The organism is Cysteiniphilum halobium (assembly GCF_003574425.1).
In the GTDB taxonomy this organism is placed as follows: domain Bacteria; phylum Pseudomonadota; class Gammaproteobacteria; order Francisellales; family Francisellaceae; genus Caedibacter; species Caedibacter halobius.
On record NZ_QLIU01000015.1, the window covers coordinates 1 to 57,671 of the forward strand.

Below are 57,671 nucleotides of genomic sequence, written 5' to 3' on the forward strand. Positions count from 1 at the left end.
CATCAAGCATTATTTCTACCGCCATACTCACCTGATTTTAATCCCATTGAGCAAGATTTTGCAATTATGAAAAAGAAAATGATATATGGAGAATATACAGCCTTAGAAGAATTGATTAAGCAGTATGGAAATATTTTGGAATGACTATAAACAATGGATTGTTATTGATGAGATTCAGAAGATTCCTGCCTTATTAGATGAAGTGCACCGCCTAATTGAAGGACGTAAATTACGATTCATTTTAACAGGCTCTAGCGCTCGCAAGCTCAAAAGAAGTGGGGTTAACCTACTTGCAGGGCGCGCGCTAATTAAACATATGCATCCGGTCACCGCCATTGAACAGATCGATCACTTTGATATTGCTAAATCTTTACATACAGGTCATTTACCAACTGCATTACTTACATCACAACCTGATGAATATTTAAAAAGTTATGTAGCAACTTACCTTAAAGAGGAAGTATTACATGAGAGTTTAACTAGAAACATTTCCTTATTTGCCCGCTTTTTAGAAACGGCGAGTTTTTCACAAGGCGAAACACTCAACTATACCGAAATTGCTAGAGAAATTGGTAGCTCAAGACATACAATCGAGAATTTTTTTACTATTTTAGAAGATCTGCTTATTTCAGTTCGATTACCTGTTTTTACAAAAAGGGCTAAGCGCGATGTTGTAATGGCACCTAAATTTTATTTTTTTGACGTTGGTGTGTACAGAGCAATACGCCCTTTAGGAGTGCTTGATTCACCAGAGGAAATTGATGGCGCTGCACTTGAGACGCTTTGTTTGCAAGAATTCAGAGCCTGCAATGACTACTATAATCTAGGGTATCAGTTTTATTATTGGCGAACACGTACTCAGCAAGAAGTAGATTTTATTTTATACGGTGAACATGGCTTGATTGCCATTGAAGTTAAACGCAAAAAGAAAATTAGTCGTAAGGATCTCAAAGGATTGATGACCTTCAAAAGTGACTACCCGATGGCAAGCTGCTATCTACTCTATGGTGGTAATGAAAAGCAAACATTAGATGATGTTACTTTGATGCCTGTATCGCGTGCACTGCAGGAGCTTAATCTATTCTTGAAGTCCCCAGCGGATTATGCACATAGTTAACAAACACCATTAGAAGCCAATATTATTTTTTAAAATTTTTAAACTATACTTTTGTCATGCATTGAAAGTTGATGGATCAATTATGATAAGGTTATTGATAATCTTCTTAAGTTTTTTGTTTTGTATGCAGGCTAACTTTGCCAGTGATAAAACACTAAAATCACCAGACAAAGTAACTGTTGGCGCTTATATCACGCATGTTTACAATATTGATTTGCAGAAAAAAACGGTTTCCGCAATTTTCTGGTTATGGTTTATTTATCCTGACCAACTGGTCATCGAAAACAATGAGTTTGATATTATCAATGCTGAGAGATTCTCAGTGTTATATCAAAATACACAAAAGCTAACTAATAACCAAACTCTTAAGCAGTATAAAATCCGCGCCACTTTATCACAAAGTTGGAGTTTTGAAAATTTCCCTTTTAGTACCAAATCACTGACGATCATCATTGAAGATGCTGATTTTAATGCACAAAAGGTTATATTTAGTACTGATGACATTCACTCTGACGTTGATCATGATATGCCATTAAGCGGTTGGCGCTTAGGGGCTGATCACTGGGAAACGTATATTCATCATTATGATACTAACTTTGGTAACCCTAACAACCCTAATAATACGACCTACGCCAGAGCAATTTACTCCGTTGAAATAACTCATACTAATATTCGCATGTTTATTCATATTTTTGGGATGTTATATTTAGCATGTATTTTAATTTTGGGCATGTTCTTTATCCCAATTAAAGATATCAAAAGCCGTTTGGCACTTAATTCTGCGGCAATTTTCGCCGTGGTCGGGAGTAAAATTTCCACCGACTCGATATTGCCACCATCCAATACGATTAACCTCATTGATAAAATTCAACTAAGTGTTCTTGTGTTTATGGTGATTACACTAATTACCGTTGTGCTTAATTATTATCTCTGTGATAAACACATCAAACTGGCACGTATTGTCAATATTGTTTTTGCCATATTAACGGTATTGATGATTGCGCTAAGTAATTTATTTTTTATACTTAGCTAGCTTAAGCTATGATTCATGATGAAAAGTAAGTTGCAGCAGCAATTATTCTCCCTTTGAACGAGAGGCCGTGTAGCTTACGCTGCGCGGGATGAGAAAAAATAATGGAAAATTAACTTAATTTTTATTCACTACTTATTATATTTTTTCTGCAAACGCCGCTGCTTAAAAAATGCTTTGAGTATATCACTGGCCTTAGAAGCCAATACTCCACCCTCTACATTCAAATAATGGTTTAAAAATGGCAACGTATAAAAGCTTGCTTTTGAGCAGATAACGCCAGCTTTAGGCTCTTTGGTGCCAAAGTAAAGCGTTCTGATACGCGCATGCACCATCGCACCTAAACACATCATACATGGCTCTAAGGTGACATACAGGTCACACTCTGGTAACCGATAATTTTGTATGACTTGTGCGGCTTGACGTAATGCAACCATCTCAGCATGCGCCGTTGGATCATTGTTCATAATCATTTGATTGAAGCCCTGTCCGATAATTTTATTATTTCTGACGATAACTGCACCAACGGGTACCTCATTGTGCACTTGTGCTTTTTCAGCTTCTAACAGTGCATACGCCATCCATTGTTCCTTAGTATTCAATGACATATTTAGTTTATTTATCTATACCTCAAGTTAGCTTATACTATACTACACTTTATCCACAACGTAACATGCAGAGCAATATTAAAATGTTAAGGAAGACGATCCTTTGTATCTTTTTTATATTTAGCCTTAGCCTTTTATATGCTGCTGACGACAAAACAAGTAATCGGAAATCTCCTACACTAGACATTGTGATCAATGGTATTGATGACAATAAAATCAAATCGAGCATACTTGATAATATCAGCTTATCTCGATTCAAAGATTTTGCGGTCTCTCATCCCAATCAAATGCAACTTTTGCTTAAAAAAAGTGATGATGAAATCAAAATGTTACTTGAACCCTATGGCTACTATAAACCCGTTATTACCACAGATTTTAGTGTAAAAGGTGACCAGTGGATTGCTATCTTTAATGTCAAACTCAATGAGCCACTACGTATTAACAAGCTTACTGTCACTATTAATGGACAAGGCCAACACACTAAGATTGCTAATAAAACTCTAAATAACTTACCACTCAAGCAAGGTGATATTTTAACGCAAGCGGCCTATGAAAAATCTAAAGCATTACTAACTGATAGTTTTTTTAACGCCGGCTACCTAGATAGCACGCTGGCTAAACACGAAATTCGTATTAATATGCTTAAATACACTGCTGAAGTTACTCTAAGTGTTAATACTGGTGAACGTTATAAAATCGGTACTATTAATATCAAGCAAAAGCGCTATGATTATGCCAGGCACTTTATCAATGACATTATCAAAGTCAATGTAGGTGATGCCATGTCACAAAAAAAAATCACCAAAGCCAACAAGCGTTTGCAAGATAGTGGTTATTTTAGTGCTGCACAGTTTGTACCTAAAATCTCTAAGCGTGATAAAACCAATAAGACCGTCCCAGTGGATTTAAATCTCACGGCGGGGTACGCTCGCACTTATACCTTTGGGGTGGGTTATGGCACATTTACAGGTCCTAGAGTAAGTTTTGGTACACTTTTTCGTCATGTTACCGATACAGGACAGCAGTTTTCTTTTAATGTCTCGGCATCACCAGCCAATAGCACCTTTAACACAAGCTATATTTTCCCAGGAAAAGACCCACTACATGATAACTGGAGTCTCATTGCCGAACAAAGCTATATCGAAACAGATACTTATAATGAACGCCAAACCAACTTTGGCATTGCCCGCACCCATAAATATGGGAACTGGAAAACCACGCTTAGTTTGCAGCAGTATCTTACTAATTATGACACTGTTGCTAACACAAATAACACCAATGGTAAATATCTCGTACCAGCCCTAACACTCCTGTATGACGGCAGTTGGCAAAATGGCTTCTGGCGTCAAGGATTAGTGTGGAATGAGCTGTTGCAAGCCTCAATCAAATCCCCACTATCTGATCAAGATTTCATTCGCAATAATATGAGCCTTTACTATTCCTTACCAATTAACCCTGAGTGGAATCGCTTATTGTTTGGAGCCAACTGGGGGTTTATTACCATTGATAACATTCAAAATATCGCCCCCAATTTCCGTTTCTATGCCGGTGGCGTAAGCAACCTTCTGGGTTATTCTTTTTTAAGCCAAGGCCCTAGTGTTAATGGCAATGTCACCGGTGGACGCTATCTTGCCACGGGTCTTGCTGGCATTGAACAGCGCATTTATGGTAATTTCAGCTCGATGCTTTACTACAACCTCGGTAATGCTGCAAATAAGCCTAATTTTAGTGATGTTAAAATTTTACGTGCTGCAGGCATTGGGCTTAGCTACAAAACGCCACTGGGACCTTTTATGGTATTTTTCACACGCACATTAAATCACAACGATGAACACTGGCGTTTTGATTTAAGTATCGGGATAAGCCTATGATAAAGCTACGCAAAACCGTCAAATGGTGTTTAATCACACTTTTAAGCCTCTTATTGATTATTGCGTTAGCACTTGGGTTTTTATTGTTTACCACGCCGGGATTGCAAATAACACAAAAAGTCACCAACCATTTTTTACAACCATTTGGCATTCGCCTTAAAGGCAATATCTCAGGTCGTATCAATCAACTTAAACTAGATGAACTTGATATCAAAAATGACACTGTTGACATTCGTTTAAATAAAATTGAGCTATCTTTATCATTATGGTCTTTGATAAGCGACCAAACCCTTGATGTCAAGCGCTTATCTTTGAATAAAGTCTACGTCGATGTAAACACACATTCAACAGACGAAAACAACGATAATCCAACTTATGAAGATAGTGGCTCCTTTAGCATGCCGCTTGATCTATATGCTAAAAATATCCATATTACCAATGTACAGTACTTGATGAACAAACAGTTAATCGTAGATGCCGCCGATTTCAACGCAGATGGCGTCAACTTAGTACATGATAAACTTGCGCTTAATAAAGTCGCTGCCAATGTTCCCGCTTACGCAACCAGTACAACAGTGAACAGTGGTTATATTATATTAAACTCACCTTTTAAGACACATTTAAAAGTTTCGTTAAATGCCCAACAAAGTGGCACTAATATTACAAGCACACAGACACAGATCATCGGTGATTTTGCAGGTAAATTTAGCATTGCCAGCGATGGTATTATTCATTATAAAACAAGGCCCTATCCTTATTCACTTATTTCAAGCTTTGATCAAGGAATAATTGTCAACCAGCTTAAACTTGATCATCTGGCTGTGATTAATAATACATTGTTACTTAATGATCAACTGGATTGGTCAGTTAAACTTGCCTCGTTAAACCCCGCTGTGCCACTTAAATTTAATATCGGTGGCACACTTAAGACAACAGATCATGACCTTAAAGTGAAAACCAGCTTTTGTGATATTTTCAGCACAAACACTCACCTACATTGCTATGGCAGTTTATCCAGCAGCAATGATACTTTTCAGTTAAATCAATTTAAGTTGGTTAACCCACAAAATGATGATCTCATACAAATCAAACTCACCCAATCCAAGCAAAATATTCAAGCGAATTGGAAGGTTTTTATTAATACGCTTAGCAACTACCCTGTTAACATCAGTGGCAAAGTCTACTCACGGGGAAAAATTGATGTTGATAACAGGACAGCTAAGTCATTGAAACTAACACTGGATGTCCATGATTTTCTCTATAAGCAATTTGATCTCTCCAAACTTATTCTTGCTGTTGATCAGCATGCATTAACACTCAATGTCGACTCCAATCAAATGTCAACACTAATTAAAATGCAATTACAAAATTTATCACTCTCGCAAATTACGGCAAAACTTGAAACCTTAAACTTTACCAGCAAAACCTTTAAACAAAATTGGCATCTGACGAAAGCAGTTGATTTGGCACTTAGCCCTGATAAAAGTAGCATCAGTAATCTCTGTCTTCTGGCATCCAATGATAACCATTTTTGCATTAATGCAGAGGTTGCACCTAATAACATTCATATTCAAACGGCAGGCGAGTTGACTCCTGCACAATTTATCCCTAATCTACCGTATGGTGGCGATAGCTTTGCTTTAAGCTTCAAAGGTGATTATTTACAAGTACCTAACAGTGATCCCAAGGCAAATTTCAGTCTCTCAGGGCATGGCTTTTTCTTTGCCAACAATACCTCTTGGTTTAAACAGCTACAACAAATCATGCCCATGCATCAGCTTTCTTACACCACCACTATCAATACTAAGCTTACACTTCAAGATCAAAAGTTGATATTAAAAAGCAATATTTCTTTCCCACAAAACGCCCTAGAGCTTAAGCTTAATAGTCATAACTTTGATTTGTATAATCTAAGCAATGCAAAATTAAATGGCGCAATTTATCTGTCATCAACACGCCTTAATTGGATTAGTAATTTTATCCCACAGTTCCCAACGCTAATTAATAAAGGAGATTTACACAGTCACTTACAAATCACCAATACTCTATTTGACCCACATGTTACTGGTAATATCATACTTAAAAACACTCAGATTGAGCTGTTACCACTGAACACTACTTTAGATGACATTAATGCAAATATCTTTGTTAGCAATCCACTTAATGCCAAGATTAATCTCACCGCGAATATCCAAAAATCGCCATTAACTGTGACAGGGTTTGCCAATCTGCACGGTGCAACAGCAAACACCAATATCAACATTAATGGTAAGAAGCTATTAGTGCTAAACACACCTGATATGGAGGTGACCGTAAGCCCCACTTTAAGTTTCAATCAAAACAATGGTAGCAGTAAGTTAAGCGGTAATATATTTATCAATAAACTGATTGTTAATCTTGCTGATATGAAAAGCAGTAGCCTACAAAATACTATTCAAAATGACGTTGTCTATGTCAACAATAATAATCAAGCAATACAAACACAAAAAAGCACACCTTTTAACATGAATCTCAATATCGATATGGGGAAAAACGCCCATATTTCAGGCCTTGGACTTGATACCAACATTCAAGGCAAACTAAATATCATTAGCCAACCTAATCAGCCAATGCTGGGTATTGGAACACTTCAACCGGTCAATGGGGTATTTAATGCCTATGGCAAAAGCTTTACTGTTGCCCCCAAATCAACTATTCAATTTAACAACTCCCCTGTTGATAACCCGATGTTAGCAATCACTACCTTCTATAATATTCCGACTTCCGTAAAGCTCACACAGGCTAATGCTCCAGATACGATTGGTATTGAAATTACCGGCATGGCAAATAATCCAAAAATCCAACTGTTCTCTGATCCAAGCATGTCACAAACAGATATTCTCTCTTACATCTTATTTGGTCAAGTTTTAAGTAACACCAACAGTAGTCAAGCATCTTCAGATGCATTATCACAAGCGGCTCTTCTAATTGCTCTTAACGAAGGAGGAAGTAGTGTGATTGATGAGCTCAAAGATAAACTATCCCTTGCCGAATTTTCACTTGGTAATTTAAACAATACTACAAACAACACAACTACTGAACAGAATAATACGGCAGTTTTTATTGGCAAGCAGATCACCCCCAGACTTTATCTAAGTTATGGTGTTGGTGTATTTACAGGTGAGCAGCAAGGCATTGCAACCTTCTCGCTTACTCCACAATGGAAACTCAAAGGTGAAGTTACCAGTTTTGATCGAGGTGGGGATATTCTGTATCAAACACATTCTGAAAATTAAAAAATAACTATCCATTCTGGATCAATGTGTCTATGCTTAGCACAAAGTATTCAATATTTATAAATATCAATGTCATTCTCATCATTAAACTTAAGCACTTCCATCTTAAATGCACTGACTGAACAAGGCTATAAAGAGCCATCTGCCATTCAACAAAAAGCCATTCCAGCGGTTTTAAGTGGGCGTGATGTCCTTGCTGCGGCACAAACTGGTACTGGAAAAACAGCAGCCTTTACCCTACCAATTCTTGAGATTTTATCACAAGGTGCCAAAGCCCCTGCCAATCAAACACATGCACTTATTCTCACACCAACACGTGAACTTGCAGCACAAATAGAGACCAATATAAAGGCCTATAGTGCCCACTTGCATTTACACTCTTGTGTTGTCTTTGGTGGTGTTAAAATCAACCCACAAATGATGCAATTACGCAAGGGTACTGATATTTTGGTGGCAACGCCTGGACGACTATTGGATTTATATGAGCAAAAAGCCATTGGCTTTGATCGTTTAAAGTTTTTGGTACTTGATGAAGCCGATCGTATGCTTGATATGGGCTTTATTCATACCATTAGGAAAATTCTAACGCTTCTACCGAAAAAGCGTCAAAACTTAATGTTCTCAGCGACTTTTAGTCCTGAGATCCGAGAACTAGCAAAATCTATTGTCCATAATCCTTTGGAGATTTCAGTAACCCCGCCCAATCAAGCTGCACCCAAAGTAAAACATTGGATTGCACCTGTTGATAAAAAGCAAAAAATTCATTTACTCATACAACTCATCAAAACCAAGAACTGGACACAAGTATTGGTTTTTTCCCGCACTAAACATGGTGCTAATCACCTTGTTGGCAAATTGGAAAAAGCGAATATCAAAAGTGCCGCGATTCACGGCAACAAAAGTCAAGGTGCACGCACCAAGGCATTAAATGATTTTAAAAACAATGAAATACAAGTGTTAGTAGCAACAGATATCGCCGCACGGGGTTTGGATATCAATCAATTGCCTTGTGTGATCAACTTTAATCTACCTAATGTACCTGAGGATTACATACATCGCATTGGCCGCACAGGCCGCGCGGGAGCTACAGGAGAGGCAATTTCTTTGGTCAGTGCGGATGAATTTCCGCAATTAGCTGATATTGAAAAACTCTTAAAAAGATCACTAGAGCGCGTCATTATTGATGGCTTTGACCCGGTACACAGCCTACCACAATCGAACCCACATAATTATAAAACGATCAAAAAAGTAACACCCAAGAAACCTAAAATTGAACATCGCGACGGACAAAAGCCTAAACGTCACCCTAAAGGCAATCGTCAAAAACAAAATCATGCTGGCAATAAATGATCAACTGCTGTGACGATCTTTTGTGTGATCTCCTTACTACCAATACTACTAGCACCATTAGCAATATCCACCGTTCTAAACCCTTGTGCTAATACCTCATTAATTGCCTGATCAATCGCTGATGCCTCCTCATGCATGGCAAATGAATAGGATAGCATTAATGCTGCTGATAGAATCTGTGCGATTGGATTAGCAATATCTTTGCCGATAATATCAAAGGCTGAACCGCCTGCTGGTTCATATAACCCAAAACCTTCTTTATTTAAGCTAATCGATGGTACAAGTCCTAAAGACCCAGGTAATACAGATGCCAAATCCGATAATATATCACCAAATAAGTTGCTCGTTACAATTACATCAAATTGTCCAGGGTTCAACACTAATTGCATTGCTGCATTATCAACATACATATGATTTAGGATAACATCAGGAAAATTTTGCGCCTCCTCATTGACGATATCACGCCACAGTCTTGAGGTATCCAATACATTGGCTTTATCAATAGATGTCAAGATTTTGCGTCTTTCACCAGCGCGCTTAAAGGCAGCTCTGACAATATGTCGAATCGTTTGTTCATCATACTCAGCAATATCCATAGCACAGCGAACACCCTCGTTATTAACAAAACGCTTATGCTCACCAAAATAAATATCCCCTGACAACTCACGAAAGATCTCGATATCAGCACCATTAGCAATACGTTCATTTTTAATCGGACTATTATCTTTCAAAGCTGTAAACATTTTAATTGGACGAATATTCACACCAAAATTAAAAGTCTTGCGCAAGGCTAAAATACTTTTCGCCTCACAACCTTGCCACTTAGGATCACTTTGCGCATCCACTGGCCCTCCAACTGAACCAAATAATATTGCATCTGAGGCTCTGCAGATATCAATCGTCTCTTTAGGGCAGTGTTCTGAATATACATCAAATGCCGCACCACCAACTAAAGCTTCCTTATAGGTAAATTCGTGGCTGTATTTTTTGGCTACTGCATTTAATACATCAAGTGCACATGCCATTACTTCAGAACCAATACCATCTCCTGCTAAAACTGCTATTGTTTTTTTCATGCCTGCTCCTCAAACCGACTAATTTCATGCTCTTTAGACAATAAATAGCCCATATCATCTTGACCTTGAAGCAGGCACTCTTTGCGAAAAGGATCATAGTCAAAGTGATAAGACGCTCCATCTGCAGTAATGGTTTGTGCTGCTAAATCAACCGTTATTGCAAGATCTTTACTTTGCGCTTTTTCACACCATTTCTCTAACAATTCGCCATCTAAAGCAATCAATAACAAACCATTTTTGGCAGAATTATTAAAAAAGATATCTGAAAAAGAAGGTGCTAAGATCACATCAATACCTGCTTGTTGCAATGCCCAAACAGCATGTTCTCTGGATGAGCCACAGCCGAAGTTATTACCACTGATAAGAATGCGTGCGCCTTTAAATCGTGACTGGTTAAATACAAAATCAGGATCAGCTGATTTTAGGCGGCTAAAAAGATGTTTGCCATAACCTTCAGTTGTTGTTTGAGTCAAGTATTGTGCTGGAATAATCATATCGGTATCAACATCACTTAGCCACATCGGAATTACGTTACTTGTTATCGTTTGAAATGCTTTCATACCAGTACTCCTTCTTCCTCTAACTGCGCCACACTACAAATTGCCCCTTTAATAGCGCTTGCTGCTACGGTTTGCGGTGAAGCTAAGTGGGTAATGCTGCCAGTCCCCTGACGACCAATAAAGTTGCGATTTGATGTGCTGATACAGCGCTGTCCTGCTGGTACTTTGTCATCATTCATCGCAAGACACATTGAGCACCCTGGCATTCTAAACTCGGCACCTGCTTCTATAAATATCTTATCCAAACCTTCAGCAATGGCTTGTGCACGTACCTGTTCAGAACCTGGTACGATATACATTGTTACTCCTTGTGCAATTTTACGCCCTTTTAATACATCTGCCGCAGCGCGCATGTCTTCAATGCGTCCATTGGTACAACTGCCGACAAATGCCCATTGAATAGCTTTGCCCAAAACTGCTTCATTTTCACTAAATTTTGTATAGCGATAAGCTTCCTGAGCTAGCTTTTGCTGATGTTTTGGAATACTTTCTAGGCTTGGAATCAACGCATTAATTGCTACGGCATGTTGAGGGTTAATCCCCCACGTGACCATTGCTTGTAAACCCTCGATATCAATCTCAATAACCTTGTCATAACTTGCATCTTTATCACTTTTTAAGGCATACCATTTACTAACCATAGTTTCCCAACGCTCAGCGTCAGGAGCATATTTTCGCCCTTTAAGATAATCAAACGTCGTCTCATCTGGTGCGATTAATCCTGCTCTTGCACCACATTCAATTGACATATTACACAAAGTCATACGCGCTTCCATCGATAATGCTTTTATGGCATCACCGGTATACTCAATTACATAGCCGCTTGCCCCTCCAATTCCAATCTCTGCAATAAGTTTCATCACAATATCTTTTGCCGTTGCATAGTTTGAGGGTTTGCCTTTGAAATGCACTTTCATTGTTTTAGGGCGATACTGCAAAATACAATTTGTCGCCATAACATGCCCAACTTCTGAGGTGCCAACGCCAAATGCTAATGCACCAAAAGCACCATGTGTTGAGGTATGCGAGTCACCACACACAATCGTGCTCCCCGGCCAAGTAAAGCCAAGCTCTGGTCCAATCACATGAACAATACCCTGATACTGACTTCCAAAGTCATATATTTCCACACCAAACTCTTTGGCATTTTTGCGTAAAGTTTCTACTTGTGCCTTGGCGATCGGGTCATGCATTTGTGTGCGATCAATCGGTGAAGTTGAAATACTATGATCTACGGTTGCCGCAATTGATTGTGGGTTACGCACTGGAATGTTTAGTTCACGCAATTTGTCAAATGCTTGTGCAGAGGTCACCTCATGCATCAACATCCGGTCAATATAAAAGATATCGGGGAAGCCTTTTTTTGACTCCACTACATGTTGATCCCAAATTTTATCAATGATATTTTTAGCCATGCGAAACCTCTTGCTGATTGGTTTGAATCGATATACTATGCCTCCGATAGTTGGTGTCAATATACATCTGATTGACCGCTTCGATAAATGCTTTTAGTGCTGAGATCTCAATATCATGATCTTTAGCAATTCCTTTGTAAGTATTGTGATTAGGTGCACTAATAATAATCGTTGCCTCTGAGCTTGAGCGCACTCCTGCCTCTGTTAAGGATTTCGCATAATAATCTTTGACCTCAATGCCTGGAATGTATTTATCCGTCGCACTTAACAGCGCCACAAGGGCTGAATTCTCACCGGCTAGCTCAATTGTTAAATTTTCTTGATCAAAGAATTGCCCCGTAATCGTTACCGAACTATTGTCTTCTGATTTACCATAAGTGATCTTACTTGCCTTAATTGGTGCGCGGATTTTCTTATAGGCACTTAGCAATTCAAGATCAGTAATTCCTTTGCGACGTTCTTGATACATATCTTTAATCTGCTGTGCGATTTTTGCCTTTTCATGCTCTTCGCAAACATAGCCAAAATCTTCGATAATTTTCTTTGCGTGATTACCACCAGATAAGGGTCCAAATACAAGAGAAATCTCACTGCCAATTGCCTTTGGGTCAAAAGGCTGGTACGCCAATGGGTCACTCAAAAGCGCATTAGTATGACCGCCTGAAGTATGTCGTGTTGCATTCAAGCCGACAATCGGTGAGTGTGGTTGTTTTGGTAACATTTTCTGTGCAATAAAGTCTGAAACTTCTTTCAAACCATTGATATTGATATCGGTGTAATAATGTGTATCTTGCTGCTGACCAAATGCATCAATAAACATCACACATTGCTCCAACGCAGCATTACCAGCACGCTCACCAACCCCATTAATACAAGTCTCAACTTGACGTGCTGGACCGTCAAAAACTGCATTCATTGAATTCTCCAAAGCCAAACCAAAATCATTGTGGCAATGTGCCGACCAGATAATGTCTTTATCAGGGAAGATTTCTTTGATAATATTCGCATGCTTTACCATATTGTTGACAAAATATTGATCACCTTCACGTTCACACGCCCCTCCTATCGTGTCAGGACAGTTAATAATGGTAGCGCCTGCTTTCACTGCAGATTTAAATAATTCCGTGACATAATCAAAACCATCTGCTAAACGCGAGTAACCTTCGCCAGTAAACTCAACCTCATAGCCTTGGTCGGCTGCGATTTTAACTAAATGATAGACTTCATCAATGTGCTTTTGTCTGTCGTTTTTTTTTCCTAAACTTGCTTTTGCCAAGTTAGGATCCACTGGGAAGTAAATATGAACACGTGCTTTACCAATGGCAACCGATGGTTTTAAAGCTTCCATCGTTTTTAAGATTTGAGCTTCTCTTAACTGACAAAGCCCAGCAATCACCATATTAGACTTGCGCTTTGCCATACGTTCAGAAATAGTGTGCACGATGTGAAAATCAAGCTGACTTGCTGAGGGAAATCCCGCCTCTAACACATCGACATTCAGCGCATGAGCATAATCAGCATAGGTGATATTATCTTCAAAACTCATTCCAGCACCTGGCGATTGCTGACCATCACGCAAGGTGGTGTCAAAAATATAAACCCGCTGCTTATGGGGTTGTTGGATCTGCTTATTCATGTTCAATCTCCTTCCTCAAATAAAATAATGTTTTGGCATGTGCAATCATGCTACACATAAGTCAAGACATTGCTTTCTTTAATACCTTGCGTTATTTCACTATAACACTGCTGAATATATTTCGTAACACTACCAATTTCTCCGTGACCTCCAATTTTCTTGTCATCAATACTACGAATTGGAGTGATCTCAGCAGCCGAACCACAAAAAAATGCTTCATCTCCATTGATCATATCCTCAACTTTGAAATATTTCTCGTGAACTTTATAGCCTTTAGCTTTAGCAAATTCAATAATCATGTACCGCGTAATACCATCCAAAATCGTACCCAATGGTGTTGTAAAGAGCTCATTATTTTTAACATAGAAAATATTTTGCGCAGCTCCTTCAGCAACATTACCATCAACATCTAACAGCAGCGCTTCATGATAGTGTGTACCACGCGTCTGCATACTAGCAAGTATACTATTGACATAATGCCCTGCTATCTTGGCATTACATATCGTTGATTGCGGGTGAATACGAATATATTTGCTGACCATCACATCAACACTCTCAGCGCCTAAATAGCGCCCCATCGGCAAACACCAGACAATCACATCAACTGGGTGATTAGGTTTTGGTAACACACCAACGTTTTGACTATTACCATAAAAAGCCAATGGTCTGATATAGCAAGATTCCAATTGATTTTTTCTGACGCTATCAATCACTGCTTGACACATTTCGTCAATACTGTAAGGCGGCTTCATTCCCAAAGCACGCATTGAGTATTCAAAACGTTGCATATGCTCTTTTAACTTTAAAATTGCGGTACCCTTCGCTGTTTTATATGCACGAATCCCTTCAAACACTGATGAACCATAGTGTAGCGCATGCGTCATCACACTGACGACGGCTTTGTCTCTTTCAATAAATTGGCCATTTTGCCAAATATACATCTGCGCACTCACTTATGTTATCCTCCAAAAAATGATTCGTGATTGACTTAATCTGATTAAATGTTGTCGTAATAAAATACAACAGTAAAATATAAAGGGGAAATTAAATACCTGCCTACCAGCGAGGCAGTCGTAGAGATAGTTCAATGGAAAAAGAAATCGGCGGCATTATGTGTTTCTTAACTGTTTTTAACATCATAAGCCTCCTTAAGTTTTTTCAACAACAATAGACACAAGCTATCATCATCACCCACGAAGCGCAACAATAAAAAAGCATTTTTTTCATCACTCATATAATTTGCTCTTTACAATTATCTCTTAATCGTTAGGCTATACTCTAAGAGCACGATGTTCGACACTAAACGATAAGGAGCAACTCATGCATAGCAAACTCAAAGAAATAGTCAACAGGGAAAAACGCGTTTTTAGCATTAGCGCCAATAGTAGTTTATTTGAAGCAGCACAAAAGATGGCTGAGCATAAAGTCGGCTCATTACTGGTCATCGATAATGATAAGTTTCACGGAATTATCACTGAACGTGACTTTCTATTTAAGGTTTCTGCACGCAATCAAGATCTGAAAAAACATATTGTCGCAGACATTATGAGTGAACATATTATATCAATGAATCACAACCAAACCGCACAAGAAGCCTTGCAACTGATGACTGAAAAGCGTATTCGCCACTTGCCAATCTATGATGACAACAATACTTTTCTAGGATTATTATCCATTGGTGATTTAACCAAATGGGCAAGCTCACGCTATCATCAAAAGCATGATGAGGTCGAGAGTTTAGTGAATTACATTCAGCAGTAACTGGGATTAATTTCAAGAAAAGCTATAACATACTCGATGGAGTGTGTAATATATGCCTCATCTTTTATAGTAGTTAGTAAACCAACGGTTACTTGTTAATGTCACGAATATATTCACCAGAGAAAAAACAAAAAGCTTATGAAGAAGCACTAAGTAGCATTAAATTAATGATTGAAGGAGAAACAGATCTGATTGCTATTATGTCTACGATCTGTTGCGAGCTAAAGCAAGCGTTTTGTTATTTTGACTGGGTGGGCTTTTATCGTAATGTTGGCAATGAGATGCTGAAAGTAGGACCTTATCAGGGTAGACATGGCTGTCTAAGTATTGCCTTTGATCGCGGTGTTTGTGGCAAAACAGCTAGAACAAGACAAACGCAAATTGTGGAGAATGTTAATTTATTGCCTTACCATATTGCATGTTCAAATAGTACAATATCAGAAATTGTTGTGCCCTGGGTTATTAATAATGCGCTTATTGCCGTATTGGATCTTGACTCAGATGACAGCAGTGCTTTTGATAAAACTGACCAATACTATTTGCAGAAAATGTTATCAGAAATTAAGAGATAATCCGCTTACGATGCGTTTTTATGTTTCTTAATGCGATGTGTTTGTCTTTAACCCCCAAAATCATTACAATGCTAGGCTATTGAATATGGTTTGAGCTTAAATTTTTATTTATACCCATCGTAAATCATTTTGCGGTGGGTATAAGCCATAAGAGGATAATAAAAAATGACCATTGTTGTATGGACCTTGCTACTGTTTGGTGTGCTTTTGAATGCTTCAGCACAACTATTTTTAAAGTTTGGCATGGATCGTATTGGTGAATTTAGTTTCACAGTTGCTAATATCTGGCCTATTGGCTGGAAGGTTGCAACGAATTATTTTGTGATTTTAGGACTTATGTGTTACGTCATTAGCGTTGTGGTGTGGTTAATGGTGTTATCGCGTGTTCCGGTTGGATTAGCCTATCCGATGGTGTCTATTGGTTATATTGTAACGGCAATTGCCGGCTATTTTTTATTAGGTGAAACCCTTACTGCAACACGTATTGCAGGTATTTTTGTGATCATTTTAGGGGTTTATTTAGTTGCAAAACCATAAACCAATATCAATTAATAAATAGAGATAAATAAATGAGAGATACATTTTTGCCTTTTGCCAAACCAAGTATTTCAGAAGAAGCGATCGCTGATGTTGTCGATAGCTTGCGCTCTGGCTGGTTAACAACAGGACCAAAGCTTAAGAAATTTGAAAGCATGCTACAAGCCTACCATAACGCACCACATGCATTATGTTTAAACTCAGCAACTGCTGGATTGCATTTAGCCTTATTGGCACTTGGTTTAAAACCAGAAGACGAAGTAATCACCACACCGATGACCTTTGCCGCCACCTTAAATGTGATTGAAATCGTTGGCGCCAAAGTGAAACTCGTCGATGTTGAACGCGATACTTACAATATCGATGTCACAAAAATTGAAGCAGCAATCACACCTAACACAAAGGTGATTATGCCCGTGCATTTTGCTGGGTTACCTGTAGATTTGGATCCCATTTATGTATTAGCCAAAAAATATAATCTCACCGTAATTGAAGATGCAGCGCATTCGATTGGTGCTGAGTATAAAGGCAAAAAATTAGGCACGTTTGGCGATATCCAAGTCTTTAGTTTTCACCCGAATAAGAACATGACTACTGGTGAAGGTGGCTGTGTTGTCACACGCGATGACGAAATTGCTAAGCACATCTCCTTAACGCGTTTTCATGGGATGGATCGTGAAGCATGGAATCGCTTTGGCAAAGAAGGTAGTGCGCATTACCAGATCGTTTATCCTGGCTTTAAATACAACATGATGGATCTGCAAGCAGCACTTGGTGTACACCAGCTACCTGCTTTAGATAATTTTATTAAGAAACGTACGCAATTGGCAAAGCGCTATTATGAAAAGCTAGCAAACTTTGATGCCCTTATTTTGCCAAAAACACCAAACTTTGAACATAAACATGCCTGGCATTTATTTGCACCAACCTTAAATCCAAAAGTTGTCAACATCACACGTGATGAATTGATGAGTCAGTTAAAACAACACAACATCGGTTGCAGTGTGCATTATGAAGCAGCGCATTTGTACCCCTATTACGCCAATAAATATGGCTTTAAAAAGGGTGACTTCCCCAATGCTGAGGAGATTGGTGCCAATGTGATTAGTTTGCCACTTTTTCCAGATATGACCTTTGCTGAGCAAGACGATGTGCTTGATGCACTCAATAAAATCTTAAGAGCTTAAGGAGCTAATATGACTAAGCCTTATTTAAGTGTGGTGATTCCAATATACAACGAAGAAGAAGTGTTACCTACCCTTTTTGCACGCCTTTTCCCAGCACTAGATGCGATTAACAAGCCCTATGAAGTCATCTTTACCAATGATGGTAGTAAGGATAAATCCATTGAGCTATTACGTGAGATGCATGACAAGCGCCCAAGTGAAGTTAAGGTGATTAACTTTAATCGCAACTTTGGTCAGCATATGGCAATTATGGCAGGCTTTGAACATGTTGATGGCGATGTGATAGTTACCATGGATGCTGATTTACAAAACTATCCGGAAGATATCCCACTATTATTAGAAAAGGTTGAGCAAGGACATGATGTGGTTGGTGGTTATCGCATGGATCGCCAAGATAAAAAATGGCGTCTATTTGTCTCCAAACTACATAACTCATTGCGCTTGAAATTAACCGGTATTGATATGGTTGATGAAGGTTGTATGCTCCGAGCCTATACCCGCGAAGTCATTGATCGCGTTGTTGCCACCGGTGAAAATTCAACCTTTTTGCCCGCACTAGCACATAGCTTCTCGTCAAACCCCACTGATGTCGGTGTACGCCATGCTGCGCGTGAACAAGGCACTTCAAGCTATAACCTGTATAAGTTAATCCGTTATAATTTTGACTTCTTTGCCAACTTCTCAAAGGCACCGCTTGAGTTCTTTACGATGACTGGCTTAATCGTGTCATTTTTAAGTATCCTGTTATTTATTTATCTCATTGTCAAACGCTTTGCCTTTGGTCCTGATGCTGATGGCGTATTTACGCTTTTTGCAATCATGTATTTCCTCATTGGCATGCTTCTAATGGGACTTGGTATCGTTGGCGAATATATCGGACGGATTTATGAAGAAGTGCGTAAACGCCCGCGCTTTATTATTAAAGACTATATAACAACGACTGAATCAAAAGATAAGTCACCCACTGAGAATACAAAAGAAAGTGAATAAAAAAGGTAATAATATGTCCGTTAAATTACTAGTTTTAGGCGTCAATGGCTTTATTGGCAGCAGTATGGTTGAGAAAATCTTGAATGAAACTGATTGGGAAATCTATGGCATCGATCTTTCCGATCATAAGATTACGGAGTTCTTAGATCATCCACGTTTACATTTTGTCAAAGATAATGTGCTTGAGAATATGGCATGGGTTGAAGAGCATATTCAAAAATGTGACGTTATCTTCCCACTAGTTGCCGTGGCAAACCCAGCACTTTATGTTTCCGATCCACTGTTTGTTTACAAACTGGATTATGAATCAAATATCGATATTGTAAAGCTGTGTGTTAAGCATAAAAAACACCTTATTTTCCCATCGACGTCAGAAGTCTACGGCATGAGTAAAGACATTCCGTTTAATGAAGAAACGAGTGCTTTAGTAACAGGACCGATCAATAAACCGCGTTGGATTTACTCTTGTTCTAAGCAGCTTCTTGATCGTGTCATTCACGCCTATGGTATACAAGAAGGGCTTAATTATACTTTATTTAGACCATTTAACTGGATTGGTCCAAAGCAAGATGAAATTAAATCTTCTAAAAAAGGAAGTGCTCGCGTATTAGCACAATTTGTCTCAAACATTATCGATGGTAAAGATTTACAATTGGTTGATGGCGGTACACAACGCCGCTGCTTTACTTATATTGATGATGGCATTGATGCTTTAATTGAAATCGTTAAAAAACGTGATAACGAAGCACATCGCCGTATTTTTAATATTGGCAATCCAAATAATGAATATTCAATTAAAGAACTGGCTGAGCTAACCGTTGAGGCAATGAAGCGTTATCCAGAATACCAAGCGCGTGCCGAGAATACTAAAATTATCACAACAACGGCTGGTGATTATTACGGTGAAGGTTATCAAGATATCGATCGCCGTGTACCCTCAATTGAGAACGCTAAGACACACCTTAATTGGACGCCAAAAGTCTCAATGCAAGAAGCATTAAGAAAAACATTTGACTACCACTTATTGTAAAATGGTTTCTGATTTAAATTGTAACCCACTCACCAGAAACCATATTTCTACTAGTCGTGATTAGGAACACCTATAAATTTACCTTTGCATTCCTTGGTCGCCCACACTACATTAGTAATCCCATTATCTGAAAGATTTTGCTGATATTCCCATAAAGGTGATTCCCAAACTGTCTTTCCTTTGTCATTGACAGTCCAAAGCTTGGCGTTTACCGTATTAAACCCTAAACCATGTTTGTGTGTCGTTGTATAAGATAGGTATTGAATATAGACGCCATTTTCAGCTTTAACACCTTTCTTGATCTGTGAAATCGTCGTGCGCAAAGTATTTGGTGTATGCGTTAAACAAAAGTTCAAAGATACAGGGTGTTTAACATCCTGACGCGGCTGAATGGCATAAAAAGTTGGCGTCCAGACCGTTTCATTATGACCCGTGGTTATTGCTGGTGTTGCAATAGCGCTATTTACTATCATCTGACCAGCGATAAGTGATAAAAGCATTCTTTTCTTAGACATTATCTGTTCTCAATTGATTTAATGGATGCTTAATCTATCTCTAAATTCAAACTATGTAAATAGATAACACAAGACAAATACACGTTGCTGCAAAATCTGCGGGAAATTCGTATTAACTCTTGGGGATCAAACACACTGAGGCATTCTTTGTGAATTTCAAGCATATGTTACTGGATTTTAACGTAGATTTTTGCTAACTTCACAGCCCTGTAATATTAATCTGCACCCGTAGCTCAGCTGGATAGAGCGTTGGCCTCCGGAGCCAAAGGTCGGACGTTCAAATCGTCTCGGGTGCGCCATAACTCTGTCGTCTTTATTGATAACTCATCATCGGTATAATTTGTAGACCAACCCACGCACCAATAACAAGAAAAGGGCCAAAGCCTATGCTATTAGATCGCTTGTTAAGTGGGGAAAATAAGAAATAAATATAAGTCACAAAAAGAAGTAACCCGGCAATAAATAAAGTTAATCCAATGATTTTCCAACCGAACCATGCCCCAATTGCTGCAATTAGTTTTGCATCTCCAAGACCAAGTCCATCTTTTTTCGCCACTAGGCGATAAAATATATTAATAAGGTATATTATTGTGTAGCCAAATATTGCGCCGACCACTGCATCCTCAATATTGGCAAAGACATGGTTTAGATTGAGTAAAAGTCCTATCCATAATAAAGTGATACTCATCGAATCAAAAATATATTTGTGATCTAGATCGATCCAAGCAATGCTTAATGTATAGATTGCAAAGATAGTTAGAAATATTAATGTTGAGTTATCATGATAGTTTGTTGCACTTACACATGTAAAAACTTCCATAAAGAGCAAGCTAAGGTAAATACGTTTTCTGTTTAATTTACTTAAAACATTAAGCTTAAATTTATAACTTACTTTAACCGGATCTTTGATATGTAAGCTGGGGCGATAATTTTTAACAACATGAAAAGACTGCTCAAGCCATGACAGTTGCACAAACCGAGGATATCTGCTGCTGAAGTAGATAATTGCAACAGAAATAAATACATTCAAAATAAGAAGTATGGATAACATCATTTATATTTTCTCTCATTTTTTAACTGGACAATGAAGTAGCTGTGGTATACATCGTATACATCGAAAAAGCGATATTAAAAGCCCCTAACCCCAACAGTAAATACCCAAAATATTTTGAGCATATTGCAATTTTTTTAACAGAATGTTCGAAAATATTGCTACCGATTTTTGGTAGTTGGATAATAAGTGTATTAGTTTCAAAAGCAATAGATAGAATTTGAATATAATAGGACTGAACCATCCCAGTATTTAACACTGCTCCAAAATTAGTTATCCCTCTTGCTAGCTGCTTTTTTGCTAACTCACAATGTGCACGAATATACCCCTTATTTGTCGATGAAATGTAGTCAAGAGCTTGTCCGAGCATCACACCGCTTGACAGGAAAACACCTAAATTCTGTAACCAATAGGCTCCTTGAAATTTTGAGTACAAGTGCAAAATGGGAAGTTTATCCAAATATTGACGCAATCTCCCGGTATAGTTAGGAAGCAACAATCTTAATAGAACAAATAGTACAATCATAATGACGATGAAAACTGGAAGGTAATGCGTATAAAAATAAGCAATATTGATGAAATAATGTGTTGCTTGAGGTGGCTCTTTTCCCTGGAATGAGTTAAGCAATTTATCAATAATTGTCTTGTAGTAGACAAATAATACACTAGAGGCAATAAAAACAATGCTTGGATATAAAAGAGAAGACAATGCTGGAATAATGGATTGTTTTTTACGCTTTAAGAGTGCTAATGCATTTTCAAAACCCGTGGTTAACTGACCTGTTCTTTCTCCAATTTCAATTAAATATACAATATTTTTACTAAAAAAAACCTGAAAGCATCCTGATATAGATAAACCATGTTTCAGTGATTCTGCAATTTTCTTATTAAGCTTCGCAACAATACCTTTTTTGAACACAGAAGGCATGAGTTCTTCAAATATTTGCTTTAATGACATACCATAGCTCATCATTTCAATGACCATCTCTAGGTATTCAATTTGTTTCTTACTTGTAAACTCAAGCTTAATAAGTAACTGTTGAAATTTGTTCGTCTGGTTCATCATATCACTTAAATTATTTCGTTATAGTTAATACCACTATTTTGTCTCTCAAATGGTGTGAACTGACCTAAAATCATTTCAGCATCTATTAGATCCACTGAGCCTTGTCTGATCAGTTGAATGGCTTGGTCAACATGTGATTTAAAGTGGCAGGATTGTAGATAAGATTTCCACCCTAAGTAGTCTCTTTTTAAAATATATTGGCGACTATTATTATCAAGCCAGATAATCTCAGCAATCACCCGTCGACCAAGATAACCTGTGTTATCGCAGCTTGCACATTCAAAAACATGATTTTCAGCACGTGAGCGATGCATTTTCGTGTTATCAAAGAAATGCTGATCATCTGCAAGAAAATAGCTTTCCCAACGCCTTATATCGTCTGGAGTTAAGATACACTCAGATATTGGAACACAACAATGTGGACAAAGCTCCTTGATCAACATCTGAAAAGCCAATAAAACCAAGAAACTTTCATCTGCTAATTGTGCGGATGTCAACCCCAAGTCAGAAAGTCTTTGCGCAATATTAATTGCACTATTACTGTGCACAGTAGACAATACCAGGTGTCCAGTCATTGCCGCTCGAGATGCCATTATAGCTGTTTCATTGTCTCTAATTTCTCCAATACAAATACAATCAGGATCTAAACGTAACGTTTGTCTGGTCATATTAGCAAAACCTCTAGTATCAAGCTCTGTGTTAACAGGGATTTGTGTGGCATTGGATATGATCTTTTCAACAGGGTCTTCAATAACATAGAGTTTTTTGTGCGTGGGCAAAGTGCTTAAAAGTGCTGCTAACGTTGTTGTTTTCCCACTTCCCGTTGGTCCTGCGATAATGATAGTTCCACTTGGTTTTTTTATAGCCGTTTGCAGTAACTTAATTTGCTGAGGATTATACCCACAACTGGACAAATTCAGTTGTGTTTGTGTATCAGTGTTAAGAATTCGAAGGACAACATCAAAACTTGGGAATGGATGCGCCGGTACACTAGCAAGTCTTATTCTTACTTTCATTCCTGATGTAAGCTGCAACGTCATCGAGGCATCTTGTGGAATATGCCCATTGAAATGTTGATTCGTGTGATCAGTTTCTTTGTTGAATGCAACAAAGCAGATTTTACGCGCAAAATCTGTATCCCAGGTATCGTAAAGGACTAATTCTCCCAACTCCCGAAACTTTACTTCACACTCTTGTAAACGAACCTCGATATGTATATCACTAACACTTCTACGAACTGCATCCTCAATACAATGTCGTAGTTTAAGCTGTATATCGGACAAACTCTTGACAAAATTCGGATCAATTTGGTTTAAGGAAGCTTTAATTTGGCTATTCGATACAACAACAGCCTGATTAAATTTTATTCCTTTGCTTTTCATTAAAACTTTGCAGTTTTGTAAATTTGAGGCATTTTTTGTAGGTACTAATACGTTACCATTTTCTAGCACTGCAATTGGACTATTTTTTTGAGATTGACACCACTTAAGCATTTTCAAGTTTATTTGGTTATTTGTCGGCAAATCAAGTCGTTGCATAATATTCCTCTCAAATTGCTAAAGTTATTTTTTTGTTTTGCGATGTTATTAAAGTTACAAGATGTTCAGAAATGCTGTTTACTGTGTATAGAGTACCGTTATTTGTAAGATGAAACTTATCTCCTGTGGAAACTTGCAAAGTTTTTCCTTGACCAGATAAAATAGCTTGCCACCCACCATTAAATTTAAACACAGCACCAACTACAATTTTTTGTGTATCATTAAGTGAGTCTTCCAATGCTTTAGTCTGTATTTGTGCTTTCAAAAGCTCGTTTTTAAGATTTTGCTTAAAAATTTGATCTTGAACACTCAAATATTCATCTGCTATTTTTGAGTGCTTTGGCTGCTTTTTAGCTTTTTGAGGAGCTACCGAAGAAGTAACTTTATTTTCTACATGATGTGCCTCTAAATTTTGATGTGTAGGAATGCTTTGAATATGAGAAGGATGAGGATGTACAGTATGTAAACCCATACGATTATTAGGCGCTAGATACGTCTTATTATTTGAGGAATTGCAGTAATAAATAAGACCAATAACTATTACAAGAATAATAACTATGCTAATAATGATTTGCTTTTTATTAAATCGACGTGATGATTTTGGATCATCTTGAATATTATTTTGCTCTTTATTATGATCGATCATGGTTATGCCTTACTTGTATTTATTGTTAACAAAATTCAATATATCCCATCAAATACCATACACCACTAAGTCCATATCTAGGTTAACTAAAAGGTTGTCAGGTTTTATTTCTAGGGTTTTAATAGCTATAGGATAGAGCGCTAAGTCACTAACAATATCTTGACGAATAAAATCAGTAGATACATCATGACAACTAATTTGGACTTCTTGAGATTGGTAATAATTAAAATTATTAAACTTACCAAGTTTTTCATTACAATTTAAATACTGATGAATATTAGACATCAGTTGGCTTAAACTATGGATAAGTTTCATAATATCTACTTTATGATTAGCATTTATAAGCAAGTGCTCTTGCAATGTAATAGCACTATTTGAAAGGTATTTAAGTACCATATTGTGATCAGTAGCAAACTTATCAATATTCGCATCTGGCACCATATTCGATATATCAAGTGTCATCGTGCTGCTATTATTTGAAAATGTGATCTTTTCCATTTTTGAGCCATTTACACTCAGAAATGTAGAAAGCTTGTATAAGCGTGTAATACTAGCAAACGTTTGAACTATATCACTACTAGATAAAGCCTGTTTTAAACCAGAATAATGATCAACAGGTGGCGGAGGTGGCGGAACAAACTGCTTTTGAGGAGACGGGCTGTAACTGCAATAGATAATTAATAATATGATAATAATGCATATAATACTAAGTATAATCGGATGGCTCATAATCCAAAATTTAGCCAATGCTGTTTTGTGACTTTTCAGCATTAATTTTTTACTGGGTACAAGGCTCTTAATTATAGAATTTTCAAGACAGCTCCAGATTACCTTTTGTGTTAATTGAGATTTGAAATAAAATGCTTTTAGATCAAATCCAAAATATTTCACTTCTGTTTGCGCTTCTTGATCCAAGTCCTCAAGAATAACTTTTAACTCCTCTGCCGTGACTATATCATCCAACACAACATGAAAGTTATCTATCGTTACCACAATGTAACGATCTTCATCAGTCAGTTTTTCGATATAAACTAAGAAACGGGGATTTCCTAAATAACTTGCAATACTCTCTGCAAGCAATATGCCTTTATCTTGAGAAAAACACACAGCAATTGTATCAATGTCCTTAGTCCCAATATATATGTATTGCCCGAATTCTTCGGTCGCAGAGCAAACTTGTTTATAGAGTTTCTTTTTAGGATACTCTGTGCGATACAAGCCATAGATATAATCTATAGTTTTGCCATTGCTACTTGTTATAGTTAGTTTCATTTTCACACCTAGTTAATGATATGAGGGGAAATTAAAAGTACAGTTTCTTCGCGGTTACTTAATGCTGAGTTACCTCCTAAGGCAAGTGAGTTAAAATGTTTTACTGTATTTGTCTGGCGATTAGTACTATCAAATCCTGAAATAACCAATGTCTGTCCGTCAAGTAATAGTGATTTTTGATTAAAGCTTTTCACGGATACATTAGGCAACTGGACACTACTGTCATTGGTGCCACTTCCAGTCTCAACTTGCTTTAAACTGTCAAGTGATGAAAGAGAAACTGAAATTTGCAAATATACCTTTCCATTATCAATTTTGGGCAATACAAATAGCTTTAATCCAGTAGTTACTTCACCAGGGTTGATCGATGATTCTGTACCACTACTATGATCGGCTGGGAAAATAGTAACGGATTGAGATTTCACATAGCTTGTTTTCTCTACCTGCTGTATTTCTGAAACTTCATTATTTAGCGTTGTAATCAGCGGTTTATTAACAACAGAGACCTCACCTTGAGTACTCAATTGGTCAATAATGAAACTGCTTCCAGATAGAAACCCTTTGTTGATTTTACCAACAAGTGTTTGACCAACTGATGCAAGCATGGATGTTGACATATTCGTAAACAAGTCAGCGCCATAATTAAGCGAAATTGCTTTTGTAATGATATTCCAATTAATACCAGATGAATATTTGTTATATAACCTTACCGTTATAATCTGTACTTTGATACTGACTTCTCGACTCATATTTTTGTTAATGCTATTGATCCAATGCTCAACTTGTTTAATATGTCGCCAAGTATCAGTTACCGTTACTGATGAGGTGGCTTGAGATACTTTAAATTTACCGTTAGGTGATAACAAATCAGGAACCGACTCAGCAATATCTTTCCAAATACTTGTTGAACCTTGCTGTGTTGCTGTGTTTTTTGAGCCATTGCTACTGGAGCCAGATCCTGAACTAACATTACCGCCACTATCACCATCACTACCCAAAGAAAAATCATTATTGCCCGGTAAGTTGTCGATTTGGAAGCGACGCGTAATATATTTTTGCCACAAAATGCTCTTTTTGTTAATACTATAGTGGTAGTTAGTTTTTACTTCCAGGTATTTGAGTGCATCGTCGATTGAACCAGAAAAATCAATATTCAACGGCGTATCCAAAGAGATATCCCTTGTAAAAACCACCTGAAGTGGAATATGCGCATTTAAGATATTTGCAATTTCTCGAAATGTCAGCTGCCCTCGAATTTTGATTTTTTGCTGCATCCAGACTGGCAACATGGGAATAGTTTGCAGATCAGTATATGCCTTTGAAACAACTTCTACATTCGATTGAGTACTTGGAGAGTATTCTTTCTTTGCTAAATGCATTGCCTGCAGATTGTTATTAATATGATGATTTTGAGCATCTATAATGGCTTGACCACATCCAGTTGTTCCAAGTAATGCTAATAAGGATAACGAACCCAATAAACTATTAGCTACATTTATAAACTTAATCATAATGGTTCTCCTTAATTATCCATTGCTTTGTTCAAGGGTAAGTTCAACAACATGATTCTTCTTATAAATGATTGCTCTGATCGGGTAACCTGATAGTAGTGAACTTAAAGTTTCCGTCAGTCCTTTTTCTTGAATGTTATAGCTATATGGTATTTTGTAGTCTATTTTTTGTTTTAACCATACAAGATGCCAACCGTAGACTTTCTCTACAAGTTTTTTGCAGGCTAAGTACAAACTTCCTTCATTTACATGATATAGTCCTAAGCTACTTGAAGCATGCGCATCAGTGGCTGTTGACGAAGGAAGGTCAAGATCAGAGGCATCGTTTGATTTATTTACTGTGTCAGCAGATAAATCATCAGGTTCAACACCCTCATTTTTAATATAATTTTCATATTGCTTTTGTAATGATGCTTCAAGCATTTTCTGAGCATATTGATCGGTTATTTCCCTCATATCAGCAGCAAAAACCACTGAAGGTATCATAATGAAAAGAATAAGTATTTGTTTTAGTAAGTTCATGCTGCATCCCCATTGGTATTAGTAGCGCAATACACATAAGCCAGTGCTTGATAGGTGCTAGCTTCACCAGTTGCATTAATATGCCATGTGTTCCCAGAATCTTGTGTTTGAAACTGCTCTTCAGACGTCACAGGTAAAATTAGAATGTGTGCCGTTGTATCGCTTTTACAATCAGGCTTCTTTATATCGAAACTATTCGGGTCAGTACTATCAATAACGCGAATGTGCGTCATCCCTTGATCTTTCGTAAAACTCACTCTACTTGTTACTTTAACATATCCTTTATTAGTGCAGTCTGAGCTAATATTCGCTGCAGGAAGCATTGTGATAATTTTAGCAGCTAAGCCCATAGATGAAAAACAAGAAGAGATCTCTATATATTGTTTGTCAAGGTTAGCTTGCAGTGTATATGCATCTCCAAAGATATTGTTAGCAAGATTAGGGGGTAAGAACCCTTGATGAATTATTGAAGAGATGTCATTAGGCCATTGACTCGTTTGTTGCTGATAAGCAAAGGTAGCAGCAAAAATTTCTTTGATATCCATTGCAGTTTTATTGGCTTCTTGTAATTGCGATATTCGATTGTAATAATGACTAGCAACAACAATCATCATCGCAATAATGACTAATGCCAGCATCGTCTCAAATAAAGCAAATCCTTGTCTGTAACCTCTATGATTCATTCGTTACCCACCGCAAAGTTTAAATATGGTTGTTGCGTTTGATCAAATTGAACAAGTGGAAATATCCAGACAAGTGTATATATCCCCTGTGTTTGACATTTGCTTGGATATAAATAATTGATAATTTCAGATTTACTATATGCTGCCAAATCATTGCTTTGATAGATAATTTGAACACCAACATATTTGTGTTGAGTTTTGATAATGCTCAGATGATATTGAGACAAGTCGCTTTTGCTTACCAGTAAATGTTCTAATCTAAGCTTTTCAACAGAAAGCGCATTCATAGCATTAGCATCTGTGTTATGTTTTCTATAAAAAGCAATAGCAGCACTTTCAATACTTTGTACATTGGTCTGTATTTGATATAACTGCTGTATATGAGTTGTTTTTTTTATTGATTCTTGGATAAGCATAAATCCACCACTTGTTAATAAAAGTAACATGCAGATACTAAGAAGGCTATACCCTAAGTTATTTTTCCTCTCGATGAATCGGCAGTTCTTAATTATCATAATCAGGCTATAATCTGAGAATTTTTTTCAACAATATGCTGTGCATTAGATCTCTGCATAATATCTAAATTGACAATACTGCCAACACACGTAGGTATAACATTGTTATTGTGCGTTAACCATAGTCGGCGTATACGCTGGCAAGAAGAATTACTCTTAGTATCGAAGCTTAACCGAAATGCAGAATCACCAAGTGGATCGATATGGTAAGCCGTATTAAAAGATGAGATCGGTAAAGCATAATCAACATTGGTGTAACCTAGATTGTATAAATCACCGAGACTACCAGCTATTGTCGTGCTGCCTTCAAGCATATACTCATACTCAGCTGCTGTTATTGTTTGCACTTGATTGGCACTTTGGCTGATATCATAGCTTAACTTAGTACTATAATAGGCATATAGGATAGTCACTACAGCAACACCTATAACAGTAATGGTTAACCCAAGCTCAATCAAGGTATAACCGTATTGTTGTTGTTTTGTTAACTTCTTCTTTGACAACCGATGAAGTATACGCTGTAGTGTATCCATATGAACTCCGGTTAATAATAAATTGACTGGTTATATATAAAATCTTAAGCAATATACCACCCGCAAAACATTTGTGAGCGGTAGATCCCTTTTTAAGGGACCTCGATCATCAAGATGAGCTACTAGTTTGAGAATTTGGATTGTAAAGGATATGTATCACATGGCCAGGATTTGATGTATCAGTCTTAGCACCAGCTTTGCTACTTGCATCTTGTGTGTTATCGCAATAGGCTTTTGTGCCAGAGTTTGAATTATTCCACTCCTGAACAAGTCGTGCGCAGTTTTTATCTTGAGATACATCCACATTCACATAAAAATCAGTGTTCTTAGAGGTTGAGTTCACACTAAAAGCTGAACCATATGGACTACTACCAGGTTGTGAAAAGTCATAGTCTGTATAGCCTTTTGTATACAAGTCTCCAACGTCATCTGGGGTTCCTGTCTGTTGTTCCAGTAGATATTCATTTTCAGCTGCACCAATCATTTGAATTTGCTCATTGACCTGCTGCAAATTGTATGCGCGTTGCACAGAGCCATAAGCATATAAAAGTGCAGCAATAGCAACAGCAATGACAGAAAACACAAGCCCTAACTCAATCATGGATAAACCCTTTTGTGACTTCTTATTGACTTGATGTAATTTATATAATTTCATTCTCATTATTATTCTCTCCTAATATTTAAACTATAAGTTCTGTAGAATTAGCTCTTACTTTTAGGGTTATACGTAACTTCGACAGTCGTATTATCACAAGACGCTGTTGTCATGGCAGATGCGTGAGACCACTCATTTACCATGCGCGAGCAGATTCCTGCATCATGAACATCCAGAGAAACAGTAAATTGGCGCTCCGCAGACGTTGCAGGTGATGTAACTGTATATTTACCACCAAAAGGCGTGTTATGTTTGGTAAAGTCCTGATCGATATAACCTTCTTTATACAAGTCGTCTAACTTGACATCTGCAGTTTGTGTCTTACCATCATACATATAAGCTTCTTCCGCTGTTGCAATTAGCTGCATTTCAGTATTTGTCTGCTGTATTTCATACGCCTTTTTGACGGAGCTATAGGCATAGAGTATGCCAGCAATTGCTACTGCAATAACGGTAAATACTAAACCTAGCTCGACCATTGAAAGCCCTTTTTGCTTTTTATGGTTTGACTGTTTTATCATTTGATTTATCCTTCTCATTAATACACCTCTTTTTTTGCGTTGTGTTGATAAATAATTACAATTGATTAACTCGATGGTTGGATTATCTGACCCGCTTGGCAGTTACCATCTGGTAGCGGTTTATTACTGTTAAATTGAATACATAAATTATAATGGCCTCGAGCATAATGACAGTGTGACATCGCTAAAAACAACAGACCATTTGCCTTTAGCATGCCGCGAACACGTTCACAAATTCTCTTTGTTGGAAAATAGTCTTGAATTCTAAAGAGCAGATTATTCCCTGGATCAATTACAAAACCTTTACCACTACCTTTACCACTATCCTCTGCACCAGTGATAATTTCAATATCCTCACCAAACGGATTATAAGCAAGATCGTTATCCCACGTTTTATCATCTTTAGCTAGCTTAAATGGTTTGGTCGTGGAGTATTTTTGTTCATATAATGTCTCCAGACCAACAGGCTGCTCTTGGTAGCTTTGCTCAGCTAGATATTGATTTTCAGCTGCTGCTATCTCTTGGATTTGCTTGACCATTTCTTGTTCTTTATCTGCATTCATCACACTAGTGTAAGCATATAATATGCCAGCAATTGCGACTGCAAGAACAACAAAAACAAGGCTAAGCTCAACCATTGATAGACCTTTTTGTTTTCTTAAAATATGATTGTCTTTCATTATTTCTCCCATTTACCCGCCTATTGCTTTATTGTTAAAAAATCATCATTTACATTTCATTTATGTTGTACTGTTTAACCTGATTTGATGATATAGCGTTTAAACTTATTAAGCAGTGAACGACCTTGAAAATAGTGGTGGAATAAGCAGAACACATCATCATTTAATATGAATAAATACTGTAGAAATATGAAAGCACCGATTCGTTTAATACATCCAACACGCATTGGATCCAGTCCTTTGCTAAAGGCTGCTTAATGTGATAAAGATAAAACTAATACCCCACCGCAAATGATTTACGATAAATGTATTTATGATCATTAACAGTGATGTAATTATAAAAAACAATGGAGAAATCGTAGTTGAAGCACTTACTTATTGTTACTTATTATTTAAATATTCGTTAGATTCTCACGGGTTGTGGAATAAGCAAAAGTTTCATGCAAAAAAGGGACACTCAAATGCGCAATTTTGTAAAGTGACTGCAAGGAATAAAGTCCAAGTTTCGTTTTAATAGAGTCACAATAATAATAGATTGTACGTTTAGAGGTTTTCATTTTCTCAGCTGTTTGCGCAATATCACAGTCTTGACCAAGCAAAGCTAAGCACATTTGCTCTTTGTCTGTGAGCGTATCCAAACCATTTTGAACTAATCCTATTTTAAGAAGAAACTGACTAATATGCGTCAGATCAAGATGAAAAAGACTATCCGTCATTCCGTGACTAAACCATTTTGATAACCCAATCGCTTTTAAATCAATAAGCGCTCCTTTATCCTTATGCAGTAATTCTGCATTTTCAAACTCAATCTGTCGGGCAAGCCGCATAATTTTTTGCCCAAACTGCTCTGATATAATAATTTCAATTGGCGAATTAAAAACATAGCTAATATATGAGGAGTTAGTAAATTTAATAATGCAATACACCATATGGTTAAAATTTCCAATTTCACGGATTAATTTTAAGCTCTCAGGTTTATTAATATAGATTGTACTATCCAGATAAATACCTGGATAGATATAGGATGGATGTTTGATAATTTCTGAAAGCTTATGGATATCATGCGTAATATATCGCACGTAATCACTTTCATCAGTGTCTGAAATCATTGAAAACATACCTGTTTCCTCTACGTATATCCTCCAGAATTTGTTAAAGCCAAACTTATCAATCCAGTTATGATATTTTTTGTTCATAATATCATAACAATTTTTTGAGTATTTCAAAAATTCACTCATATTACTTGGTAGTGTTACATTAGCTTGATTCACAGTATTATCCTTATATTGCTTGATATCTAAATTTAAGAACCCTATATATTTAGACTTTTCTAGAGCCTTTCACATTACACAAGCATGTGCTCTCTAAGGTATGACTTAAGATCACTGCCTTTGCCTATGCTAAAACGCGACTTCAGACGATTTATGTAATTGTAAATACTCCGCTCAGTGATGTTTAAGTTTTGAGCAATTTCTTTATAACTCCAATTCTGCATAAATTCAAAAATAAAATCTTTTTCTTTCGGATCCAAACTAATATGAGAAATAAGATTCTTTTCTAACTTTTGATGCCTATCTACCGCTGAGATAATCTTCTTTTTCTTGTATACGTTAAGTCCAAGAATATGCAATATGTCAATGAATTCTTGTTTGTATATTGAAGAATAGTTACTTTCGATGTTTTGAATATAACATTGTAATACTTGGTAGAGGTTCTCATAAGCAATAAACTTCGATGAGCTCCCGAAAAAGTAAATATCTAACATGTCATCATATTTTCTAAACCATACAGCAGAGCTTAAACAATTAAATAACTCGTTATGCACTTGATATAAATCACTGTCATATAGTTGTTTTAAAGGACATAGATAGTTCCCATCTTCAATATATAGTGGGTTAATAAATGCATGAAACTCATTAAATAACTTTCGTTCAAAAAACATTTGTTGGGCAGAAATGTCTTCAGTCAGCAAAAATATTTTCTGATCGCTATTGAAGCGCATCAAGTAAAAACTATCGATTTCAAGTAGTTTCAAAGGTTGCATTATTTGTTGAATAGAGCTGAAATTTTTTATTGAGTATTCTACTAATGGTTGTATATCCATGAACTCTCTCCCCTATATAATTTCTTAATGCCACTTAATGATTATATGTATATATTTAAATTTTTGTAACTCATTAGAATTATATTCTCATATTTTTACATTGTAATTTCATGTTTCTACATAGAATAGCTATAAACAACGTCTATATAGATCTAGTCTCTAATAGGTAGATATTAATCGATTATAGTTATTAATTTATAGCCATTCTAATAAACAAGCATATCTCTCTAATCCATATGTAAAAAGAATTATCACGGATATACTGGATCGGTTGTATACTCGAATGACGATATGCATTCTGTGGAAATTTAGATGTAGCATTTAAAACAATTCCAATCAATTATATTAAAATACCTTATAGGTAAATTTGCTTATTATTGATATTGAACTTAAATCATAAAATTCTGGAAAAATTAAGAAGATACAACTTCAAACGCGATACTTACATTATGTCCTTGACGTTGCAGATATTGCAAACGCTTTTGCTTTTCTTTTGGATCTTGCACTTGATCATTATATTTCTTTTGATAGCATAATTGTGCTTGCTCAGACCAGTCAATATCAAGTGCATCAATCACCTTCTCAAAAGTCGTTATATCTATACCTTTTTCATAAACAAGCTTCTGTTTAATACGCATCAATCCGTAATGCTTATGTAAAGCGCTTTTAACCATAAGCTCTGCATAGCGCTCGTCCGATTGCCAACCATTAGCAACAAACTCTTGCAATACGGTTTCGATTTCATGCAATGGGATATGGTTTCGCTGAATAAGTTTTTGCTTTAATTGCGCATAGGAATATTCTTGTTTAGATAACAAGTAGAAAAGATAATCGCGTTCGCTATTGTTCTTTGGCATCACTTGCTACTGATTTTTCCTTGGCCGTATTCGGTAATAGCGTTGTCATCAAGGCTTTGTGTAAATTTTCTTTGACTTGTGGATTTTCTTTTAAATATACGCGTACATTATCCTTACCTTGTCCAATTCTGTCACCATTGTAGCTATACCATGCACCAGCCTTATCGACTAAATTGTATTTCACACCCAGATCAATTAACTCACCTTCAAGAGAAGTTCCTTCACCATAGAGAATATCAAACTCTGCCTGTTTAAATGGTGGCGAAACTTTATTCTTAACCACTTTTACCTTAGTTTCATTACCTAAGATTTCCTCACCTTTTTTAATCGGGCTACCACGACGAATCTCTAAACGAACGGACGCGTAAAACTTCAGAGCATTACCGCCTGTGGTTGTTTCAGGGTTCCCAAACATCACCCCGATTTTCATCCGAATCTGGTTAATAAACACAACCAACGTATTAGAACGCTTGATATTTGCTGTTAATTTACGCAAAGCTTGCGACATTAAACGCGCTTGTAAACCCATGTGTGAATCACCCATCTCACCTTCAATCTCAGCCTTTGGCGTCAATGCCGCAACTGAGTCAACAACAACAATGTCAACCCCACCTGAGCGCACCAACATATCGGTAATTTCAAGCGCTTGCTCACCCGTATCTGGCTGTGACACGATTAAGTTTTTAAGATCCACTCCTAAGGCTTCGGCATATACTGGATCCAGTGCATGCTCAGCATCGATAAATGCCGCTGTTCCACCATTTTTCTGACATTGGGCAATCGCTTGCAATGTCAGCGTGGTTTTACCTGAAGATTCCGCACCATAGATTTCAACAACACGTCCCTTTGGCAAACCACCAACACCTAAAGCGATATCTAGACCAATTGATCCTGTCGAGATCACTTCTATATCTTTAACTAAATCCGTATCACCCATACGCATAATAGAGCCTTTGCCAAACTGTCTTTCAATTTGTGATAGTGCCGAATTTAACGCTTGTTCTTTATTACTCATAAAACATCCTCGAATAGATAATTTTTAAGATTTGAAATATGGGAATTAAATGTAACATTTATGCGTAATGAACAAAAGGGATAATACTCTAGACGCGACAAAAAGAAATATTATAGCTTGTGGCATCTGGCGTTGGTGCACTAAAGGTAATCATCTTTTGCAAATCACCATATACTTCTACCGGTGTCCATGGTTGGGCCTGCCCAACATTAAATCCATTTTTATCTAACCATTGCACCTGATATTGAAATTTTTGGGTTGCTGATTTTTTATTTTGCACCAATACTTTCCCTTGAAGAGTATCTCCTGCTGATGTTCTTACTGTCGGCTGCATGGCTTTTAACTGCCCAAAGCCTGAACCAAAGCTCTTAGCAGATGTCGCGTTCGCTGGAATGGTAATACAGCGACTGGCACATCCTACTAACCCCAAAGACAATAAGGTGGCAACACTTACATATTTAAGCTTAATTATATCCATTTTTATAACTCCTTTGATACGTAAATAAATAGTAATAGATAAAATTTAAAAGACAAACTTATGATGATTCAGACAAAAAACTCTTTAACGTCTCTGAACGCGACGGATGTCTTAATTTACGCAAGGCTTTTGCTTCAATCTGGCGAATACGCTCCCGCGTTACATCAAACTGCTTGCCAACCTCCTCTAACGTATGATCGGTATTCATATCAATACCAAAACGCATGCGCAATACCTTTGCTTCACGTTCAGTTAATGTGCTTAGAATATCTTTGGTAACCTCGCGCAAACTCTCGCTTGTTGCACTATCAACCGGCGAATCAGACACTGCATCCTCAATAAAATCACCCAAATTAGAATCTTCATCATCACCAATCGGTGTTTCCATCGAAATTGGCTCTTTGGCAATTTTCATGATTCTACGAATTTTATCTTCCGACATATCAATATGCTGGCTTAGCTCCTCTGGAGTCGCCTCTTTACCTGTTTCTTGTAAGATTTGACGCGAAAGACGATTAAGCTTATTAATCGTCTCAATCATATGCACCGGAATTCGAATCGTCCGTGCTTGATCGGCAATTGAACGGGTAATTGCCTGACGAATCCACCAGGTTGCATAGGTTGAAAACTTATAACCACGACGATATTCAAATTTATCAACTGCTTTCATCAAACCAATATTACCTTCCTGAATCAAATCCAAGAACTGTAAGCCACGGTTAGTATATTTCTTAGCAATTGAAATAACCAAACGTAAATTCGCCTCAATCATCTCTTTTTTAGCACGTCGTGCTTTTGCTTCACCGACGGAAATACGCTTACTTGCTTCACGCAAATCATAAATTGACATGTCTGCGCGATCTTCAATTAATCCAAGCTTAACTTGAATGGTTTTGGCATCTTCAAGAACATTAATAAGATCTGGATATTGATCAATACAACTATCTAGCCAATTTGTATCAGTTTCACGCCCTTGAAAATTCGATACAAAATAAGACTTTGGCATCTTCCCTTTTTCCACACATAAACGCATAATTTTACGATCATGTCCGCGAATTTCAGTGACTAAACCACGAATTGAGTTAATCATGCGATTTAATTGTGCACTGGTATAGCGCATGCTTAAAAATAGTGCAGATACTTCACTAGCTGCATTAACATACGCTTTGCTACCAACTTCTTGATCTAATAAATAATTAAATCTAGCTTCAATCTCGGCAAACTTCTGTGCTGCCACTTCAGGGTCTGGACCAGTATCTTCCGCAGTATCAACCGTGCCACTACCTGACTCTTCTTCGTCGTCATCAGAGCGCGCTTCTTCTGCTTGATTTTCCTCTAAAGTATCTTCAGGATTATCAAGCATTGAGCCCACATCGGTACCTGAAGCGTCAATTTCATCGCCTTCGTTGAAGCCTGAAATTAAATCAGAAAATTTAATAAACTTATATAATGGCGTTTCTTCTCTTTCTTCGTCTTCAAGCTGCATATACTCTTCACGTGCAGCATCTGTTAAGTCCTGATAGCGACCTAATAATGATTTAATCACATAAGGGTATTCGGACAAGGCATTAAGTACTTCTTTCGTACCTTGTTCAATTCTTTTAGCAATTTCGATCTCGCCTGAGCGTGTTAATAAATCAACTGCACCCATTTCACGCATGTACATTCTTACTGGATCAGTCGTGCGTCCAAAATCACCATCGGAAGACAGCGCTTGTACTGCATCATCATCTGAGGTGCTTTCTGATTCAGCTTCAAGTAATAACAGGTCTTCAGCATCAGGAGCAGATTCAAACACCTTAACCCCGACATCATTGATCATTTGGATCACTTCCTCGATACGCTCAGGATCCGTAATCTCATCTGGCAGATAATCATTCACATCAGCATAGGTTAAATACCCTTGCTCACGTCCCAACGCCAGTAATTCTTTGATTCTTGAGAGCTGTTGTTCTTTTATTTGATCTGACATTAAAATCTCACTTCTAAGTTTCTTAACTACTTATTTTACACCGCATAAAGCACATGCACAAAAACACAAAATGTCCACGATTTATTTGCGTCGCTTATTGCACTCCGCACATTTACCCCTTTAGCGATTTAACAACATAAATCAAGTGTAGCTATATTTTTTCTACTTTGTATAAAATTGCTTGCATTCTTTGTTTTTCTGCCGCTGTTAAGATAGATGTTTTTGCTTTTAATATCAGGTGTTCTAATTCGTTTTGACATGCCTGCTTCATTATCTTATCTAACATCGCCATTAACTCATCAATAAGTTGCACTGCATCAAGCTCACTCTGCGCTTGCAATAGCTGATAAAAATACACCTTAAATTGCGGGTATTTTTCAACAAGCATTTGCACGAGCACAGCAGAAGACAGCCTGTCATTTTGCCTGATTATGTTCAAAGCATCAAGCAAAATAAAATGCTGCTCTGTGACACACTCAAATTCTATCGCAGGTTGCATTATTAATGCATTATGCACCTGCGACGGCATACTTAATAAATATGCCAACGCTTTCTCAACCAAACTTAACTTCGTAACATTTAATTGCCAGCGCTTTAGCTGCACATAGTTCTCACCTCGTTTTACATCATGTACTTTCTGTTTCATCATCCGTTGCAACTGCAATGAAGAAACATCTACTGCTTTCGCTAATTGCTCAATAATCATTAGCGTATATGCACTTTCAGGAATCTCTTTAAGTACGCGTCTAGCCTCTTCAATTAATTGAGCAAGACTATCGGCACTACTTAAATCATATTTGCCGAGTAAAGTTTGAATAAAAAAATCTGCAGCACTTAAGGCTTGAGTTAACGCATTTTTAAAACCATCTAGTCCTATCGTTTTGATATATGAATCCGGATCATGTGCATTGGGTAACAATAGAAAACGTGCCTTTTTGTGCGCATCAAGCACAGGAAGTACCATTTCAAACGCCCTTAAGGCAGCATTTTGCCCTGCTGTATCACCATCAAAACACAATATAATCTCTGACGTATGGCGAAATAATATTTTAAGATGTGATGCTGATAGAGCAGTACCCAAAGTAGCTACTGCTGTGGTATAACCATGTTGATATAAGCCAATGACATCCATATAACCTTCAACCACCATAATGTGTTTAGGGCTTTTATGCTGCTCTTTAAGTTCATATAGACCATATAATTCATGACTTTTAAAAAACACTGGCGTTTCAGGTGAGTTAAGATATTTAGGATTAGCATCCTTGTTTGGCAACACACGTCCGCCAAAACCAACCACTAAGCCTTTGCGATTACGTATTGGAAACATCAAGCGCTCACGAAAGCGATCATATGCTCCCCCTTTATCTTTACGAATCACTAAACCCGCCTGATCCAAGACCTCTAATGAAAACTGCTTTTTTAGCACATCATACAATGCCTGCCATTGGTTAGGTGCGTAACCAATTTGAAAATATTTCGCTGTTTTTGCTTCTATTCCACGCAATTTGATATACTCAACGACCTCATCTTTATCACCATCAAAACGTAAGCACCATTGAAAATATTTATTCGCCGCTTGCAAGGCAGCATATATTGACTGTGTCAGTTTATCTTTAGATTTATCTTTACTATTGTTATCATACGGCACATCCAACCGTTGCATGAAAGCAAGTTCTTCAACTGCCTCAATAAAGCTCAAACTATTATGTTCAGCAATAAAATCAATCACATCACCCGAAGCATGGCAGCCAAAGCAGTGATAAAGTTGCTTATCTGGACTCACTGAAAATGATGGTGTTTTTTCATTGTGAAACGGGCAACATGCCATGAAGTTTTTGCCCGTTTTTTTGAGCGTGACATATTTTGAAATCACCTCAACGATATCCGTCGATGCGACAATTTGACGGATAAAATCAGCGGGAATATTCCCCTTCATGATAGATTTTTACGATAATTGAGATTTAATCATTGAACCGACTTTGCCCATATCAGCGCGGCCATTAAGTTCTGCTTTTATTGCGCTCATAATCTTACCCATATCTTTTACAGAAGAAGCACCAACCTCTAAAATCGCACGCTGGATAATTTCAATAATCTCATCTTCTGATAACGGTTTTGGCAAGTAAACTTGTAAAATTTCAATTTCATCAAGCTCTTTTTGTGCAAGCTCTTCTCTGCCGGCACGTTTGAACTGCTCTGCAGAGTCTTTGCGCTGCTTGATCATCTTTGTCAGGATACTGATCACATCATCCTCAGTTACCTCAACACGTTCGTCAACCTCTTTTTGTTTAAACGCCGCCAACGCCATACGAATCGTTGCTAAACGGTTTTTATCTTTATTTTTCATCGAGGCTTTCATATCTTCAACAAGACGTGCGCGTATTTCAGACATTTGTTAAATCCTAACAGTTGTATTTACTAAATTAACTTATATAAAGTTTTTTCATTGGTATAAATGCAACAGCCAACTACACTGTTAAAGCATAGTTGGCTGACTGTTTATTGCAATCTTTTTTAGTTCCTAGCGGCGAGCTGCTGCTGGAGTTGAACGCATAGATTGCTTCATTGAACGCTTAACTGCTGCTGCTTTTTTGCGCTTGCGCTCCCATGTTGGCTTCTCATAAAACTCTCTACGACGAAGCTCAGAAACGATTCCCGCTTTTTCACAACTACGCTTAAAACGTCGCAATGCAACATCAAACGGTTCCGTTTCTCTTACACGTACTGCTGGCATGCATCTCACCTCACTTAAATGCCATCTAAATTATCTGTTAAATCTTTATCTAATTTATAGCGTTCTTATACATTTCATGAAATGACTACAAAAAACCTAAAATCAAATGCGCGCTAAGTCTACAAACTTTTCTTTTAAAAGGCAAAGAGTTTCTCTACTTTTTATCCTTTTTAGGTGTATCCTGCTTTTTCATTTGTGCAACGACTTGATCAGTTACATCTACTTTTAGGTCAGGGGCGACATATGCGACCGCTTGAGAACTTAGGATTAAACTGTATTTACCTTTTTTAGCAACAGACTCTACAGCAGTATTAAAGCTTGCTTGGAAATCCTGTGCAATTTTTTGCTCTTGCTGCATCTCACTTTGCCTAAAAGCCACTGCTTGTTGCTTGAACTTATCCTGCTCATCAGTTAACGCTTTTTGTTGCTTATCTAAATCAGACTTTGTCAATGTTGGTGCATTGGTTTGCAAAGTCTGCATTTTTTCCATCAAGCCTTGTTGCTGCTTTTGTAGCTCGTCAGCTTTTGGCTTTAACTTCGCTTGTAACGCATGAATGCTTTCTTCACCCTGCGGCACCGTCTGATAAATTTCAACAGGATTGACTAAACCAATTTTTAAGCTACTTGCATCTGTAGCAAAAGCAGCACTAGCTACCGTCATTGATGCCAAACTAATCATTGCTAATTTTTTCATATTTGCTCCTTACATTTAACTAAGTTTAGAATCGTAATCATACTTCACATCAACTTAAAGGATTAAAACGTCTGCCCCAGAGTAAACTGGAAAATTTGCGTTGAATCCCCTGGCTTGACATTTAAACCTTTTGCCAAGCTAAATGCCATGGCGCCTAATGGTGACAACCATTGGAATTCCACACCCACCGAATAACGTAAGTTTGAGAAAGTTGGTGATTTTGGTGATGCTGGCGTGTTCCATAATACAGGCTGACCATTTTTATACTGAATGGTATATGTATCATAGACATTACCCGCATCAAAGAACATGCCCAAACGCATATTATGACTGTCTTTTAGACCTGGAATTGGGAATAAGATATCCACATTAGTGTATACATTTAAGTTACCACCAATTGCATTGCCTTGTTCGGCGGTTCCACCATTTGGGGTATAGGTATCAGAAGGCCCCATACCTCCTTGGGAAAAACCGCGGACTGAGCCCCAACCACCACCATAAAAGTTTTGGAAAAATGGTAAGTATTCAGTTTTACCATAACCATTACCATAACCTACTCCACCTTTAACAGAAAGTATCACATCACCGATAATCGGATGGAAAAAGCCCGCAGAACCTGTGACTTTATACCACTGCAAATCACTAATTCCCGGCACAGACACAGTACCATTTAAACCTAAGGTCGAGCCTTCTGTTGGGAAGAATGCACGATTTGTTGAATTATGATTCCAACCTAAGTTGATGGTAAAGGTATTAAATGAGTTTTCACCACCATTTTGATCATTAACAAACCAATCCAAAATGCTCGATTTACCGCCACCAGGTTGCAATACCTGGGTGTGATCAACACCACCACCAAGACTAATTGAATCAAAGGCTGAGGTAGGAATACTATAGCCTAAATTAGCACCATACTGATTTAAACGATAGCTTGCAATCGATGTATTATTATAATCGGTACGCGATAAATACGTACTGATTGTTTGACTAATGCCTGATTGCGTAAAATATGGATCAGTATACGACATATTTAAGCTTTGATAGACGCTTGACAAATTAGCGCCAATTGAGAACTGATTACCAGTTCCTTGAATATTTGGTAATGATAAGTTACCTCCAATCATAAAGTTATAAAGTTGTGAATAACCAATACTACCACTGATTGTATTAGCACTTCTTTCTTTAATATTGTAATCCATGTTAACCAAATCATCTGAACCAGGAACTGGGACTTTTTTAACCGTTACATCTTGAACAAATGGCATTCTTTGCAGTTTAATCTTTGATTGATCAATCATTGACTGATTGTAAACACCAGATTCAAAGTACTGCATCTGACGACGATAGACGTAATCATTGGTGACGTTATTACCCAAGAAATTAATCCGATTAATATAAACTTTTTTACCTGGATCAATATAAAACGTCAGTGCCACAGTCTTATTATCTTTATTCACATTAGGTACAGGATTGACATTAGCAAAGGCATAGCCCTTATTTCCTAAGGCTTGAGTAATTGCTTTAGCACTATCAAGTACTTTTTGACGTGAGAATGTGTCGCCGGCTTTAAAATTGATCAGTTTTTCAAGATCGGCTTTTGGAATAACAAATTTACCTTCTAATGATACCTTAGATACTTTGTATATCTCACCTTCACTAACATCAAATGCGATAAATGCATTTTCTTTATTCGGTGAAAGTGAAGCTTGTTGTGATGTCACTTTAAAATCCAAATAGCCATTATTCATATAGTAATTACTTAGATCTTCAGTAGAAGACTGCATATTGCTTGGCGAATAATCTGCCTTTGAGGTAAACAGTCCCCACAAGTTCCAAATCGAAGGTGTTTTAAAAGTGATATTATCAATCAACTCGCTTTGTGAAAACGCTTTATTGCCAATGACATTAATGCGTCTGACTGTTGCGGTTTTGCCCTCGGCAATATTAATTTTTATAGCAACACGATTGCGTGCTTCTTTGATCTCTTGTATATCAACCGTCGTTGAGTAATACCCCATCAGCGCATATTGCATTAAAAGCGACTGCTTAACTTGAAATAAAATCTCAGGATTAGCAATATTACCGACATCAAGCCCCGCTTCGCGTAAGACTTTCTTCATATCATCGTTTTTGATCTTATCATTACCATCAAAATCAACCGCGCTAATCGCTGGACGCTCTGCCAATTGCACAATCAAGGTATTGCCATCTTGATATAGCTGCACATTTTTAAAAAAGCCACTGCTATAAAGCGATTTAATTGCCTTATTTGTTTCTGCCGCATCCACCGTTTCCCCTGTGTAAATACCTAAATCATTTAGTACAGTTTCTTTTGAGATACGCTCTAAACCTTCAACTTTTATATTTTTGGCAACAAAGCTATTTTGTGCATAGGTGCCAGCAAAAGGTATAGCCCCTAAGAGCGTGAGTAACAGTGTTTTTTTCAATGACAAGCTCAAGCTAATCTTCCTTCATTTTAATTATTTTATTCAATCTTTATCTGCATTTAAAATTACTGAAACATGCATACGTGCCTTTAAATCAATCGCTATGACATCATCAATGGTTTCAGGTTTATCAAATTTCAATTCTTGCAAAACGCGTTCAATATACTTGATTATTTCCAAATATTGTATTTTTTCCGCCAAAAAAGCCTCGACAAGCACTTCATTGGCAGCGTTTAACACAATTGTTGCCGCATAATCTTGGCGTTTTAGCATATCATATACCAACGGAATAACCGCAAAACGCTGACCATCTAACGCATTGAAGCTCAGTGGCTTAGCTGCAAAATCAAGTTTTGGCACATTAACCTTATGCCTTTGTGGATAATACATTGCATAAGCAATCGGTGTTTTCATATCTGGTGAGCCCATCTGTGCGATAAAACTGCCATCATGATATTCAACCATTGAATGCACGATGCTTTGCGGATGAATCAACACTTCAATTTTCTCACTTGGCACCTGAAACAGCCAATAAGCTTCAATCACTTCTAGCGCTTTATTCATCATCGTTGATGAATCCACCGATATCTTGCGCCCCATCTGCCAGTTTGGATGTGCACATGCTTCATCCGGTGTGATGTCTTTAAGCTCACCCAAAGACTTTTCTCGAAAAGGTCCACCTGAAGCCGTCAGAATAACTCTAGAGACCCCCTGTTGATCATAGTACTTATGTTGATCGGGTAGACATTGAAAAATAGCATTATGCTCACTATCCACAGGTAAAATCATTGCACTGGATTGTTGCGCTGCACGCATAAAAATCTCGCCCGCGGTTACCAGCGCTTCTTTATTTGCTAAAAGAATGGTTTTGCCTTTGTTCACTGCAGCTAAAGTTGGTTGAAGCCCAGCAATACCAACAATAGCTGCCATAACCATATCTACCATGTCAGCACTTGCCACCGAAATAAGCGCCTCTTTGCCATATAGTACTGCCGTCTGACTATTCGAGGCTTTAAGATTATTGCTAAGCTCATTTGCTAAGTGCTCATCAGCAACCACAGCATAACGCGGTGTAAATTCGAGACATTGTTGATATAACAGTGTGATATTACGATGCGCAGTCAATGCATAAACTTGAAAATCAGTACGATTATCGCGAATGATCTCTAGCGTGTTAACTCCAATTGACCCTGTCGCCCCCAAAATTGTTATGACCTTCACGGATTACTCCAGTTTACTGTCATCTTCGTTATTCTGCTTATTTTCATCCAATACATTATCATCTATTGACAAATCATTTGTTTGACTCGCTGGCATATCATCATCCAAATCTTCTTCTGAATCATCTTCACCTACAACCTGTACCGAGACGAGCTTTTCATCGGATTTTAAGTTAATCAACTTAACGCCTTGCGCTGAACGACCTGTCTCACGCACCTCTGAGACACGTGTTCTAATCAAAACGCCTTGATCAGTCATTAACATAATATCATCAGCATCTTCAACTAGACCCGCTGCAACCACCCGACCATTGCGATCTGATGTCGAGATCGAAATAACACCTTGCGAGCCGCGCGCAGTCTTACGATATTCGGCAACTGGTGTGCGTTTACCATAGCCATTTTCAGTTGCTGTTAACACAACACCTTGATCCGGATCAGTAACAATCACACCAACGATACATTGGTCTTCTTGAATGCGCATTCCACGAACACCACGCGCTGTTCTACCCATTGCGCGCACGTCTTCTTCATTAAAACGAATGGCTTTACCAGCATCTGAAAACATCATAATCTCTTGTTGGCCATTGGTTAAATGCACATGCAATAACTCATCTCCCTCATCAAGTGTCAAGGCATAAATACCTCCCTTGCGTGGGCGTGAGAATGCTGTTAAATCAACTTTTTTAACTGTGGCTTGCTTGGTTGCCATAAAGACATTCCAACCTTCTGTATATTCAGAGATCGCAAGCATTGCAGTAATGCGTTCACCTTGTTCAAGTGGCAAGACATTGTTGATCGGTTTACCTTTTGCCGCACGCCCTGCTTGTGGAAATTCATAGACTTTACTCCAGTAGATTTTACCAGCACTTGAGAAACACAACATCGTGTCATGTGTCGAAGCAATTTGCAGTTTATAAACAAAGTCTTCTGATTTCATTTGTGTCGAAGATTTACCACGCCCACCGCGCTTTTGTGCATTATAATCTTTTAATGGCTGTGCTTTAACATAACCATCATATGAAAGTGTGACCACCATAGACTCTTCGGTAATAAGATCTTCATAACCTAAATCAAGTTGAGAGGCGATAATTTCTGAGCGCCGTGCATCGCCAAACTGTGCTTTAACCTCTTGAAGTTCTTCACAGATTACCTCCAGCAAACGCTTAATATCTTTTAAAATCGCAATTAGCTCTTCAATCCGTACAAGTAGTGCTTTAAACTCATCGAGAATCTTATCTTGCTCCAGACCTGTCAAGCGATGCAAGCGAAGCTCTAAAATTGCATCAACCTGCGCCTGCGATAGAAAGTATTCATCGTTGTGTAGACCATAATGTGACGCTAAACCATCAATGCGATAAAGCCCTTGATCAACCCCTTCAAGCATTTGCGCGACAAGCTTACCAGACCATGAACGGGCTAATAATGCTTCCTTGGCTTCAGCAGGTGTTTTAGACGCTTTAATCAAAGCAATCATTTCATCGATATTGGATAAAGCAATTGCCAAACCTTCCAAAATATGCGCCCGTTCGCGGGCTTTGCGCAATTCAAAAATAGTGCGTCGTGTTACCACTTCTTTACGATGTCGAATAAACGCTTCAATCACTTCTTTTAAATTTAACAGTTTCGGCTGATTGTCAACCAAGGCAACCATATTGACACCGAAGCTTAACTGCATTTGTGTTTGCGCATATAGATTATTTAACAGCACTTCAGGCACTTCACCACGTTTGACATCGATGACGATACGCATACCATCTTTATCCGACTCATCACGCAACTCAGAAATACCTTCGATTTTTTTGTCTTTAACCAACTCAGCAATTTTCTCAATCAACCGCGCTTTATTGACCTGATACGGAATTTCAGTAACGATAATCTGCTCACGATCAGTTTTCTTATCGGTTTCAATTGATGCTTTGGCGCGCATAATAACGCGACCACGCCCTGTTTTATAGGCATCAACAATACCCGCGCGACCATTAATATAAGCACCTGTTGGAAAATCAGGTCCTGGAATATATTCCATCAATTCTTCAATGCTCAAATCAGGATTTTCAATGAGTGCAATCACGCCATCAATCACTTCATTTAAATTGTGTGGTGGAATATTTGTTGCCATCCCCACCGCAATGCCCGATGAGCCATTGACCAATAGATTGGGGATGCGCGTTGGTAGCACATCTGGAATCATCTCGGTTTCATCATAGTTTGGCGAGAAGTTAACTGTTTCTTTATCGATATCGATTAGTAGTGAATGTGCCATCTTTGACATACGCACTTCGGTATAACGCATTGCCGCAGGTGAGTCGCCATCAACCGAACCGAAGTTACCCTGACCATCAACAAGCATATAACGCAGTGAAAACGGCTGCGCCATACGCACAATCGTATCATAAACTGCCGTGTCACCATGCGGATGATATTTACCAATAACATCACCGACAACACGCGCTGATTTCTTATAGGGCTTATTAAAATCATTCCCCAATTCTTTCATTGCAAAAAGAACACGTCGATGCACAGGCTTTAAACCATCACGCACATCAGGAAGCGCACGCCCGACAATGACGCTCATCGCATAATCAAGATATGATTGTTTTAACTCTTGCTCGATATTAACCGGAAAAACTTCATTGGCAAATTGTGTTGTCATAAAGATATAAACGCTTTAAATATTCTAAAAACTGGCGCAAATTATACCATAGTCACCAAAGCACAGAAATAAGATTCTCTAGCATATAATGCATAAACTCATTAATAGCAGTTTGATATCTTACTGCAACTATGCCAGCAAAACATGCTTTGGTTCTTTGTCAATTGCTTTGAGTAACCTCTTAGCTGCTACTGTCTTTTTAAATCCTTGCGCCCAATTTCTTAAATTAAGTGGCTCTTCTGGCCTAGCAATTTCCTGAATTTGACAAACTACTTTCAATAATGTTAGGGTAAAAACAACGATCAATCACTATGGAGATGTTATTTTATCTTGAGGAATGCTCCTCAAAATTTAATATTAGTTATGTTTTATAAAACACTAAGATTATTGAAGATTTCACTGGGTAATGTTATCGAATGGTATGATTTCAGTTTGTATGGGTATTTTGCAGTAGCAATAGCAGCAACGTTTTTTCCTAGCTCAAGTCCTGTTATTTCACTGTTAGCGACTTTTGCAGTGTTTGGTGCTGGTTTCTTAGCTCGACCTGTAGGCGCTTTTGTTTTTGGGCATTTAGGCGATAAAGTTGGTCGTCATTACGCAATGAATCTTTCTATTGCTATGATGGGATTGGCAACAATAGGAATGGCGTTTTTACCAGGGGTGTCAACAATAGGTGTTATGGCACCTGTATTATTGGTTTTACTCAGGATGTTGCAAGGCTTATCCGCTGGCGGTCAATTTGGCAATCTATTAACAATTACGACTGAAGACGATGACTATCGCTTAAAAGGTTTAAATATAGGTATTGCATACTCAGTATCCGTGATCGGATTCCTGCTGGCGGCTTTTGTTAGTGTCACTGTTGTTAAGCTAATTCCTCATTCATTATCGGATTATGCTTGGCGAATTCCCTTTTTAATAAGTGCTGTTCTTCTCATAGCTCAGGTCTTTCTAAAAGAGCGAGATGTAGATCAAGACACTATAGGTAACAAAGACAAAGTTAAAATTTCTCCTATTAAAACAGTTTTGGCCAACCACAGAAGAAGCCTTATTTGCGTCATTATACTTTCAGCTGTTGCGGCCTCTTTATTTTACATTTTGGCTACTTATCTTGTTACTTATATGACACAACACATCGGATTAACACAAGCTGCGGCTTTAAGCATTAATAGTTTAGCACTTGGTTTAATATGCATTATGGTTCCCCTGTCGGGACTTTTTTCTGACTATTGGGGAAGGAAAAAGTCACTCAACGCATGTCTTATGTTATTGATGGTATTATCAGTACCAGCAATGCTATTATTCAACTCAGAAAATTATATGCTTATTATTGCAGCTACCGTTTTAATAACAGCACTTGTATCTTTGCTTCAAGGAGTTGCAACACCTTTATATTCTGAACTTTTCCCAAAAAACGTACGAGCTTCCGGCTGTTCAATTGCTTACGGCATAGGAGTTTCAATCTCTGGATTTGCACCAATGTTTGCAGATATATTCGTTAACCTGTCACCATCATATGGCTTAATTTACTTTATTTATACTTTGGTTATTATTGGTGTGATAACTACTTTTTACCTACCACATAACAAAGTCAGACATATAGAGTATATGAGAGTACGCTCATTATTAACAGCTTAGTTAGGCTTAAGACAAACTTCACAAGCACCTTGTATATTACAACCTAAGCTTGGTTTAAATGATATAAAACACTTCAAAGGCAGTATATACTAGCAAAAAACACTGCCTAAAAACTGACATGAAGCCCGAAAAATACGTTTACTTTTTTGCTATTTTCCTCGTTGGCGTGTATGTATGCGCCTATGATATGTATATCTCAGCACTCCCCTTGCTACAAAATGACTTTGCAGTGAATATTGGGCAAAGCCAATTAACATTAACCTTATTTGTCATTGCCGGTGCCATTTTTGCAATACCTGCTGGGCTTATCAGTGATCGTTTTGGGCGCAAAAAAACGCTGATACTTTATTGTTTAATCGTCATTATTGGCAGTATTATTTGCTTGTTATCGCAGCATATTTTTGTCTTTTATATCGGGCGCATCTTACAAGGTATTGGCGCATCGGGCTTATATATTATCGCTGTTGCTTTGCCCAAGGATATACTAAGCGACAACACCTATGTTAAGACATGGCAAAGTTTGACTCTTTTATTCTATTTAGCGCCCTCAATAGCTGGTTTTATCGGTGGCTACATTGTCTATTACGGTGGTTGGGAGTGGGTTTTTAATGGTGTTGTCTTAGTCACACTATTAACCCTTATCTTGGTAGCCATCTACTTTAAAGAAATCCCGACGACCATCACTGAAATCAAGACCTCAAGTCGCAAGAAATTCTTTAGCATCGTTAGCAACACGCAGTTTTTAAGCTACTGCTATATCACTTCTATCGCATGGGCTGGCATGTCGGTTTTTTATATCTGTACGCCTTATATCGTGATTACAACACTTGGATTTAATACCATTGTTTATGGTTGGTTATCTTTTTTACTGATCTTCTTTGGTGCCTTAGCACGCTTCATCAATATTCGTTGGCTTAATGGGCTCATCAGTTATGAGCAAAGCGCTTATGCTTTCTCTTTTGTTGCGGTACTAAGTGGCATATTGTTCATCAGCGCCTATTTTTTCCCAGCACATTATGCTATTTACTTCATTGGTCTTAGTGCGATTTTATTTGGTTTTTCCTCAGCACTTGTTAGCGTTAATACATCAACTATGGCATTTTTGCTCATTGATAAAAATCACAGTGCTGTCGCTTCGTCAATCTATGGGCTTACTATTGACCTAATTGTCGCATTATCCCTTGTATTTGCAAATTTAATGCATGCCAACCTGATTCTCTTAGGCACCATGATTGCAGTGTTTTATTTAATTGCCATTATATTACTAATCAAATATAAAGAACCAGCAACTGCCAAAATTCGCGTTTAACGATTCATATCCAACTTTTGGATATGAACAACGCATACTCACTTTCATCTTAACAAGCATCGATTAATGCAACTATTTAGCCATACGCAATTCTTTCCATCTAAAGATAATTTACATACAATACGTCTACTTCTTTAAGTTAATGAATACGGAATCATCTTAATGTCTAAAATCCAAGCCGTGCGTGGCATGAATGATATTTTACCACGTGATATTTATAAATGGCATTTTTTTGAAAGTGCCATAAAACAAACTTTACACAATTATGGTTACCAAGAGATTCGCCTGCCCATCATTGAAAAAAGTGAGTTATTCCATCGTGGCGTTGGTGCAGGCACGGATATTGTTGAAAAAGAGACGTATGATTTTAGCGATCGCAATAATGAAGCGCTTACCTTAAGACCTGAAGGGACAGCCGGTTGCGTTCGTGCGATGATTGAGCATGGACTTTTACGCAATCAAATCCAAAAGGTTTGGTACACAGGTGCGATGTTTCGTTACGAGCGCCCTCAAAAAGGGAGATATCGTCAGTTTTATCAACTGGGTGTTGAGGTGTATGGCAACAATCACATTGCCCAAGATGCAGAAGTTCTAAGCCTATCATGGCAATTATGGCAAGCCTTGGGACTTAACACGCATGTCACACTTGAGCTTAATAACTTAGGCAGCACACAAAACCGCTCTAATTATGTCAAGGCATTAGTTAATTATCTGACACCACTTAAAGATCAATTAGATGAAGATTCACAGCGTAGATTAGGCAAAAACCCACTACGCATTCTTGACAGTAAGAATGAAAATACCCAGCAACTTTTGGATAATGCGCCGGATCTGCATGATTTTATTGACGAAGAGATTAAGCAAGACTTTAACACACTCATTAATTATCTAAGTGCATTGAATATTCCCTATAGAGTCAACACACGTCTAGTACGTGGCATCGATTACTACTGCAATACCGTATTTGAATGGGTTACAGATAAATTAGGCGCTCAAGGCACCATTTGCGCCGGTGGGCGTTATGACTCACTGGTCAGTGACTTACAAGGCCCTGAAACACCTGCTGTTGGTTTTGCTATGGGTATTGAACGCATTATTTTACTCCTAGAGACACTTCAACTTATTCCTGAATCAACACAACAGGCGAATATTTATGTGATTAGTGACGAGTTATCTATCTTTAAAGCCATGCCAATCATTGAAAAATTACGCAAGTCATTGCCTCATTTAACTCTTGAACAAAACACCTCATTAGGCAGCTTTAAATCACAATTTAAAAAAGCGGATAAGTCAGGAGCTGCATTAGCATTAGTCATTGCCGAAGATGAGATAAACAATAATACCTGTGTGGTTAAATTCTTACGTGAAGATAAGGAGCAAGTAGTTATCCAGCAGGCTCAGTTAGTCGACTATATTCAGAATTATTTTGTCCTAGTATGATTATTTATATCGATGCCGATGCTTGTCCTAAGGCAGTCAAAGAAGTGCTTTATAAAGCAGCGCACCAACGCAAGGTTATGTGCATTTTCGTTGCTAATCAGCCGCTGACACACCCGCCATCGCCTTTTATCAAAATGCGCTGTGTCGACAAAGGCTTTGATGTTGCTGATAACTATATTGCTCATAAGGTTGAAACATGTGATCTAGTGATTACTGCAGATATTCCGCTAGCCAAAGAAGTTACTGATCGCGATGCAATGGTAATTACACCTCATGGCAAGCAATATACCAAAGCAAATATTTCACAAACTTATGCCATGCGTAATTTTTTCACTGAACTGCGTGACGCCGGATTAGTTGAGACAAAAACCAAGGCATTCTCAAATAGCAATATCAATGCCTTTGCCAATGCTTTAGATCAGCTCTTGACTAAACGCGGGTTTATCAAACAATGAATTTATACGATATTCCTAAACACAAAGTATAGTTATTGCCAAAAACTTGTTTGTCTTAGTACTTTTGCCTCAGGTATACTGGTGCAATTTATTTTCTTTTGACAAAAATTTATGCGCTTATCTTCAAGCATCTTACCTAAAAGCATTACCGAAGACTTTACTAAGGCAACCATTTCGCGTGGACATGCCTATTGTAATCAATACTCGATCAAATCATTGCAAGCAACATCCGATGATGGCATTAATTTTGTCATTAAGAGCGAGGTTTTTGGCTCTGGCAAGGAAGCTTATTCACAGAGTATTTTTGTTGATGTGAACCCACAAGCAAAAACACTTTCAAGCGTTCTTGATGCTGAGTGCTCATGCCCTGTTAGCTACTTTTGTAAGCATATTTATGCTGTACTGTTTATCTTTAATAAATCATTAGCTGAGCGTTTAAAAGAGCCCGATGCACTTACTCCAGTTGCAGCAACAAAATCTCTTAGCGCGCAACCAACAAAAAAAACTAAAGTCCCCGCATCTAACTTCGACAAAACCGCCTTTGAGCGTCAATTTCATGACAATATACGCCTTGAGAAAAGCACACTATTATCTCAGGGAAAAGCACCCTCTAATTTGGTGATTGTCTACCAACTTGTCGCTTTTAAAGAGAATCAACAACTTTCTTATAAAATAGAAGCAAGCTATGTGCGCATTTTAAAAAGTGGCGCAGGCTACGGTAAACCGCAAAGTACTAATCTTGGCAATATTGTTACCGGTTATGCTAAATATCCCGATTGCGCTGATATCAAAGACCTTGAAATATTTAAATACCTACAAACGCAGGTTAATCGTTACGTAGTACATTTACCGAGCTTAACGGGAGAATATGGCGCACATTTCTTAAAACTGCTAATTGCAACTGAGCGCTTTTTTATTGGCGACATCATCATGGGTAAACATTGTACCTTGGCACCAAATGTAAAGCTTGATATTGATTGGAGTGAGGTGAATGGCAAATTTCGTTTTAATGCACAAATTAACGGTAAAACAAATGCCAAAATCATTCCAACAACACCGGCCTTTTACATTGATGGCAATAAAATGGGACAGATCATAAGTGACATTCCAGGCAATCAGTTACTGCTGTTAAATACACTTAAGGATATCTCTAAAGATGACATGTCATTTGTGCGCTATACGATTGAGAAGTCAACACTTGCTAAACAGATAAAATTCCCCAGTGAAGTCAAAAAACTTAAAACCGAAAAGATTACCCCTAAGGCAATTGCGCATTTTAGTAAGGGCTCATCGATTGATTGGCCACATTATGGTTTCTTTGCTGAGGTCAGCTTCGAATATGATGGCACACGCTTTGAGCCACATGAAAGCGACACTCACATTATTGAACATAATGGTCGCTTGATTGAAAAAGACTTAAAATTTGAAAAAGCTAAACTTGAAACACTAGCTGCTTTTGGTTTTGATAAATCAAGGCGTGCTTACTTTGGCTATGGCAATCAAACGCAAAAGCCTTTTGGTGAGAGCTATATTCTAAATGCTAATCCTTATTTTTCACCTGAAGATCAATGGGAGACTTTTTATCTTGAAGATCTTGAAGACTTTAAACGATTAGGCTGGCAGGTTGAGTTTGATGATGACTTTGCACATCACTATATTGTTGCTGATAATATTGACATTGGCATCGAAGAAGGAGCGCAAAATGATTGGTTTAACGTGCATCTTAATGTCAATCACAACGGCAATACCATCGATCTGCAGCCATTAATCATGCAATACCTACAAAAAGGGCTCAACAAAGAAGAGCATGACCTTGTTGCCATTGTCGATAAAAATCACCGTTTAAAAATTGATTACAGCATTATTGAACCGGTAATTAACTCATTGTTTGAATTAAATGATGAACGTGGTGACACCTTAAAATTCTCAAAATACCAGATTGGTGCTTTGATGAGTCTTGAGGAACAGCTTGGCAAAAGTGGTGCTATTGATTACAGTAAGGCCAATGCTTTAAAGCGTTTTGTCGACTCACTTAAAGACACTACAAACTTACCTCTATTAAATACACCAAAGGCAGTCCAAGCCACCTTACGCGACTATCAGCGCTATGGGGTTAGCTGGATGGATTTCCTATCCAAACATGGAATGGCCGGCTTATTGGCTGATGATATGGGGCTTGGCAAAACCCTGCAAACACTTACCTGGATTCAGTTACAACACGACAATGATAAAGATTTTGGCACAAGTTTAATCATTGCCCCCACTTCAGTTGTTGGCAATTGGATCAGAGAAGCTGAGAAATTCACGCCAAAACTCAAGATTTTACTATTACATGGCTCCGAGCGTATTACGCATTACGATACATTACTTAACTACGACATTGTCGTGACTAGCTACCCGTTAGTCTTAAAGGATGAAAAAATTCATCGTAGCAACAACTATAGCGCACTTATTTTAGATGAGGCACAGACGATTAAAAATGCTAAAACCAAGCAAGCGCAAAGCATCTTTACCCTTTCTGCTAAATATCGCTTTTGCTTAACTGGTACACCACTTGAAAATCATCTAGGTGAGCTGTGGTCACAGTTTAACTTCTTAATGCCCGGTTTTTTGGGCAATGATAGTCAGTTTCGCAAACACTTTAAGAACCCTATCGAGAAACATCAAGATACCGACCGTTTAAATGTCTTAAAGAGTCGTATCTCGCCCTTTATGCTTCGGCGAACTAAAGCCTTAGTTGCTAAAGATTTGCCTGAAAAAACTGAATCAATTGAGATTATTGAATTACCCAACACTCAAAAACAATTATATGAAAGTGTACGCATGACGATGGAAAAAAAGGTACGCGAACTATTGAAAAAGCAAGGCCTTGCCAAGAGTCACATTCATATTCTTGATGCACTTCTAAAACTACGCCAATCCTGCTGTCATCCACAATTAGTGAAACTAGATAGTGCTAAAAAAGTGCATGAATCAGCTAAGCTTGATTATTTATTAGAGATGCTTACTGAGCTTGCTGCCGAAAATCGTAAGGTACTGGTATTCTCACAATTTGTTGAGATGCTTGACTTAATTGCACTTGAACTAAGCAAACATAAGATTCAATATGTGCAACTGACCGGACAAACCAAAAATCGCCAAAAACTCATTGATGATTTCAGCGAAAAATCTGATATCAGTGTCTTTTTAATCAGTTTAAAAGCCGGGGGCACGGGGCTCAACCTTGTCGCAGCTGACACTGTTATCCATTTTGACCCATGGTGGAATCCAGCAGTTGAAGCGCAAGCAACTGACCGTGCCTATCGTATTGGTCAAGATAAACCTGTTACCGTATACAAACTCATTGCAAAGGATAGTGTTGAAGAAAAAATTCTTAAACTTCAGCAGAAAAAAGCAGATCTTGCCAGTGGACTGTATAACAAAGACGGACAAACTGATTTCAAACTCAGTGAAAATGATCTATTAAACTTATTTGAGCCAATTATTTAAAACGCTAATACCCCTATAATATTTTTAGCTTTGTCTTTTTTTAAGTGATCTCATACACTGCCAGATATCAAAACAATCTGGATAAATACATGAAAAAGTTAACTCTATTTTTAAGCACAATGTTATGTATAAGCCTTGCCAAAGCCGAACATAAAGCTGGCGAAGAAGTTTGTGACATGCATGCTTTTTCACGTTACCAAGCTAATGTACTTATTCATAAAAACTTAAACTTTGACAAATCGCCTAGGATTACACTTGGCAACCCAGATGCACGTCAAGTCATTACGCAATTCTGTGATTACTCAAAAGTTGCCTGTTTAGAAAATATAAACTCGCTACTAACACTTACAAACAATAAAGACATCAAAATAAACATCTACCCCATTAGCACAACACAAAACCCTGAGGCATCACATTATTTGGCTTTCACTTACACTGTGGGCGGGGTGGAGCTCATGCAACAATTTTTGTATGAGCTCCATAGTTTGATTAAATCAGACAAGGTTATTGATCAAAATGCCTTGTCTGATTTAATGACCAATTTAAATATTAATGAAACAATTGACCTTAAAGAGATGGTTGATCAAGAGATTAAAGATAATAATGTTCTAGCAAAAGCCGCAGGTGTAACTCACTCACCAAGTGTCTATGTTTATCAACAAAATCCAACTGAAGTAAGTCAAATTTATTTTTCTGAATATAAAAATGTGCCGGAGTACATTATCAAACGTGCACTTGGTTATTTGGCATAGCCTATTGCAGCTTCAAGCCACTGGCTTCAGCCGCTTGATACATGACTTCAGTTCCTAGTTTTTGGCTAATCTGATCAAAAACACTCAGTGGCTTGGTAAAATTAACCACTTTCATGTGATTAAATTTCTCACGTTGCAAACTATCAACTGACGCAAACCCATCAATAAGCCCGTAATTTTTCGCCTGAATACCTGAAAATGGCATGCCTGAGAATATTTTATCTTCTTGTTTTTTATCAAGTCGATCACCACGCCCTGCTTTAACCGCATCAATAAATACTTGATGTGTTTCAGTAAGCATTGCTTCCATTTCCGATACTTGCGAGGCACTTTGCGGCTCAAATGGATCTAAAAACCCTTTGTCTTTGCCCGCTGTGTATAATCTACGTTCAACGCCAATTTTCTTTAATAAATCAACGAAACCAAAGCCTCCTGCTCTAACACCAATCGAGCCGGTAATCGTCATTTTGTTGGCATAAATATCTTTAGCACCCGATGCAATATAATAGCCACCTGAAGCACAAATATCGACACACACGGCATATAATGGAATCTTTGGATATTTATTTTGCAAATAACGCATATGCGCGTAAATGTCATCCGATTGCACTGGAGAGCCGCCTGGACTATTGATCTGTACGATCACAGCTTTGGTATTTTTATTTCTATATGCTGCATCTAAGCTATC

52 protein-coding genes and 1 tRNA gene (1 of these 53 running past the window's edge) are annotated in these 57,671 nt (G+C 37.7%); 19 read left to right on the top strand and 34 right to left on the bottom strand.

Translation table 11 applies throughout. The annotated features are described in order from the left end of the window. The 3 genes from DNK85_RS12385 to DNK85_RS03450 all read left to right on the top strand — a co-directional run. The coding region (locus DNK85_RS12385) for a transposase (RefSeq protein ID WP_208123128.1) at positions 1-144 on the top strand (144 nt) is incomplete at its 5' end. Next, positions 125-1,117 carry an ATP-binding protein gene (locus DNK85_RS03445; protein WP_119328186.1) on the top strand — a complete coding sequence of 331 codons (993 nt, stop codon included), beginning with the start codon at positions 125-127 and terminating at the stop codon, positions 1,115-1,117. The genes DNK85_RS12385 and DNK85_RS03445, both read left to right, overlap by 20 nt. A gap of 82 nt (positions 1,118-1,199) precedes the next feature. Next, complete coding sequence (locus DNK85_RS03450; protein WP_162896504.1) at positions 1,200-2,150, top strand: ligand-gated ion channel; 951 nt, start codon at positions 1,200-1,202, stop codon at positions 2,148-2,150. Between the two features lie 128 nt (positions 2,151-2,278). Here the strand turns inward: DNK85_RS03450 and tadA are convergent, their stop codons facing one another. Continuing rightward, positions 2,279-2,755 (bottom strand): tRNA adenosine(34) deaminase TadA, encoded by a 477-nt coding sequence (gene tadA / locus DNK85_RS03455; protein ID WP_119328292.1) that lies wholly within the window; start codon positions 2,753-2,755, stop codon positions 2,279-2,281. A gap of 83 nt (positions 2,756-2,838) precedes the next feature. Here tadA and DNK85_RS03460 point away from each other — a divergent pair, with 83 nt between their 5' ends. The 3 genes from DNK85_RS03460 (at position 2,839) to DNK85_RS03470 (ending at position 9,251) form a co-directional block, all read left to right on the top strand. Then, complete coding sequence (locus DNK85_RS03460) at positions 2,839-4,626, top strand: autotransporter assembly complex protein TamA (protein ID WP_162896505.1); 1,788 nt, start codon at positions 2,839-2,841, stop codon at positions 4,624-4,626. Beyond that, a complete protein-coding gene (locus DNK85_RS03465) occupies positions 4,623-7,901 on the top strand; it encodes a translocation/assembly module TamB domain-containing protein (protein WP_119328189.1) in 3,279 nt (1,092 codons plus the stop codon). Before DNK85_RS03460 ends, DNK85_RS03465 begins: the two co-directional genes overlap by 4 nt. A gap of 69 nt (positions 7,902-7,970) precedes the next feature. Further along, complete coding sequence (locus tag DNK85_RS03470; RefSeq protein WP_119328190.1) at positions 7,971-9,251, top strand: DEAD/DEAH box helicase; 1,281 nt, start codon at positions 7,971-7,973, stop codon at positions 9,249-9,251. Here the strand turns inward: DNK85_RS03470 and leuB are convergent. From leuB to DNK85_RS03495, 5 genes are read right to left on the bottom strand one after another with little or no spacing between them, the layout of a single operon-like run. Beyond that, entirely contained in the window at positions 9,233-10,327 is a 1,095-nt protein-coding gene (gene leuB, locus DNK85_RS03475) for a 3-isopropylmalate dehydrogenase (protein ID WP_119328191.1), read from the bottom strand. The two genes, DNK85_RS03470 and leuB, sit on opposite strands and share 19 nt — an antisense overlap. After that, a complete protein-coding gene (gene leuD / locus DNK85_RS03480) occupies positions 10,324-10,887 on the bottom strand; it encodes a 3-isopropylmalate dehydratase small subunit (RefSeq protein ID WP_119328192.1) in 564 nt (187 codons plus the stop codon). The genes leuB and leuD overlap by 4 nt, the downstream gene beginning before the upstream one ends. Further along, on the bottom strand, positions 10,884-12,302 hold the full coding sequence (leuC, locus tag DNK85_RS03485) for a 3-isopropylmalate dehydratase large subunit (RefSeq protein ID WP_119328193.1): 1,419 nt from the start codon (positions 12,300-12,302) through the stop codon (positions 10,884-10,886). Before leuC ends, leuD begins: the two co-directional genes overlap by 4 nt. Then, positions 12,295-13,938 carry a LeuA family protein gene (locus DNK85_RS03490; RefSeq protein ID WP_119328194.1) on the bottom strand — a complete coding sequence of 548 codons (1,644 nt, stop codon included), beginning with the start codon at positions 13,936-13,938 and terminating at the stop codon, positions 12,295-12,297. Before DNK85_RS03490 ends, leuC begins: the two co-directional genes overlap by 8 nt. Before the next feature lie 50 nt (positions 13,939-13,988). Next, the gene (locus DNK85_RS03495; RefSeq protein WP_119328293.1) at positions 13,989-14,879 is read right to left on the bottom strand and encodes a branched-chain amino acid transaminase; all 891 of its coding nucleotides are present in this window, start codon (positions 14,877-14,879) and stop codon (positions 13,989-13,991) included. Positions 14,880-15,258: 379 nt separating this feature from the next. Here DNK85_RS03495 and DNK85_RS03500 point away from each other — a divergent pair, with 379 nt between their 5' ends. The 6 genes from DNK85_RS03500 (at position 15,259) to DNK85_RS03525 (ending at position 20,015) form a co-directional block, all read left to right on the top strand. Further along, positions 15,259-15,699, top strand: coding sequence for a CBS domain-containing protein (locus DNK85_RS03500; protein ID WP_119328195.1), 441 nt, complete (start codon positions 15,259-15,261; stop codon positions 15,697-15,699). Between the two features lie 98 nt (positions 15,700-15,797). After that, positions 15,798-16,271, top strand: a complete 474-nt coding sequence (locus DNK85_RS03505; protein ID WP_119328196.1) for a GAF domain-containing protein — start codon at positions 15,798-15,800, stop codon at positions 16,269-16,271. 165 nt (positions 16,272-16,436) lie between these two features. Then, positions 16,437-16,808 (top strand): EamA family transporter, encoded by a 372-nt coding sequence (locus DNK85_RS03510; protein ID WP_119328197.1) that lies wholly within the window; start codon positions 16,437-16,439, stop codon positions 16,806-16,808. Between the two features lie 32 nt (positions 16,809-16,840). After that, positions 16,841-17,995 carry a DegT/DnrJ/EryC1/StrS family aminotransferase gene (locus DNK85_RS03515; protein ID WP_119328198.1) on the top strand — a complete coding sequence of 385 codons (1,155 nt, stop codon included), beginning with the start codon at positions 16,841-16,843 and terminating at the stop codon, positions 17,993-17,995. Positions 17,996-18,004: 9 nt separating this feature from the next. Continuing rightward, on the top strand, positions 18,005-18,985 hold the full coding sequence (locus tag DNK85_RS03520) for a glycosyltransferase (RefSeq protein WP_235842369.1): 981 nt from the start codon (positions 18,005-18,007) through the stop codon (positions 18,983-18,985). Positions 18,986-18,998: 13 nt separating this feature from the next. Next, positions 18,999-20,015, top strand: a complete 1,017-nt coding sequence (locus tag DNK85_RS03525) for a bifunctional UDP-4-keto-pentose/UDP-xylose synthase (protein ID WP_119328199.1) — start codon at positions 18,999-19,001, stop codon at positions 20,013-20,015. Positions 20,016-20,065: 50 nt separating this feature from the next. Here DNK85_RS03525 and DNK85_RS03530 read toward each other — a convergent pair whose 3' ends face one another. Beyond that, entirely contained in the window at positions 20,066-20,530 is a 465-nt protein-coding gene (locus DNK85_RS03530; protein WP_162896506.1) for a hypothetical protein, read from the bottom strand. 222 nt (positions 20,531-20,752) lie between these two features. Between DNK85_RS03530 and DNK85_RS03535 the strand changes: the two genes are divergently transcribed. Continuing rightward, positions 20,753-20,829 (top strand) — tRNA-Arg (locus DNK85_RS03535). Between the two features lie 14 nt (positions 20,830-20,843). On the opposite strand, the gene DNK85_RS03540 is transcribed toward DNK85_RS03535, so the two are convergent. From DNK85_RS03540 to gyrA, 26 genes are all read right to left on the bottom strand, one after another. After that, entirely contained in the window at positions 20,844-21,584 is a 741-nt protein-coding gene (locus DNK85_RS03540; RefSeq protein WP_119328201.1) for a prepilin peptidase, read from the bottom strand. Positions 21,585-21,603: 19 nt separating this feature from the next. Then, positions 21,604-22,647 carry a type II secretion system F family protein gene (locus tag DNK85_RS03545; RefSeq protein ID WP_119328202.1) on the bottom strand — a complete coding sequence of 348 codons (1,044 nt, stop codon included), beginning with the start codon at positions 22,645-22,647 and terminating at the stop codon, positions 21,604-21,606. 5 nt (positions 22,648-22,652) lie between these two features. Continuing rightward, positions 22,653-24,185, bottom strand: coding sequence for a GspE/PulE family protein (locus tag DNK85_RS03550; protein WP_119328203.1), 1,533 nt, complete (start codon positions 24,183-24,185; stop codon positions 22,653-22,655). 10 nt (positions 24,186-24,195) lie between these two features. Then, positions 24,196-24,831, bottom strand: a complete 636-nt coding sequence (locus tag DNK85_RS03555; protein ID WP_119328204.1) for a hypothetical protein — start codon at positions 24,829-24,831, stop codon at positions 24,196-24,198. 48 nt (positions 24,832-24,879) lie between these two features. Continuing rightward, positions 24,880-26,103, bottom strand: a complete 1,224-nt coding sequence (locus DNK85_RS03560) for a hypothetical protein (RefSeq protein WP_119328205.1) — start codon at positions 26,101-26,103, stop codon at positions 24,880-24,882. A gap of 8 nt (positions 26,104-26,111) precedes the next feature. After that, complete coding sequence (locus tag DNK85_RS03565; RefSeq protein WP_119328206.1) at positions 26,112-27,614, bottom strand: hypothetical protein; 1,503 nt, start codon at positions 27,612-27,614, stop codon at positions 26,112-26,114. A 15-nt stretch (positions 27,615-27,629) separates the two neighbouring features. Beyond that, positions 27,630-28,136 carry a hypothetical protein gene (locus DNK85_RS03570; protein ID WP_119328207.1) on the bottom strand — a complete coding sequence of 169 codons (507 nt, stop codon included), beginning with the start codon at positions 28,134-28,136 and terminating at the stop codon, positions 27,630-27,632. Next, positions 28,133-28,819 (bottom strand): type II secretion system protein, encoded by a 687-nt coding sequence (locus DNK85_RS03575; RefSeq protein ID WP_119328208.1) that lies wholly within the window; start codon positions 28,817-28,819, stop codon positions 28,133-28,135. The genes DNK85_RS03570 and DNK85_RS03575 overlap by 4 nt, the downstream gene beginning before the upstream one ends. Then, positions 28,816-29,265: a hypothetical protein gene (locus DNK85_RS03580; RefSeq protein WP_119328209.1), complete on the bottom strand. Its 450-nt coding sequence runs from the start codon at positions 29,263-29,265 to the stop codon at positions 28,816-28,818. Before DNK85_RS03580 ends, DNK85_RS03575 begins: the two co-directional genes overlap by 4 nt. 71 nt (positions 29,266-29,336) lie before the next feature. Further along, a complete protein-coding gene (locus DNK85_RS03585) occupies positions 29,337-29,867 on the bottom strand; it encodes a type II secretion system protein (RefSeq protein WP_119328210.1) in 531 nt (176 codons plus the stop codon). Positions 29,868-29,976: 109 nt separating this feature from the next. Further along, positions 29,977-30,528 carry a type II secretion system protein gene (locus tag DNK85_RS03590; RefSeq protein WP_162896507.1) on the bottom strand — a complete coding sequence of 184 codons (552 nt, stop codon included), beginning with the start codon at positions 30,526-30,528 and terminating at the stop codon, positions 29,977-29,979. A 41-nt stretch (positions 30,529-30,569) separates the two neighbouring features. Beyond that, on the bottom strand, positions 30,570-31,043 hold the full coding sequence (locus DNK85_RS03595; RefSeq protein ID WP_119328212.1) for a type II secretion system protein: 474 nt from the start codon (positions 31,041-31,043) through the stop codon (positions 30,570-30,572). A 65-nt stretch (positions 31,044-31,108) separates the two neighbouring features. Next, positions 31,109-31,723 carry a type II secretion system protein gene (locus DNK85_RS03600; protein ID WP_119328213.1) on the bottom strand — a complete coding sequence of 205 codons (615 nt, stop codon included), beginning with the start codon at positions 31,721-31,723 and terminating at the stop codon, positions 31,109-31,111. Between the two features lie 392 nt (positions 31,724-32,115). Continuing rightward, a complete protein-coding gene (locus tag DNK85_RS03605; protein ID WP_119328214.1) occupies positions 32,116-32,994 on the bottom strand; it encodes a helix-turn-helix transcriptional regulator in 879 nt (292 codons plus the stop codon). 74 nt (positions 32,995-33,068) lie between these two features. Further along, a complete protein-coding gene (locus DNK85_RS03610; protein WP_119328215.1) occupies positions 33,069-33,827 on the bottom strand; it encodes a helix-turn-helix transcriptional regulator in 759 nt (252 codons plus the stop codon). A gap of 413 nt (positions 33,828-34,240) precedes the next feature. Then, a complete protein-coding gene (locus tag DNK85_RS03615; RefSeq protein WP_119328216.1) occupies positions 34,241-34,684 on the bottom strand; it encodes a regulatory protein RecX in 444 nt (147 codons plus the stop codon). After that, a complete protein-coding gene (recA, locus tag DNK85_RS03620) occupies positions 34,668-35,699 on the bottom strand; it encodes a recombinase RecA (RefSeq protein ID WP_119328217.1) in 1,032 nt (343 codons plus the stop codon). The genes DNK85_RS03615 and recA overlap by 17 nt, the downstream gene beginning before the upstream one ends. An 88-nt stretch (positions 35,700-35,787) precedes the next feature. Then, positions 35,788-36,177 carry a DUF1425 domain-containing protein gene (locus DNK85_RS03625; RefSeq protein ID WP_119328218.1) on the bottom strand — a complete coding sequence of 130 codons (390 nt, stop codon included), beginning with the start codon at positions 36,175-36,177 and terminating at the stop codon, positions 35,788-35,790. A gap of 58 nt (positions 36,178-36,235) precedes the next feature. Beyond that, on the bottom strand, positions 36,236-38,149 hold the full coding sequence (gene rpoD, locus DNK85_RS03630) for an RNA polymerase sigma factor RpoD (RefSeq protein ID WP_119328219.1): 1,914 nt from the start codon (positions 38,147-38,149) through the stop codon (positions 36,236-36,238). 151 nt (positions 38,150-38,300) lie between these two features. Next, positions 38,301-40,085 carry a DNA primase gene (gene dnaG, locus DNK85_RS03635; RefSeq protein WP_119328220.1) on the bottom strand — a complete coding sequence of 595 codons (1,785 nt, stop codon included), beginning with the start codon at positions 40,083-40,085 and terminating at the stop codon, positions 38,301-38,303. A 9-nt stretch (positions 40,086-40,094) separates the two neighbouring features. Next, positions 40,095-40,541, bottom strand: a complete 447-nt coding sequence (locus DNK85_RS03640) for a GatB/YqeY domain-containing protein (RefSeq protein WP_119328221.1) — start codon at positions 40,539-40,541, stop codon at positions 40,095-40,097. A gap of 129 nt (positions 40,542-40,670) precedes the next feature. After that, a complete protein-coding gene (gene rpsU / locus DNK85_RS03645; RefSeq protein WP_117002909.1) occupies positions 40,671-40,883 on the bottom strand; it encodes a 30S ribosomal protein S21 in 213 nt (70 codons plus the stop codon). A 154-nt stretch (positions 40,884-41,037) separates the two neighbouring features. Next, complete coding sequence (locus DNK85_RS03650) at positions 41,038-41,577, bottom strand: OmpH/Skp family outer membrane protein (RefSeq protein ID WP_119328222.1); 540 nt, start codon at positions 41,575-41,577, stop codon at positions 41,038-41,040. 62 nt (positions 41,578-41,639) lie between these two features. Further along, positions 41,640-44,036 (bottom strand): outer membrane protein assembly factor BamA, encoded by a 2,397-nt coding sequence (gene bamA, locus DNK85_RS03655; RefSeq protein ID WP_162896508.1) that lies wholly within the window; start codon positions 44,034-44,036, stop codon positions 41,640-41,642. A 30-nt stretch (positions 44,037-44,066) separates the two neighbouring features. Beyond that, complete coding sequence (gene ispC, locus DNK85_RS03660) at positions 44,067-45,245, bottom strand: 1-deoxy-D-xylulose-5-phosphate reductoisomerase (RefSeq protein WP_119328224.1); 1,179 nt, start codon at positions 45,243-45,245, stop codon at positions 44,067-44,069. 3 nt (positions 45,246-45,248) lie between these two features. Next, entirely contained in the window at positions 45,249-47,900 is a 2,652-nt protein-coding gene (gyrA, locus tag DNK85_RS03665; protein WP_119328225.1) for a DNA gyrase subunit A, read from the bottom strand. A gap of 363 nt (positions 47,901-48,263) precedes the next feature. On the opposite strand from gyrA, the gene DNK85_RS03670 reads away from it, so the two are divergent. The 6 genes from DNK85_RS03670 to DNK85_RS03695 all read left to right on the top strand — a co-directional run bounded on the left by DNK85_RS03670 (position 48,264) and on the right by DNK85_RS03695 (position 56,983). After that, complete coding sequence (locus DNK85_RS03670; protein ID WP_119328226.1) at positions 48,264-49,538, top strand: MFS transporter; 1,275 nt, start codon at positions 48,264-48,266, stop codon at positions 49,536-49,538. Positions 49,539-49,656: 118 nt separating this feature from the next. Next, on the top strand, positions 49,657-50,847 hold the full coding sequence (locus tag DNK85_RS03675; protein WP_119328227.1) for an MFS transporter: 1,191 nt from the start codon (positions 49,657-49,659) through the stop codon (positions 50,845-50,847). A 162-nt stretch (positions 50,848-51,009) separates the two neighbouring features. Further along, positions 51,010-52,287: a histidine--tRNA ligase gene (hisS, locus tag DNK85_RS03680; protein WP_119328228.1), complete on the top strand. Its 1,278-nt coding sequence runs from the start codon at positions 51,010-51,012 to the stop codon at positions 52,285-52,287. Beyond that, entirely contained in the window at positions 52,284-52,742 is a 459-nt protein-coding gene (locus DNK85_RS03685) for a YaiI/YqxD family protein (RefSeq protein ID WP_119328229.1), read from the top strand. The genes hisS and DNK85_RS03685 overlap by 4 nt, the downstream gene beginning before the upstream one ends. Positions 52,743-52,853: 111 nt before the next feature. Then, entirely contained in the window at positions 52,854-56,231 is a 3,378-nt protein-coding gene (locus DNK85_RS03690; RefSeq protein ID WP_119328230.1) for a DEAD/DEAH box helicase, read from the top strand. Positions 56,232-56,320: 89 nt separating this feature from the next. Further along, entirely contained in the window at positions 56,321-56,983 is a 663-nt protein-coding gene (locus DNK85_RS03695; RefSeq protein WP_119328231.1) for a hypothetical protein, read from the top strand. A gap of 1 nt (position 56,984) precedes the next feature. Here the strand turns inward: DNK85_RS03695 and DNK85_RS03700 are convergent, their stop codons facing one another. Continuing rightward, positions 56,985-57,671 carry the 3' portion of a S49 family peptidase gene (locus tag DNK85_RS03700; protein WP_119328232.1) on the bottom strand. 231 nt of this gene lie beyond the right edge of the window, so 687 of the gene's 918 nt are visible here — the last part of the coding sequence; its start codon lies off the right edge, out of view; the stop codon is at positions 56,985-56,987.

Bases quoted from the DNA above. Each gene is read 5' to 3' on its own strand.
- DNK85_RS03445 (WP_119328186.1), top strand. From the start codon at position 125: ATGGAAATATTTTGGAATGACTATAAACAATGGATTGTTATTGATGAG.
- DNK85_RS03450 (WP_162896504.1), top strand. From the start codon at position 1,200: ATGATAAGGTTATTGATAATCTTCTTAAGTTTTTTGTTTTGTATGCAG.
- tadA (WP_119328292.1), bottom strand. From the start codon at position 2,755: ATGTCATTGAATACTAAGGAACAATGGATGGCGTATGCACTGTTAGAA.
- DNK85_RS03460 (WP_162896505.1), top strand. From the start codon at position 2,839: ATGTTAAGGAAGACGATCCTTTGTATCTTTTTTATATTTAGCCTTAGC.
- DNK85_RS03465 (WP_119328189.1), top strand. From the start codon at position 4,623: ATGATAAAGCTACGCAAAACCGTCAAATGGTGTTTAATCACACTTTTA.
- DNK85_RS03470 (WP_119328190.1), top strand. From the start codon at position 7,971: ATGTCATTCTCATCATTAAACTTAAGCACTTCCATCTTAAATGCACTG.
- leuB (WP_119328191.1), bottom strand. From the start codon at position 10,327: ATGAAAAAAACAATAGCAGTTTTAGCAGGAGATGGTATTGGTTCTGAA.
- leuD (WP_119328192.1), bottom strand. From the start codon at position 10,887: ATGAAAGCATTTCAAACGATAACAAGTAACGTAATTCCGATGTGGCTA.
- leuC (WP_119328193.1), bottom strand. From the start codon at position 12,302: ATGGCTAAAAATATCATTGATAAAATTTGGGATCAACATGTAGTGGAG.
- DNK85_RS03490 (WP_119328194.1), bottom strand. From the start codon at position 13,938: ATGAATAAGCAGATCCAACAACCCCATAAGCAGCGGGTTTATATTTTT.
- DNK85_RS03495 (WP_119328293.1), bottom strand. From the start codon at position 14,879: ATGTATATTTGGCAAAATGGCCAATTTATTGAAAGAGACAAAGCCGTC.
- DNK85_RS03500 (WP_119328195.1), top strand. From the start codon at position 15,259: ATGCATAGCAAACTCAAAGAAATAGTCAACAGGGAAAAACGCGTTTTT.
- DNK85_RS03505 (WP_119328196.1), top strand. From the start codon at position 15,798: ATGTCACGAATATATTCACCAGAGAAAAAACAAAAAGCTTATGAAGAA.
- DNK85_RS03510 (WP_119328197.1), top strand. From the start codon at position 16,437: ATGACCATTGTTGTATGGACCTTGCTACTGTTTGGTGTGCTTTTGAAT.
- DNK85_RS03515 (WP_119328198.1), top strand. From the start codon at position 16,841: ATGAGAGATACATTTTTGCCTTTTGCCAAACCAAGTATTTCAGAAGAA.
- DNK85_RS03520 (WP_235842369.1), top strand. From the start codon at position 18,005: ATGACTAAGCCTTATTTAAGTGTGGTGATTCCAATATACAACGAAGAA.
- DNK85_RS03525 (WP_119328199.1), top strand. From the start codon at position 18,999: ATGTCCGTTAAATTACTAGTTTTAGGCGTCAATGGCTTTATTGGCAGC.
- DNK85_RS03530 (WP_162896506.1), bottom strand. From the start codon at position 20,530: ATGTCTAAGAAAAGAATGCTTTTATCACTTATCGCTGGTCAGATGATA.
- DNK85_RS03540 (WP_119328201.1), bottom strand. From the start codon at position 21,584: ATGATGTTATCCATACTTCTTATTTTGAATGTATTTATTTCTGTTGCA.
- DNK85_RS03545 (WP_119328202.1), bottom strand. From the start codon at position 22,647: ATGATGAACCAGACGAACAAATTTCAACAGTTACTTATTAAGCTTGAG.
- DNK85_RS03550 (WP_119328203.1), bottom strand. From the start codon at position 24,185: ATGCAACGACTTGATTTGCCGACAAATAACCAAATAAACTTGAAAATG.
- DNK85_RS03555 (WP_119328204.1), bottom strand. From the start codon at position 24,831: ATGATCGATCATAATAAAGAGCAAAATAATATTCAAGATGATCCAAAA.
- DNK85_RS03560 (WP_119328205.1), bottom strand. From the start codon at position 26,103: ATGAAACTAACTATAACAAGTAGCAATGGCAAAACTATAGATTATATC.
- DNK85_RS03565 (WP_119328206.1), bottom strand. From the start codon at position 27,614: ATGATTAAGTTTATAAATGTAGCTAATAGTTTATTGGGTTCGTTATCC.
- DNK85_RS03570 (WP_119328207.1), bottom strand. From the start codon at position 28,136: ATGAACTTACTAAAACAAATACTTATTCTTTTCATTATGATACCTTCA.
- DNK85_RS03575 (WP_119328208.1), bottom strand. From the start codon at position 28,819: ATGAATCATAGAGGTTACAGACAAGGATTTGCTTTATTTGAGACGATG.
- DNK85_RS03580 (WP_119328209.1), bottom strand. From the start codon at position 29,265: ATGTTACTTTTATTAACAAGTGGTGGATTTATGCTTATCCAAGAATCA.
- DNK85_RS03585 (WP_119328210.1), bottom strand. From the start codon at position 29,867: ATGGATACACTACAGCGTATACTTCATCGGTTGTCAAAGAAGAAGTTA.
- DNK85_RS03590 (WP_162896507.1), bottom strand. From the start codon at position 30,528: ATGAGAATGAAATTATATAAATTACATCAAGTCAATAAGAAGTCACAA.
- DNK85_RS03595 (WP_119328212.1), bottom strand. From the start codon at position 31,043: ATGATAAAACAGTCAAACCATAAAAAGCAAAAAGGGCTTTCAATGGTC.
- DNK85_RS03600 (WP_119328213.1), bottom strand. From the start codon at position 31,723: ATGAAAGACAATCATATTTTAAGAAAACAAAAAGGTCTATCAATGGTT.
- DNK85_RS03610 (WP_119328215.1), bottom strand. From the start codon at position 33,827: ATGGATATACAACCATTAGTAGAATACTCAATAAAAAATTTCAGCTCT.
- DNK85_RS03615 (WP_119328216.1), bottom strand. From the start codon at position 34,684: ATGCCAAAGAACAATAGCGAACGCGATTATCTTTTCTACTTGTTATCT.
- recA (WP_119328217.1), bottom strand. From the start codon at position 35,699: ATGAGTAATAAAGAACAAGCGTTAAATTCGGCACTATCACAAATTGAA.
- DNK85_RS03625 (WP_119328218.1), bottom strand. From the start codon at position 36,177: ATGGATATAATTAAGCTTAAATATGTAAGTGTTGCCACCTTATTGTCT.
- rpoD (WP_119328219.1), bottom strand. From the start codon at position 38,149: ATGTCAGATCAAATAAAAGAACAACAGCTCTCAAGAATCAAAGAATTA.
- dnaG (WP_119328220.1), bottom strand. From the start codon at position 40,085: ATGAAGGGGAATATTCCCGCTGATTTTATCCGTCAAATTGTCGCATCG.
- DNK85_RS03640 (WP_119328221.1), bottom strand. From the start codon at position 40,541: ATGTCTGAAATACGCGCACGTCTTGTTGAAGATATGAAAGCCTCGATG.
- rpsU (WP_117002909.1), bottom strand. From the start codon at position 40,883: ATGCCAGCAGTACGTGTAAGAGAAACGGAACCGTTTGATGTTGCATTG.
- DNK85_RS03650 (WP_119328222.1), bottom strand. From the start codon at position 41,577: ATGAAAAAATTAGCAATGATTAGTTTGGCATCAATGACGGTAGCTAGT.
- gyrA (WP_119328225.1), bottom strand. From the start codon at position 47,900: ATGACAACACAATTTGCCAATGAAGTTTTTCCGGTTAATATCGAGCAA.
- DNK85_RS03670 (WP_119328226.1), top strand. From the start codon at position 48,264: ATGTTTTATAAAACACTAAGATTATTGAAGATTTCACTGGGTAATGTT.
- DNK85_RS03675 (WP_119328227.1), top strand. From the start codon at position 49,657: ATGAAGCCCGAAAAATACGTTTACTTTTTTGCTATTTTCCTCGTTGGC.
- hisS (WP_119328228.1), top strand. From the start codon at position 51,010: ATGTCTAAAATCCAAGCCGTGCGTGGCATGAATGATATTTTACCACGT.
- DNK85_RS03685 (WP_119328229.1), top strand. From the start codon at position 52,284: ATGATTATTTATATCGATGCCGATGCTTGTCCTAAGGCAGTCAAAGAA.
- DNK85_RS03690 (WP_119328230.1), top strand. From the start codon at position 52,854: ATGCGCTTATCTTCAAGCATCTTACCTAAAAGCATTACCGAAGACTTT.
- DNK85_RS03695 (WP_119328231.1), top strand. From the start codon at position 56,321: ATGAAAAAGTTAACTCTATTTTTAAGCACAATGTTATGTATAAGCCTT.